54 protein-coding genes and 5 tRNA genes (1 of these 59 cut by a window edge) are annotated in these 56,482 nt (G+C 65.6%); 42 read left to right on the forward strand and 17 right to left on the reverse strand.

The window, feature by feature from the left end; genetic code table 11:
• Positions 1–868, reverse strand: an 868-nt coding sequence (locus tag D5687_RS07660; RefSeq protein ID WP_240031460.1) for a pseudouridine synthase, incomplete at its 3' end; no start/stop codon positions are given.
• A 504-nt stretch (positions 869–1,372) separates the two neighbouring features.
• Here D5687_RS07660 and D5687_RS07665 point away from each other — a divergent pair.
• On the forward strand, positions 1,373–4,195 hold the full coding sequence (locus tag D5687_RS07665; protein ID WP_125199193.1) for an Rne/Rng family ribonuclease: 2,823 nt from the start codon (positions 1,373–1,375) through the stop codon (positions 4,193–4,195).
• Positions 4,196–4,319: 124 nt separating this feature from the next.
• On the opposite strand, the gene D5687_RS07670 is transcribed toward D5687_RS07665, so the two are convergent.
• On the reverse strand, positions 4,320–4,811 hold the full coding sequence (locus tag D5687_RS07670; RefSeq protein ID WP_125199194.1) for a low molecular weight protein-tyrosine-phosphatase: 492 nt from the start codon (positions 4,809–4,811) through the stop codon (positions 4,320–4,322).
• 237 nt (positions 4,812–5,048) lie between these two features.
• Between D5687_RS07670 and D5687_RS07675 the strand changes: the two genes are divergently transcribed.
• A tRNA-Ala gene (locus tag D5687_RS07675) sits at positions 5,049–5,124 on the forward strand.
• A gap of 182 nt (positions 5,125–5,306) precedes the next feature.
• Here D5687_RS07675 and D5687_RS07680 read toward each other — a convergent pair.
• On the reverse strand, positions 5,307–6,632 hold the full coding sequence (locus D5687_RS07680; RefSeq protein WP_125199195.1) for a PQQ-binding-like beta-propeller repeat protein: 1,326 nt from the start codon (positions 6,630–6,632) through the stop codon (positions 5,307–5,309).
• 426 nt (positions 6,633–7,058) lie between these two features.
• Complete coding sequence (locus tag D5687_RS07685; protein WP_125199196.1) at positions 7,059–7,553, reverse strand: carboxypeptidase regulatory-like domain-containing protein; 495 nt, start codon at positions 7,551–7,553, stop codon at positions 7,059–7,061.
• A 77-nt stretch (positions 7,554–7,630) separates the two neighbouring features.
• Here D5687_RS07685 and D5687_RS07690 point away from each other — a divergent pair, with 77 nt between their 5' ends.
• Together D5687_RS07690 and D5687_RS07695 are read left to right on the forward strand one after the other, a co-directional pair.
• A complete protein-coding gene (locus D5687_RS07690; protein WP_125199254.1) occupies positions 7,631–8,113 on the forward strand; it encodes a CIA30 family protein in 483 nt (160 codons plus the stop codon).
• Between the two features lie 192 nt (positions 8,114–8,305).
• On the forward strand, positions 8,306–8,968 hold the full coding sequence (locus D5687_RS07695) for a hypothetical protein (protein WP_125199197.1): 663 nt from the start codon (positions 8,306–8,308) through the stop codon (positions 8,966–8,968).
• 35 nt (positions 8,969–9,003) lie between these two features.
• Here D5687_RS07695 and D5687_RS07700 read toward each other — a convergent pair whose 3' ends face one another.
• Positions 9,004–9,909 carry a sulfurtransferase gene (locus D5687_RS07700; RefSeq protein WP_158611814.1) on the reverse strand — a complete coding sequence of 302 codons (906 nt, stop codon included), beginning with the start codon at positions 9,907–9,909 and terminating at the stop codon, positions 9,004–9,006.
• 425 nt (positions 9,910–10,334) lie between these two features.
• Positions 10,335–10,853, reverse strand: coding sequence for a hypothetical protein (locus D5687_RS07705; RefSeq protein WP_125199199.1), 519 nt, complete (start codon positions 10,851–10,853; stop codon positions 10,335–10,337).
• A 297-nt stretch (positions 10,854–11,150) separates the two neighbouring features.
• Between D5687_RS07705 and leuS the strand changes: the two genes are divergently transcribed.
• The 20 genes from leuS to kdsB all read left to right on the forward strand — a co-directional run bounded on the left by leuS (position 11,151) and on the right by kdsB (position 33,449).
• The gene (gene leuS / locus D5687_RS07710) at positions 11,151–13,625 is read left to right on the forward strand and encodes a leucine--tRNA ligase (protein WP_125199200.1); all 2,475 of its coding nucleotides are present in this window, start codon (positions 11,151–11,153) and stop codon (positions 13,623–13,625) included.
• Complete coding sequence (lptE, locus tag D5687_RS07715; RefSeq protein WP_125199201.1) at positions 13,625–14,212, forward strand: LPS assembly lipoprotein LptE; 588 nt, start codon at positions 13,625–13,627, stop codon at positions 14,210–14,212. The genes leuS and lptE overlap by 1 nt, the downstream gene beginning before the upstream one ends.
• 6 nt (positions 14,213–14,218) lie before the next feature.
• On the forward strand, positions 14,219–15,244 hold the full coding sequence (gene holA / locus D5687_RS07720; RefSeq protein ID WP_125199202.1) for a DNA polymerase III subunit delta: 1,026 nt from the start codon (positions 14,219–14,221) through the stop codon (positions 15,242–15,244).
• Between the two features lie 108 nt (positions 15,245–15,352).
• Positions 15,353–16,621, forward strand: a complete 1,269-nt coding sequence (locus D5687_RS07725) for a glutamate-5-semialdehyde dehydrogenase (RefSeq protein ID WP_125199203.1) — start codon at positions 15,353–15,355, stop codon at positions 16,619–16,621.
• Positions 16,622–16,631: 10 nt separating this feature from the next.
• Positions 16,632–17,237, forward strand: coding sequence for a nicotinate-nucleotide adenylyltransferase (gene nadD, locus D5687_RS07730; protein ID WP_125199204.1), 606 nt, complete (start codon positions 16,632–16,634; stop codon positions 17,235–17,237).
• Between the two features lie 116 nt (positions 17,238–17,353).
• Positions 17,354–17,767, forward strand: coding sequence for a ribosome silencing factor (rsfS, locus tag D5687_RS07735; protein WP_240031462.1), 414 nt, complete (start codon positions 17,354–17,356; stop codon positions 17,765–17,767).
• Between the two features lie 7 nt (positions 17,768–17,774).
• Entirely contained in the window at positions 17,775–18,245 is a 471-nt protein-coding gene (gene rlmH, locus D5687_RS07740) for a 23S rRNA (pseudouridine(1915)-N(3))-methyltransferase RlmH (RefSeq protein WP_125199205.1), read from the forward strand.
• Positions 18,246–18,307: 62 nt separating this feature from the next.
• A complete protein-coding gene (locus tag D5687_RS11480) occupies positions 18,308–18,433 on the forward strand; it encodes a hypothetical protein (protein WP_255410306.1) in 126 nt (41 codons plus the stop codon).
• A gap of 135 nt (positions 18,434–18,568) precedes the next feature.
• Positions 18,569–19,219 (forward strand): nucleoside triphosphate pyrophosphatase, encoded by a 651-nt coding sequence (locus D5687_RS07745; protein ID WP_125199206.1) that lies wholly within the window; start codon positions 18,569–18,571, stop codon positions 19,217–19,219.
• Between the two features lie 16 nt (positions 19,220–19,235).
• Positions 19,236–20,723 carry a ribonuclease G gene (gene rng / locus D5687_RS07750; RefSeq protein ID WP_125199207.1) on the forward strand — a complete coding sequence of 496 codons (1,488 nt, stop codon included), beginning with the start codon at positions 19,236–19,238 and terminating at the stop codon, positions 20,721–20,723.
• 21 nt (positions 20,724–20,744) lie between these two features.
• The gene (locus D5687_RS07755; RefSeq protein WP_125199208.1) at positions 20,745–24,740 is read left to right on the forward strand and encodes a YhdP family protein; all 3,996 of its coding nucleotides are present in this window, start codon (positions 20,745–20,747) and stop codon (positions 24,738–24,740) included.
• Positions 24,737–25,585 (forward strand): carbon-nitrogen hydrolase family protein, encoded by an 849-nt coding sequence (locus D5687_RS07760; protein WP_125199209.1) that lies wholly within the window; start codon positions 24,737–24,739, stop codon positions 25,583–25,585. Before D5687_RS07755 ends, D5687_RS07760 begins: the two co-directional genes overlap by 4 nt.
• A gap of 104 nt (positions 25,586–25,689) precedes the next feature.
• Entirely contained in the window at positions 25,690–26,778 is a 1,089-nt protein-coding gene (locus D5687_RS07765; RefSeq protein WP_125199210.1) for a 3-deoxy-7-phosphoheptulonate synthase, read from the forward strand.
• The gene (locus D5687_RS07770) at positions 26,771–28,480 is read left to right on the forward strand and encodes a DUF4139 domain-containing protein (RefSeq protein WP_158611815.1); all 1,710 of its coding nucleotides are present in this window, start codon (positions 26,771–26,773) and stop codon (positions 28,478–28,480) included. Before D5687_RS07765 ends, D5687_RS07770 begins: the two co-directional genes overlap by 8 nt.
• Before the next feature lie 100 nt (positions 28,481–28,580).
• Positions 28,581–29,213, forward strand: a complete 633-nt coding sequence (locus D5687_RS07775; RefSeq protein WP_125199212.1) for a MotA/TolQ/ExbB proton channel family protein — start codon at positions 28,581–28,583, stop codon at positions 29,211–29,213.
• On the forward strand, positions 29,210–29,611 hold the full coding sequence (locus D5687_RS07780; protein WP_125199213.1) for a biopolymer transporter ExbD: 402 nt from the start codon (positions 29,210–29,212) through the stop codon (positions 29,609–29,611). Before D5687_RS07775 ends, D5687_RS07780 begins: the two co-directional genes overlap by 4 nt.
• Entirely contained in the window at positions 29,608–31,404 is a 1,797-nt protein-coding gene (gene msbA, locus D5687_RS07785) for a lipid A export permease/ATP-binding protein MsbA (RefSeq protein WP_125199214.1), read from the forward strand. Before D5687_RS07780 ends, msbA begins: the two co-directional genes overlap by 4 nt.
• Positions 31,404–32,396, forward strand: coding sequence for a tetraacyldisaccharide 4'-kinase (lpxK, locus tag D5687_RS07790; protein WP_125199215.1), 993 nt, complete (start codon positions 31,404–31,406; stop codon positions 32,394–32,396). The genes msbA and lpxK overlap by 1 nt, the downstream gene beginning before the upstream one ends.
• A 64-nt stretch (positions 32,397–32,460) precedes the next feature.
• On the forward strand, positions 32,461–32,682 hold the full coding sequence (locus tag D5687_RS07795) for a Trm112 family protein (RefSeq protein WP_125199216.1): 222 nt from the start codon (positions 32,461–32,463) through the stop codon (positions 32,680–32,682).
• Positions 32,679–33,449: a 3-deoxy-manno-octulosonate cytidylyltransferase gene (gene kdsB / locus D5687_RS07800; protein ID WP_370271311.1), complete on the forward strand. Its 771-nt coding sequence runs from the start codon at positions 32,679–32,681 to the stop codon at positions 33,447–33,449. The genes D5687_RS07795 and kdsB overlap by 4 nt, the downstream gene beginning before the upstream one ends.
• Position 33,450: 1 nt before the next feature.
• Here the strand turns inward: kdsB and D5687_RS07805 are convergent, their stop codons facing one another.
• Positions 33,451–33,642, reverse strand: coding sequence for a hypothetical protein (locus tag D5687_RS07805; RefSeq protein ID WP_125199217.1), 192 nt, complete (start codon positions 33,640–33,642; stop codon positions 33,451–33,453).
• Between the two features lie 5 nt (positions 33,643–33,647).
• Positions 33,648–34,073, reverse strand: coding sequence for a cupin domain-containing protein (locus tag D5687_RS07810; RefSeq protein WP_125199218.1), 426 nt, complete (start codon positions 34,071–34,073; stop codon positions 33,648–33,650).
• A 41-nt stretch (positions 34,074–34,114) separates the two neighbouring features.
• Here D5687_RS07810 and D5687_RS07815 point away from each other — a divergent pair, with 41 nt between their 5' ends.
• The 7 genes from D5687_RS07815 (at position 34,115) to D5687_RS07845 (ending at position 37,220) form a co-directional block, all read left to right on the forward strand.
• Positions 34,115–34,471 carry a DUF2288 domain-containing protein gene (locus D5687_RS07815; protein ID WP_125199219.1) on the forward strand — a complete coding sequence of 119 codons (357 nt, stop codon included), beginning with the start codon at positions 34,115–34,117 and terminating at the stop codon, positions 34,469–34,471.
• 396 nt (positions 34,472–34,867) lie between these two features.
• A complete protein-coding gene (locus D5687_RS07820; protein ID WP_125199220.1) occupies positions 34,868–35,965 on the forward strand; it encodes an alkene reductase in 1,098 nt (365 codons plus the stop codon).
• Positions 35,966–36,041: 76 nt separating this feature from the next.
• Positions 36,042–36,551 (forward strand): heme-binding protein, encoded by a 510-nt coding sequence (locus D5687_RS07825; protein WP_192894162.1) that lies wholly within the window; start codon positions 36,042–36,044, stop codon positions 36,549–36,551.
• Positions 36,552–36,813: 262 nt separating this feature from the next.
• Positions 36,814–36,889, forward strand: a tRNA-Asn gene (locus tag D5687_RS07830).
• A gap of 2 nt (positions 36,890–36,891) precedes the next feature.
• Positions 36,892–36,968: transfer RNA gene (locus D5687_RS07835), tRNA-Arg, on the forward strand.
• 5 nt (positions 36,969–36,973) lie between these two features.
• A tRNA-Glu gene (locus tag D5687_RS07840) sits at positions 36,974–37,049 on the forward strand.
• A 95-nt stretch (positions 37,050–37,144) separates the two neighbouring features.
• Positions 37,145–37,220: transfer RNA gene (locus D5687_RS07845), tRNA-Glu, on the forward strand.
• Between the two features lie 75 nt (positions 37,221–37,295).
• Here D5687_RS07845 and D5687_RS07850 read toward each other — a convergent pair.
• On the reverse strand, positions 37,296–37,577 hold the full coding sequence (locus D5687_RS07850; RefSeq protein ID WP_125199221.1) for a hypothetical protein: 282 nt from the start codon (positions 37,575–37,577) through the stop codon (positions 37,296–37,298).
• Positions 37,578–37,776: 199 nt separating this feature from the next.
• On the opposite strand from D5687_RS07850, the gene D5687_RS07855 reads away from it, so the two are divergent.
• Both D5687_RS07855 and ligD read left to right on the forward strand, forming a co-directional pair.
• Entirely contained in the window at positions 37,777–38,295 is a 519-nt protein-coding gene (locus D5687_RS07855; protein ID WP_204742168.1) for a DNA polymerase ligase N-terminal domain-containing protein, read from the forward strand.
• Positions 38,292–39,182, forward strand: coding sequence for a non-homologous end-joining DNA ligase (gene ligD / locus D5687_RS07860; RefSeq protein ID WP_125199223.1), 891 nt, complete (start codon positions 38,292–38,294; stop codon positions 39,180–39,182). Before D5687_RS07855 ends, ligD begins: the two co-directional genes overlap by 4 nt.
• Positions 39,183–39,188: 6 nt before the next feature.
• Here ligD and D5687_RS07865 read toward each other — a convergent pair whose 3' ends face one another.
• A complete protein-coding gene (locus tag D5687_RS07865) occupies positions 39,189–39,857 on the reverse strand; it encodes an META domain-containing protein (RefSeq protein WP_125199224.1) in 669 nt (222 codons plus the stop codon).
• A 49-nt stretch (positions 39,858–39,906) separates the two neighbouring features.
• Complete coding sequence (locus tag D5687_RS07870; protein ID WP_125199225.1) at positions 39,907–40,206, reverse strand: hypothetical protein; 300 nt, start codon at positions 40,204–40,206, stop codon at positions 39,907–39,909.
• Positions 40,207–40,372: 166 nt separating this feature from the next.
• On the opposite strand from D5687_RS07870, the gene D5687_RS07875 reads away from it, so the two are divergent.
• The 3 genes from D5687_RS07875 to cfa all read left to right on the forward strand — a co-directional run bounded on the left by D5687_RS07875 (position 40,373) and on the right by cfa (position 45,425).
• On the forward strand, positions 40,373–40,978 hold the full coding sequence (locus tag D5687_RS07875; RefSeq protein WP_125199226.1) for an NUDIX domain-containing protein: 606 nt from the start codon (positions 40,373–40,375) through the stop codon (positions 40,976–40,978).
• A 276-nt stretch (positions 40,979–41,254) separates the two neighbouring features.
• Positions 41,255–43,837 carry a bifunctional aconitate hydratase 2/2-methylisocitrate dehydratase gene (gene acnB / locus D5687_RS07880; protein WP_125199227.1) on the forward strand — a complete coding sequence of 861 codons (2,583 nt, stop codon included), beginning with the start codon at positions 41,255–41,257 and terminating at the stop codon, positions 43,835–43,837.
• 436 nt (positions 43,838–44,273) lie between these two features.
• The gene (gene cfa / locus D5687_RS07885; protein WP_370271312.1) at positions 44,274–45,425 is read left to right on the forward strand and encodes a cyclopropane fatty acyl phospholipid synthase; all 1,152 of its coding nucleotides are present in this window, start codon (positions 44,274–44,276) and stop codon (positions 45,423–45,425) included.
• 33 nt (positions 45,426–45,458) lie between these two features.
• On the opposite strand, the gene D5687_RS07890 is transcribed toward cfa, so the two are convergent.
• Positions 45,459–45,707 carry a hypothetical protein gene (locus D5687_RS07890; RefSeq protein WP_125199229.1) on the reverse strand — a complete coding sequence of 83 codons (249 nt, stop codon included), beginning with the start codon at positions 45,705–45,707 and terminating at the stop codon, positions 45,459–45,461.
• Between the two features lie 9 nt (positions 45,708–45,716).
• Positions 45,717–47,504 carry a GspE/PulE family protein gene (locus D5687_RS07895; protein WP_158611816.1) on the reverse strand — a complete coding sequence of 596 codons (1,788 nt, stop codon included), beginning with the start codon at positions 47,502–47,504 and terminating at the stop codon, positions 45,717–45,719.
• Between the two features lie 147 nt (positions 47,505–47,651).
• Between D5687_RS07895 and D5687_RS07900 the strand changes: the two genes are divergently transcribed.
• Entirely contained in the window at positions 47,652–48,113 is a 462-nt protein-coding gene (locus tag D5687_RS07900; protein ID WP_125199231.1) for a YcgN family cysteine cluster protein, read from the forward strand.
• Here D5687_RS07900 and D5687_RS07905 read toward each other — a convergent pair.
• From D5687_RS07905 to nth, 3 genes are all read right to left on the reverse strand, one after another.
• A complete protein-coding gene (locus tag D5687_RS07905) occupies positions 48,110–50,431 on the reverse strand; it encodes a heavy metal translocating P-type ATPase (protein ID WP_125199232.1) in 2,322 nt (773 codons plus the stop codon). The two genes, D5687_RS07900 and D5687_RS07905, sit on opposite strands and share 4 nt — an antisense overlap.
• A gap of 101 nt (positions 50,432–50,532) precedes the next feature.
• Positions 50,533–50,964 (reverse strand): DUF1841 family protein, encoded by a 432-nt coding sequence (locus D5687_RS07910; protein ID WP_125199233.1) that lies wholly within the window; start codon positions 50,962–50,964, stop codon positions 50,533–50,535.
• Positions 50,965–50,969: 5 nt separating this feature from the next.
• Entirely contained in the window at positions 50,970–51,653 is a 684-nt protein-coding gene (gene nth, locus D5687_RS07915) for an endonuclease III (RefSeq protein ID WP_125199258.1), read from the reverse strand.
• Between the two features lie 126 nt (positions 51,654–51,779).
• Here nth and D5687_RS07920 point away from each other — a divergent pair, with 126 nt between their 5' ends.
• Positions 51,780–52,322, forward strand: coding sequence for a hypothetical protein (locus tag D5687_RS07920; RefSeq protein ID WP_125199234.1), 543 nt, complete (start codon positions 51,780–51,782; stop codon positions 52,320–52,322).
• An 11-nt stretch (positions 52,323–52,333) separates the two neighbouring features.
• A complete protein-coding gene (locus D5687_RS07925) occupies positions 52,334–52,930 on the forward strand; it encodes a cob(I)yrinic acid a,c-diamide adenosyltransferase (protein ID WP_125199235.1) in 597 nt (198 codons plus the stop codon).
• Here D5687_RS07925 and D5687_RS07930 read toward each other — a convergent pair.
• The gene (locus D5687_RS07930) at positions 52,900–54,276 is read right to left on the reverse strand and encodes a YihY/virulence factor BrkB family protein (protein WP_125199236.1); all 1,377 of its coding nucleotides are present in this window, start codon (positions 54,274–54,276) and stop codon (positions 52,900–52,902) included. The two genes, D5687_RS07925 and D5687_RS07930, sit on opposite strands and share 31 nt — an antisense overlap.
• Before the next feature lie 232 nt (positions 54,277–54,508).
• Here D5687_RS07930 and thiD point away from each other — a divergent pair, with 232 nt between their 5' ends.
• The 3 genes in view from thiD to D5687_RS07945 are tightly spaced (at most 32 nt apart) and all read left to right on the forward strand, a layout consistent with a single transcriptional unit that may run on beyond the window.
• Positions 54,509–55,369 (forward strand): bifunctional hydroxymethylpyrimidine kinase/phosphomethylpyrimidine kinase, encoded by an 861-nt coding sequence (thiD, locus tag D5687_RS07935; protein WP_125199237.1) that lies wholly within the window; start codon positions 54,509–54,511, stop codon positions 55,367–55,369.
• Between the two features lie 20 nt (positions 55,370–55,389).
• The gene (locus D5687_RS07940) at positions 55,390–55,737 is read left to right on the forward strand and encodes a YqcC family protein (protein WP_204742169.1); all 348 of its coding nucleotides are present in this window, start codon (positions 55,390–55,392) and stop codon (positions 55,735–55,737) included.
• A gap of 32 nt (positions 55,738–55,769) precedes the next feature.
• Positions 55,770–56,482 carry the 5' portion of an O-succinylhomoserine sulfhydrylase gene (locus D5687_RS07945; protein WP_125199238.1) on the forward strand. Its footprint extends 490 nt past the window's final position, so only the first 713 of its 1,203 coding nucleotides appear in the window; its start codon is at positions 55,770–55,772; its stop codon lies beyond the right edge, outside the window.

Consider the following 56,482-nt stretch of genomic DNA (forward strand, 5'->3'; position numbering starts at 1 on the left):
TGGTATCAGATTGATGGGGTGAAGGTGCCCCATCAACCATTAAATCCGTATACCCCACACGGATCTGATGCGTGCGTCCGGTATGCAGGGTGGCCGCCATCAGGCTGAGTGCCGGACCCCGATGGCTGGCGCCCAGGCGTTCGAAATCGGTGCGAGCGAACTTGCCACCGCGCGGATCGACCACCACTCGGTGGGCCCGGCCTTCGCCCTGGTCCTTGCGCAGCGGGGCCGTGATGGTCTGGTGCGCGTCTCGCCAGTGGCCATGACAGAGGGCCAGGTAGCGTTTTTTGGCCGCGCCCTCGGGGCGGAACTGCTCCTGGAGATCGAGCAGCGTCGTGCGCGACTTGGCCACCACGATCAGGCCGCTGGTTTCGCGATCGATGCGGTGGGCCAGCTCCAGCATGTCGCTGTCCGGGCGGGCGGTGCGCAACAGCTCGATCAGGCCGAAATCGAAGCCACTGCCGGCATGCGCGGCCAGTCCGGCTGGCTTGTCGACTACCAACAACGCCTCGTCCTCGTGGCGAACCAGGGTCTCGACGCGTTCGAGCCAGCCCGTCGGAATCCGGGCCGCGGGGCGTGCCGTATCGGGGTCGCCGCGCAGGTCTCGCACCGGCGGGATGCGGACCACGTCACCGTCGCGCAGGCGTTGCATCGGCTTGGCGCGCTTCTTGTTCACCCGCACCTGGCCCTTGCGGATCAAGCGGTAGACCAGCGCCCGCGGCTGCTTGTCGTGCTGGGCACCCAGCTCGCGCAGCAGGAAGTTATCGAGGCGCTGACCGTCACTGCGCGCATCGACCGTCTCGAGGCGAACGCGTGGGCGATCGGTGGGGGCTTGTTCGGCGGTGGCTTGGCGATTCTCGGTTGTCATCGGCTCGGGTTTGCTGTCGGCGCAATTGAGACCGTGCGCTGGCGGGGTTGTGATAGTATCAGCGCACTGTGGCGAAAGTCAGGTGGTGTGGCACGTGCCGACCACCCGCGGCAGCCAGCGAGCGCTCGGATTCTTCATTTAAGCCGGCGACCCATGCCAGCCCATCCCGCTTGCCCACGATGCGGCCTCGCCAACACCATTGGCTTGGCCTCGACGGGCACGACCAGCCTCGGGCTGCCGCCCGCTCACAGTTGTCAAGAACGATCAACGGTTGTTACGTCCTGTACTCAATGCGCCTTTTCCGGTTCCTTTCCCTGCCGCTCTCCGTTCTGTATCGCCTCGTTGCGGTCGGACGGCAGGCGTCGTGTTCGCGTGTCTGCGCGGCTCGACGACTGGCGGGATGGTCGGCAATCGCGCGTCGGGACGTTCCTCTGAACTCAAGCCACCTGTCGCGCGCGGCCCGTTGCCAGCCGCGGCTTGTGCAGAAACGTCGAGATTTTTTCCATGAAACGAATGCTGATCAACGCAACGCACTCCGAGGAGATCCGCGTTGCGCTCGTAGACGGGCAACGCCTCTATGACATCGACATAGAGACCCCGTCCCGGGAGCAAAAGAAGGCCAACATCTACAAGGCCACCATCACGCGCATCGAGCCCAGCCTCGAGGCCGTGTTCGTCAATTACGGTGCCAATCGCCACGGTTTCCTGCCCTTCAAGGAGATCTCGCCCGAGTACTTCGACCCCAAGGCGGTCGATGACAAGGGACGTCCGATCATCAAGGACGCGCTCAAGGAAGGACAGGAACTGATCGTCCAGGTCGAGAAGGAAGAGCGTGGCAACAAGGGCGCGGCCCTGACCACGCTGGTCAGCCTGGCCGGGCGCTACCTGGTGGTCATGCCCAACAACCCCAAGGCCGGCGGCGTCTCGCGCCGCATCGAAGGCGATGACCGCGCCGAGATCAAGGCCGCGCTGGCGCAGCTCAACGTGCCGGCGGGCATGGGTTTGATCGTGCGTACCGCCGGGGTGGGGCGTGATGTCGAAGAGCTCCAGTGGGACCTTGATTACCTCGTTCAGGTCTGGAGCGCGATCCACGAGGCGGCCGAGGGCCGTCCGGCACCCTTCCTGATCTACCAGGAAAGCAACCTCATCATCCGGGCGCTGCGCGACTACATGCGCAACGACATCGGCGAGATCCTGATCGACGAGCCGACGATCTACCAGCAGGCGATGGACTTCGTCCAGATGGTCACGCCCAAGGTCGCCGAGAAGATCAAGCTCTACGACGATCCCACGCCGTTGTTCTCGCGCTACCAGATCGAGGCGCAGATCGAATCGGCCTATCAGCGCAATGTCACGCTGCCCTCCGGCGGCGAACTGGTGTTCGACGTCGCCGAGGCGATGACCGCGGTCGACATCAACTCCGGGCGCAACACCAAGGGCCAGGACATCGAGGACACTGCCTTCAACACCAACCTGGAGGCGGCCGAGGAGATCGCACGCCAGCTGCGCCTGCGGGATCTGGGCGGGTTGATCGTGATCGATTTCATCGACATGGGCTCCTCCAAGCATCAGCGCGAGGTGGAAAACCGCCTGCGCGATTCCCTCAAGTACGACCGTGCCCGGGTGCAGACCAGCCGCATCTCGCGTTTCGGTCTGCTGGAGATGTCGCGTCAGCGCCTGCGTGCCTCGCTGGAGGAATCCAGTCAGCACATGTGCCCACGCTGCAACGGCCAGGGCGTTATTCGTTCCGTCGAATCGCTGTCGCTGGCGATCCTGCGCCTGCTGGTCGACGAGGCGATGAAGGACAACACCGGTCGCGTGATCGCGCAGGTGCCCATCGACGTGGCCACCTACCTGCTCAACGAGAAGCGTGACCAGATCAACGAGATCGAGCAGTCGAACAACGTCGACCTGCTCTTGATCCCGAACATCAACCTCGAGACGCCGCACTACGAGATCGAGCGCGTGCGCGCCGATGACAACGAGGCGCGGGCACGTGACGTGCAGCAGATGATCGAGCCGCTGAACGTCGAGACCCCGTCGCCGGAGCCGCGCCATCGCCAGGCGGAGAAGGCCGCGGTGCAGACCATTCCGCGCGCGGCCCAGCCGGCCGCGGAGAAGCCGGCAAAGGCGGCCGAGCCAGCGCCGGCAGCCGCAGCGACCCCGGCCGCCGAGAGCGCACCGTTGCGCCCGATCGCGAATGGCGCGGTTTCACTGCTGCGTCGCGTCGTGGGTCAGCTCTTCGGTGCCCGCGCCGACGAGGACGAAGGGACCGAAGCCGGTTCACGCAGGGCCAAGGGCAAGGCCTCTGGCAAGGGCGGCGAGACGTCCGGTGACCGGACCGGTCGCAAGGGCGGCGGTCGCCGTCAGTCCGGCGATCAAGGGGGCGATAAGGCCAAGTCCGCCCGTGAAGATTCCCAGGACAAGGACAAGGGTCAGGGCAAGGGCAAGTCGGGTAACCGACGTCGCCGTGGTCGCGGTCGTCGCGGCAGCGGTGGCAACCCGGCGCAGCAGGATGCTGGTCAGAAGCCCGAGCAGAAGAACGAGCAGCCGGCGGAGTCCAAGGCCGAGCCGAGCCGTGGCAAGCCGCCGACTGACGGCGAGGGCAAGAAGGACGGTGGCCAGTCCGGCCGCGGCGGCCCGGGTGGCTCCGGTGGCAAGGGGCGTGGTTGGGGTGACCGTGGCCCGAAGAGTGAGCCGCGTACCCCGCCACCGCTGGGCGAGCGTGAGCGCCAAATGGTCGAGCAGCAATTGGCCGCCCCGATCAGCGAAGGCAAGAGCCTGCCGCTGGACGTCTCGAAGAAGAAGGGCCTGGCCGAAGAACTGCCCCCCAACGCCGCCGTTCGACTGGAGGCCAGCGACCGGTTGGTCAAGGCGAGTGATGCCAAGACCGCCAAGGCAGCCGCACCCAAGGCCGTGCCCAGCAGTGCTGGCTCCGACGTGGCCACTGCGGAGATGACCGGTGCGGGCGCCTCGAGCCAGGTGGAGGCGAAAGCCCCGGAAAAGGTCTCTGACAAGGTCTCCGAGAGGCCGCAGGCACAGGTGGAGACACCGGTCGAGACGCCGAAGGCCACCGAGTCGAAGCCGGCTCGCGAGGAGTCGGTGGAGGCCGAGGCCAAGCCAGCGCCCGAGACCGAGCCGTCGGCATCGAGCGTTGCGGATGTAAAAGCCGAGCCCGAGTCGACACCGACGAAGCCTGCGGCCGATCAACCGGCGGAAGAGACGCCGGCGGCCGAGGCCCCGGCGCCTGAGGTCGAAAAGGCGGATGCCTCCGAGCAGCAGGTCGGTGGTGAAACATCGGGCGACGAGGAAAAGCGCGAGCGCTGATCCCCTCGCCATCTCGCCGGAAACAAGAACGCCCCGCTTTTATCCAAGCGGGGCGTTTTCTTTTGCGGTTCTCCTATCGGCGTAGCAGGAGAGCGGACGAAGCAGGGCGCTGGGCTTGTCCGGTTTAGCCGAGGTGACGGCGACGGATGTCCTCGAGCAGGTTGCCGGCAGCCGCCTCGACCATATCGAGTACTTGTTCGAAGCCGTTGCCGCCACCGTAATACGGGTCCGGCACCTCGTCGAGGCCGTAGTCCGGTGCGTAGCTCATGAACAGGTGCGGCTTGTCACGCAGCGCGTCGTCGGCAAGTGACTGCAGGATCTCGAGGTTGGCCAGATCCATGGCGAGCACGTAGTCGTACTCGGCGATGTCCTCGGGGCGGACCTGACGAGCCGTGAGGTGGTCCATGCGGTATTGGCGGGCCATCGCGGCACGCATGGCGCGCTCATCGGGCGGATTGCCGACGTGATAGGCGTGGGTGCCCGCCGAATCGATGCGGATGCGGTCGGCCAGCTCCGCCTGCTCGACCAGCCGCTCGAACACGGCGTGGGCGGTGGGTGAGCGGCAAATGTTGCCCATGCACACGAACAGAACGCTCGGGGCCTTGGTCTCCGTCATGTCGTACCTCGTCGGTTGAAAAGGGCGGGGCGGGCAGCCGGTACGGGCTGCCCGATCGATTGGCGCTAATGTAACCAAAATCCCGTTGCCTTGCTCGGCATGGACCGCATTTGCCTCGATGCTTCGCTTTCCCATCGACGAGGATTCAGGGGCTTGTCGTGATCGGCGCAAATCCCGGTGAGAGGGTGTTGACAGTCTCCGCCGTGCCGGTACAATGCGCGCATTCCTCAGGTACGAGGGGCCATAGCTCAGCTGGGAGAGCGCCTGCATGGCATGCAGGAGGTCGGCGGTTCGATCCCGCCTGGCTCCACCAAATATGAAGAAAAAGCCCGGATTCGCATCAAGCGAACCGGGCTTTTTTCGTTGGCCGATACATGAAGGCCGTCGTGGCGAATGTCCTCGCGATGGCCAGCGCGGCCGAGGTGAGCCCCAAGCGAAGCTCGTGACGCGGTCGGTTGCCCGTCGGCAGGCCCACGCCTGCGTCGGACCGGAGGATCACTGGTTGATCCAGTCCGGGATCGAAATGCGATAGATGTAGCGGTCCTGGCTGCCGACGAACAAGGTGTTGCCGATCACCACCGGGCCAGCAGGCGCCAACGCGGTGTTCTTCGCGTTGCTCAACGAGCCGCCCAGCTTGCGCGGCGGCAGTTCGCGACCGTTCTTGCGCTTGAGGGCATCGCCGCTTTCGGCATCCACCACGTATAGCAGGCCGCCTGTGTCGCCGAAAAAGACACGGCCGTCAGCAATGGCCGGAGCCCCCTTGACCTTGTGTTGAGCCGGATGCTCCCACAGCTTCTCGCCGCTACTGACGTCGTAGGCGAATACCGATTTGGTATATGGACTGCCGACGTAGACGCGGCCATCAGCGATCGCGGGGCTGCCGGAGGTGTTGTTGTCCTGCTTGGGGCCACTGCCCAGCAGGTCTTTCCACAGCAATTTCCCGCTGGATGCGTCGAAGCCGTAGATGAAGTGCATAAAGCCCTTGCCCTTGTCTGGATACTGGGCACGCTCCTCTTTGGTGGCAGCGGCGTATGGCTTCACCGCGGTGATCACCACCACACCGTCCTTGCCGACCGCCGGCGGCACGTCCGTAAAACTGCCTTTCTCGTCATGGCGCCACGCGATCTTCTTGCGTTGCAGGTCGACACCCACTACCGAATCCAGCGCCCCGACATAGAGCATCCCGTCATCGGTTACCGCCGGAGACGACATGCTGACCCAGCCCGGCAGTTTCAGTTTCCACGCCAGCTCGCCGGTTTCCGGGTCAATCGCCCGCAGGTTGGCCGCGCCGGTGGTGGCGTAGAGGAGGCCGTTCCACAATGCCGGCGTCGGCATGACCTCGCCCACCGTGGGATGGTTCCACAAGGTCCCGCCGGTTTCCGGGTCGACCGCCATGACGCCGCTCGCCCCGGTGCCGCGGATGTCGGCGCTCTGGAAGGCGCGATTTCCGTATGCCACATAGACCCGCTTACCGTCGGTAACAGTCTCGGCGTGTACCCAATTGGGCGCGTGGCGGAACCCCGGATGGCTGTCGCTCCACAGGATCTTGCCGTCATCCACCGAGAACGCGAACAAGCCGCCGGTGGCATGGTTGCCGACATACAGCCGACCGTCGACGATCACGGGGGCTGCACGCACCTGATCGCCGGTCCGGTAGTGTGCATCCGGCAGGGCGGTGTCTTCGCCGTTGTCGAATACCGCGTTGTGTTCAGGCCCCATTCGGTACTGGGTCCACTGCGTTGGACCAAACGCCATGACCGTGCCGGTCCAAGTGGCCAGAAACAGGCCCACCGACCCGTACCTCAGCAGTGCTATCAACATCCCCACCTCCTCGCAATTGCATGACTGTTGAAGATCCGCGGGCCTGCCCGTTGCCGGGGGCACCCCGGGCAACGACTGCCCGCCCTGGGTAATCCGCGATTACGTGACGGTGCACACGGTTCTGGCCAGTTTGGATATCGGTGTCGTTGCAGTCTTAGGACCGCGGCGGATCGGGTCTGTTCCGCCGTCAATAACAGCGTGAAGAATCGTTGCGGGAAGCATTCTTGTTGCAAATTCCAGCACTTGGAGCCGGGGGGCATGACGTAGAGAGCCGGAGCCTGGCCGAACCTCCGCTTGGCATGAATCCATGACCTTTTAATCTGGTAGGGGGCCGGGATCCGGCAAATATCAGAAAAATCCCGGGCTCGCGTTAGCGGCCCGGGATTTTTGCGTTTCGCCTGATTTCCCGCCTATGTAGCGGGATTCTCAGGGGAAGTTGACCGAGTGGCTCGTCTGACCACTGGTGGGGACTTGCAGGGTGAAATCGCGGTCATGTCCCTGATATCGGGTCGTGACGCTGTAACGCCCTGGTGGCAGGTCGATATAGATCATCGGACCGTCTGTCGTGGCCTCGAATCGAGTCTCACCATCGGTGGCGCGGATATTCACGTCCACCGACGAGACGAATGCGCCACGCTGACCCTTAGAGAACTGCAGGGCCACCGGATAGGACGATCCGTGCTGCTTCAGCCAGGCGCGCTCTCCGGTACCCAAACCGCCAGTGAGGTAACGGATCCCGTTATGCTCATGCACGTCCACGGCACTTTCTGCCGTCTCGTCGATGCTGGCAGGCTGGCGTTCCTGTTCGGTGATCGGCTCCCAGCCGGGCTTTTTCCAGGGGTCGTCATCGGCCGCCCAAGCGGTTTGTGCGATCAGTGGCAGTGCCAGGGCGAGACTCAAGGCAAGGGTGGCTCTCGGCATGGTGCACCTCCTCGGTTTTCCGTTCGGATCAATGTGCGGCTCTTGCATCGGTGATCTAGTTTAGTCCAATGACATCCATGACAAGTTTCCTCGACCCCGCCCAATCGGATCACTGGCATGCCGTCAACGATGGGGTGATGGGCGGTGTGTCCGCCGGTGCGTTTCATTTCGACGACGGTATCGGCGTGTTCAGCGGCGAGCTATCGCTGGAGCATGGCGGCGGGTTCGCTTCGGTGCGGCGAGCGGTGTCACCGGGAGTGCTCGCGGACAGCGGCGGGATTGCGATCCGGGTTCGTGGTGATGGTCGCCGCTATCAATGTCGGGTCGGGACGGAGGAAACGGCACCCGATATTTCCTACGCGACCGATTTCGACACGATTGATGGGCAATGGCTGGACGTCCACATGGCCTGGCAGGAGTTCGAAGCAGTGCGCCGCGGACACGCGGTGCCCAACGCGCCACACTTGTCGCCCGAACGGATCAATCGATTGGGCTTTCTTCTGGCGGATCGGCGGGCCGGGCCGTTTTGCCTCGAGATCGCGTCGATCCGCGCAGCGTGAGGCAGGGCGCGTATCCTTTTCCCACTTGGCCGCTTCCCACCGTTGATGTGCTTTCGATTGCCATCTAGGGCGTGCCGCTGATTTAACCGGAAACGGTTTCGACTCCAATCGTAACGATGCCTGATGTCAGGTAATACTGGGTCGGATCAACCCTCACCCTCGTCGGCAACACCGGCCAATCCCCAGGAGCGTATGCAGCGACGACGAATCCACCAACGCGTCACCCTGGTCATTCAGGTGATCATGCTGGCCGAACTGGCCTTTGCCTTGTGGGAAGGACTTTGGCTGACTGCTGCCATCACGGTGCTCATCCTGCTGCTGACCGTGGCGCCGGTGTTGATGTTCAAGCGCTTCGAGGTATTCATCCCCTCGGAGTTCAAGCTCCTGGCCACGGGGTTCATCTTCGCCTCGTTGTTTCTCGGCGAGGTGCAGGGCTACTACACCCGTTTCTGGTGGTGGGACCTGGTGCTGCACACGGCTTCCGGCTTCCTGCTCGGGATCTTCGGTTTCCTGCTGGTCTACATCCTGAACGAGAAGAAGAACCTCCGGTTTCACATGACCCCGGGGTTCGTGGCGTTTTTCGCCTTCATGTTCGCTGTTGGGGTGGGCGCACTCTGGGAAATATTCGAATTCGCCATGGACCAGATCGCGGGCACCAACATGCAGAAAGCGATGCTCGATGATCCGTCGGGGCTGACGGACACGATGCTTGACCTGGTGGTCGATACGGTCGGGGCCGCGGTGATCGCCGTGCTGGGTTACGGCTATCTCAGGGTGGCGGCGGGGAAGTCGTTTCTCGAGCAGTGGATCGCGGCGTTTCTTGATGGCAACCCGCGGCTGTTCAACCGACGCTGAGTCAGCGGATGCCCCAGACCGTGCGTGGCGCTCACCTAGTCGTCGGGTGAAATCAGGGGCAACTCGCGTACGTTCCACTCGCGCAGCCCGGCATCGTGCACCCGCATGTTGCGGTAGCCAAGGCTGTAGAACATGGCGTAGTCGATGGCGGCTCCCGTGCCGCCCAGGCAGGTAATCAGCATCGGGGTCGACGGGTCGATGTCGTGCTGAACGAAGAACGGCTCGAGATCGGTGCGCTCGGTGTAGATCGTCCCGTCCTCGGATGTCCGGAGAAAATCCGCCCACGGCTGGCTGATGGTGTCTGGAATGCGTCCGTGGCGCGGATTGGCCGGGAACTTGTCCTCACCGGCGAAATGCGTAGCCGGTCGGCCGTCGATCACAGGGTAGTGTTCGCGGATGGCGTCGAGTTCCTCGGTTGAGATCTCCAGGGCGGGCAGGGGACGCGCGACGAAATCACCGGATTCCCCTGTCTCGCCCTCGTCCGATATCGGGCCGTCGGCCTGTTGCCACCCGTACCAGCCGCCATCGAGCATCCCGACGTTGGTGTGCCCCAGGTAGTGCAACAACCAGAACAGGTAGTAGGCCCCCAGCACCTCGTTCATGTCGTTGCCCTTGTAATAGATGACGATGCCGTCGCCGTCGTTCACCCCCAGGTCGCGGAACATCGTCTGCAGGGTGTCGGCCGGCAGGTGCACCAGGGCCGCATCCGCGTCCTGCTCGCGCCAGACCGACTTAGTGGTCAGGCGGGCGCCGGGGATATGGCCGTCGAACAGGAAGGAGGTCTCGTTCGAGACCTCGATGATCGACAGGTCGGGCGCCTCGAGGTGCTCGGCGAGCCAGGCCGGTTCGGCCAGTGGCGGCACGCTGATCGCCCAGGCGCCGGTGGCGGGGAAGGCCGTCAGCACTATCAGCAGTAAGGGGGTGAGCGGTCCTCGTTGCATGGAAGCTCCCGCGGATTTGACTGGGGTGAATGGGCTCGCGCTTTGGCCTCCGCGCACGCCCGAGGTTCCGTTGCCGGAACCCTGTCGGTCGCCGGTGGCGCAGCGGATGTTACAAGCCGCGAGGGTAGCAATGCAAACGGCCGTCATCGCCAGTGGCTTGGACCGGCCGGCGTGTGGATCGTCTGATCGCGTTGGCCGGTTGTGATGGCGATGTCCACCACCGCCCGGCCGAGGTGCCGGACGCGCAGTGGGACGAGGTCAGGGTGCAGTGCTGAGACCACGCCTATTTATGCCTGGGCGCGGGGTCCGGCTGGCGCGTCGGCGGGGAGGCATACGACCACTGCTGCCGGCACACGGCCTTCGCTTCGAGTGGCGCAGAGGATTGTCGAACGAGGCCCCGCTATGAGAGCGGGGGCGGCGGTCACTTACGGGCGACGGAACGATTCGCCGCCACACTTCGGACAGTGCGGCAGCGGGCCGAAGCTGTCGTGGTGCAGGATCTCGCCGCAGCTGGTGCACTCGAGGCGCTTGGGGCTGGTGACGTGCCCGGCCACCCACTCGCGGGGACGGGTGCGTTCGGCCTCGTTGCGGATCTGCTCCAGGGTCACGTCGGTCTGGTCGGCGATCGACAGCAGTTTCGCGCCGACGTCGCCGGCCCAGTCGCGCAGGGTGTCGCGGATGCTCTCGCCTTCGCTGGCCAGGCTCTCGCGGGTGTGTTCCAGATCGTCCTTGACCGCCTCGACGATCTCGTGGCGAAAATCCTCGGTGTCCAGCGATGCGGCCTCTTCTTCGGCCAGCTGGGCGATCCGGGCACGGTCGGCCGGGCTCTGGCCGGGCTCGTCGAGCAGGCGGGCGTAGATCCGTTCGAGCAGTTGGTAGTAGCCGTGTCGCAGCGCCTCGTAGGTCTCGCTGTGGTCGCGATGCTCGTGTCCGGTTTCGGTCATTCGATCTGGCCTCCGTGTTGAGGGCTGGTTGGCGGGGCAGGCTGCCCCGGAGCGCTTCGCTGGCAAACGATTCGTGCGGGCCGAACCGTGCAGGGGGTGGCTCCTTTCGGTATTCTAGTGCAATGGCCTGCCCCCGGTGGCGCTGTCGTGGAAAGATCGACGCCGCACCGGGGGCGCTGCCGTTGAATCCGCTCATTATCATCGTGGCCGAACGCCGGCCCCGAACGCAACGTGGCCCGGACGACCATGGCCCCGCGTCCGGGCAGACGCACATAACCAAGGTAGAAACAGTCCCGCATGCACGAGCAATACAACCCCGCGAAAGTCGAGGACGAGGCGCAACGCTTCTGGGAACAGAACCAGGTATTCCACGTCCGCGAGGATCCCACCCGCGAGAAGTTCTACTGCCTGTCGATGTTCCCGTACCCCTCCGGCCGCCTGCATATGGGGCACGTGCGCAACTACACCATCGGGGACGTGATCAGCCGCTACCAGCGCATGCTGGGCAAGAACGTCCTCCAGCCGATGGGCTGGGACGCCTTCGGCCTGCCGGCGGAGAACGCCGCGCTGAAGAACAAGGCCGCCCCGGCGCGCTGGACCTTCGAGAACATCGACTATATGCGCGGCCAGCTCCAGCGCCTGGGCTTTGCCTATGACTGGAACCGTGAGCTGGCCACCTGTGACCCGGACTACTACCGCTGGGAGCAATGGCTGTTCACCCGCCTGGTGAAGAAGGGGATCGCCTACAAGAAGACCGCGGTGGTCAACTGGGACCCGGTCGACCAGACGGTGCTGGCCAACGAGCAGGTCATCGACGGCTGCGGCTGGCGCTCGGGCGCGCCGGTCGAGCGCCGCGAGATCCCGCAATGGTTCATTCGGATCACCGACTATGCCGACCAGCTGCTCGAGGACCTGGACAAGCTGGACCAGTGGCCCGAGCAGGTCCGCACAATGCAGGCCAACTGGATCGGTCGTTCGCGCGGGGTGCAGCTCGATTTTGCCGTCGAGAACGGCAAGCCGCTGACCGTCTTCACCACCCGCCCGGACACGCTCTACGGCGTGACCTACCTCGCCGTGGCCGCCGACCACCCGCTGGCCGTGGCCGCCGCCGAGACGGACTCTAAGGTGGCCCAGTTCCGCGAGGAATGCCGCCACACCAAGGTCGCCGAGGCCGACATGGCGACCATGGAGAAGAAGGGTCTGCCGCTGGGCGTGACCGCCACCCATCCACTGACCGGCGAGACGGTGCCGGTCTGGGTGGCCAACTTCGTGCTGATGGAATACGGCACCGGCGCGGTGATGTCCGTCCCGGCACACGATGATCGCGACTGGGAGTTCGCCACCAAGCACGATCTGGCGGTCAAGCCGGTGATCCAGGGCAGCGCCCCCGACCACGATTACGCCCAGGGGGCGATGACCGAGAAGGGCACGCTGATCGACTCGGGCGAGTTTACGGGGCTTTCCAGCGAGGACGCCTTCGATCGCATCGTCGCCAAGCTCTCGGCCGACGGCCGTGGCGAGCAGACCATCAACTACCGCCTGCGTGACTGGGGCGTCTCGCGCCAGCGCTACTGGGGCTGCCCGATCCCGATCATCAACTGTGAACACTGCGGTCCGGTGCCGGTGCCCGACGCGGACCTGCCCGTGGTGCTGCCCACCGACGTGGTCATGGACGGCCCGGGCTCGCCGATCAAGTCCGACCGCGACTTCATCGACACCACCTGCCCGGAGTGCGGTGGCGAGGCCGAGCGCGAGACCGACACCTTCGACACCTTCTTCGAGTCGAGCTGGTATTACGCGCGCTTTGCGAGTGCCGATTCCAGTGAGGCGATGCTCGACGACCGGGCCGGTTCCTGGCTGCCGGTCGACCAGTACGTCGGCGGTATCGAGCACGCGGTGTTGCATCTCTTGTACGCGCGCTTCTTCCACAAGCTGATGCGCGACGAGGGCCTGATACCGGCCGACTGCGCCGAGCCGTTCACCCGCCTGCTCACCCAGGGCATGGTGAACAAGGACGGCGCGAAGATGAGCAAGTCCAAGGGCAATACGGTCGATCCGCAGGAACTGATCGAGGAATACGGCGCGGACACCGTGCGCCTGTTCATGATGTTCGCCGCGCCGCCCGACCAGGGGCTGGAGTGGTCGGACTCGGGTGTCGAAGGCGCGCACCGCTTCCTCAAGCGCCTGTGGCGCCAGGTGGCCGAGCGCAAGACCGCAGGCATCGACCTGACCCGACGCATCGATTCGGCCGACGAGCTCGCCGATGCCAACACGGCAGCCAAGGATCTCTATCGCAAGCTCCACGAGACCATCGGCCGGGTCACCGACGACATCGACAAGCGCCAGACCTTCAATACCGTGATCGCGGCGAACATGGAGCTGTTCAACGAGCTGGCCCGTTTCGAGGCGGACGACGCGGTTGGTCAGGCAGTCGTTGCAGCAACCATCCAGGACATGCTGCGCATGCTCGCGCCGATCGTGCCGCACATCACCCATGCCCTCTGGCATGAAGTGGGCGGGGAAGGCACCATTGCCGATGCGGCCTGGCCGACGGTCGACGAGGCGGCCCTGGTGCGCGACGAGATCGAGATGGTCGTGCAGGTCAACGGCAAGCTGCGCGCGAAGATCAACGTGCCGGCGGCCGCCGACAAGGCGGCCATCGAGGCGCAGGCGCTGGAAAACGAGGACGTGCAGCGCTTTACCAACGAGGGCGAGATCAAGCGCGTGATCGTGGTTCCCAACAAACTGGTCAATATCGTGGTGGCAAAGTAATGGATACGACCCGGCTTAGGACGACCCGCTCGCACGCCGGCATGCGTGCCGTTCCCCGTGCCTTTTTCCTGGGGCTGGCCATGGCGGTAGCGGCGATGATGCTGGTCACCTCGGGCTGCGGCTACCAGTTGCGTGGCGTGACCGAGGTCGACCCGACCTTCGAGCGGGTGTACGTATCGGGGTTGTCGAAATCGAACCCGGTCTATCGCTCGTTGGCGGCCGAGATCGACAACTCGGAGGCGGTGCTGGTCGACGATCGGCGTGACGCCACGGCCCGGTTGGTGGTCGAGAGCGATTCGGTCGAACAGCGCGCCTCGGTGGTCGACCCGAGCGCCGACGTGCGCCAGTACGAGTTGCTCCAGGAGCTGAGCTATCACATCGAGTTGCCGGACGGCTCGCGCACGCCCAGCCGTGAGATCAGCCAGGCGCGCAACTACAACTACGATCCGACCGGGGTGCTGGCCTCCTCGAGCAACGAGGGGCAGATCCGTCGCGAGCTGGGTGAGCTGGTGGGGCAGCTGCTGTTCTACCGCCTGCTCGCACCGATCGATCCCGACACCCTGATCGCGCCCGCCGACGGTCGCTGAGGCCACGTGCTCGCCAAGCCACAGGAATTCGAGCAGCGTCTCGCCCGGGGCCTGGAATCCCTTTATGTCATCGGCGGCGATCAACCGTTGCTGGTCCAGGAAGCGCGGGATGGCATCGTTGCAAACGCCCGCGAAGCCGGCTGCGAGGAGCGACTGCGCTTCGAGGTGGATGGCAAGTTCGACTGGGGGGCGTTGGAGAGCCAGGGCGCGAGCCTGTCGCTGTTCGCCAGCCAGCGGATCATCGATCTGCGCATGCCGGGTGGCAAGCCGGGTAGGGTCGGTTCGAAAGCCTTGAGTACGCTCGCCGAGCGGGTCAAGGGGGGCGGCGAGTCGGATATCTGGATCGTCAGCCTGCCGCGGCTGGACAACCAGCTGCAGAAAAGCGCCTGGTTCAAGGCGCTGGCCGGCGCGGGGCTGGCGGTACGGTTCAACGACGTGCCGCTGGCGCAGTTGCCGGCCTGGATCACCCGGCGCGCCGCCACGCACGGCGTGCGCCTGGAGCGGGACGCCGCCGAGCTGATCGCCGGGCGCGTGGAGGGCAACCTGTTGGCCGCCGCCCAGGAAATCGAGAAGCTCGCGTTGATGGACCTCGAGGGGCCGGTCGATGCCGCCCGGGTCGCCCAGGGCTTGGCCAACCAGTCGCGAGTCGATACCTTCGCATTGAGCGACGCGGTGCTGGATGCCGACCGTCAGCGCGGCCTGTACCTGCTCTCGCGCCTGCGCGCCGAGGGCACCGAGCCGCTCTTGATCCTGTGGGTGATCGCGCGCGACCTGCGCGCGCTGGTGGCGCTGGCCGGCAACGACCAGGCGGGTTTCAAGAAGACCCGGATTCCGGCGTTCCTCGCGCGTCGCTACCAGGCACGAGCCCGTGCGATGCCGCCCGGAAACTGGCAGCGCCTGCTTGCCGGTTGTGCGGAGGTGGATCGCTGCATCAAGGGCCTGGGCGAGGGCTGCAACACCGCGGACGGCGGCGGCCGGGTCTGGGCCTTGCTCGACCGGGTAATGTTGCACGCGACCCGCCCGGGACGTTGAGTCTCGTGGCTGGCCTAATGGGTGGCCCGGGCCAGCGGCTCGAGCCGTAACCGAATCCATGACGAGTGCGCCACGGCGGCTCGTCTCGAACTTAGGAGAGAGCTACCGATGGCCAATGACAAGAGCGTCACCGAGACCATTCAGGCGATGGGGCAAGCGGCTCGCCGCGCGGCACGAGCGCTGTCCCGTGTCGACACGCAAAAGAAGAACGCCGCCTTGCTGGCGATCGCCGACCAGCTGGTTCAACACACCGGCACCCTGATCGAGGCCAACAAGAAGGATCTCGATGCGGGTCGCGCCAACGGGCTTGACGAGGCGATGATCGACCGCCTTGCCTTCGATGCTGCCGGCATCGAGAAGATGGCTGAGGGCGTGCGCCAGATCGCCGCGCTGCCGGACCCGGTCGGCGAGATCACCGACACCGTCTTCCGCCCGTCGGGCATCCAGGTCGGGCGCATGCGCGTGCCGCTGGGCGTGATCGGCATCATCTACGAGTCGCGGCCCAACGTGACCATCGACGCGGCGGCGCTGTGCCTGAAATCCGGCAACGCCACCATCCTGCGCGGTGGCTCCGAGGCGATCCACAGCAACCAGGCCCTGGCCGCGTGCATCCGCGACGGGCTGGAGGCTGCCGGCCTGCCCGCCGAGACCGTGCAGATCGTCGGCACTACCGACCGCGAGGCGGTCACGGCGATGCTGCACAGCCCCGAGGCGCTCGACGTGATTATCCCGCGCGGCGGCAAGGGGCTGGTCGCGCTGGTCTCGCGCGAGGCGCGCATGCCGGTGATCAAGCACCTTGACGGCGTCTGTCACGTCTACATCGATCGGGATGCCGATCTGGACAAGGCCAAGGCGATCGCGATCAATGCCAAGACGCATCGCTACGGCGTCTGCAACGCCATGGAGACACTCCTGGTCGATCAGTCGGTGGCCGAAACGGTATTGCCGGATCTGGCCAAGCGATTCGGCGAGCTCGACGTCGAACTGCGCGGCTGCGAGCGCTCGCGGGCGATCGTCTCGTCGATGACCGCGGCCACCGAGGCCGACTGGGGCGAGGAATACCTCGGCCCGATCCTCGCCGTCGCCGTGGTCGACGGGCTGGATGCAGCGATCGAGCACATCGAGACCTACGGCTCGCATCACACCGACTCGATCGTGACCGAGAACTACACCACCGCGCGGCGCTTCCTGCGCGAGGTCGATTCGGCCTCGGTGATGATCAACGCCTCGACGCGGTTTGCCGACGGCATGGAATACGGCCTGGGTGCCGAGATTGGCATCTCGACCGACAAGATCCACGCCCGCGGCCCGGTGGGGCTCGAGGGGCTGACCTCGCAGAAGTTCATCGTGCTCGGCAACGGCGAGACGCGGCACTGAGCGCCACGCGATGATAGGCGTATTCGGCGGCACCTTTGATCCGGTCCACATCGGTCATCTGCGTCTGGCGACCGAAGTGGCCGAGACGCTGGAGCTGTCCCGGGTGCACCTGGTGCCGGCGGCCATTCCGCCCCATCGGGGCGAGCCGCTCCTGGATCCGGCCACGCGCCTCGACCTGGTGGCGCAATCGATCGCCGACGAACCGCGATTCGTTCTCGATGACCGCGAGCACCGCCGGGCCGGGCCGTCCTACACGGCCGACACCCTGGCCGAGTTCGCCGCCGAGTACCCGGGCGAGCCGCTGGTATTGATGATGGGCATGGATGCCTTCAATGGCTTGCCGGGCTGGCACGAGGTCGAACGCATCCTCGATCTCGCGCACATCGCGGTCGCGACCCGGCCGGGCTCGGAGGCGACCGGCACGGCCGCCCGGTGGCTGGCCGAACGGCAGGTCGTCCCCGGCGCGCTGGCCGAGTCACCAGTCGGCCGGATCGTGCCGGTGGCCATCACCCGGCTGGATATCTCAGCGACCACCCTGCGCGGGTTCATCGAACAGGGTCGCTCGCTGCGTTACCTCGTGCCCGAGCCCGTGGTCCGTCATTTCCGCCGTGGTTGACCGCATCCCCGGTTGCGCCGACCATTGCCCGTTTTCAACGCTGATTTCACTCCGATTTCATTTCGTTTTTAACTTCCATTGGTGGCCCGGTGCCGCCAGGCAACAGGTTTCCCAACATGAGCGCGAATCAACCGCCATCCACCCGCAACCAGCCGGTCGACCAGACCCCGCCGATGCCGGCCGAGGAGATCCTCAAGCACGCCGTCGAGGCACTTGAGGGGCTCAAAGCCGTCGACCTGGTCACCCTCGACGTGCGCGAACGCTGCAATTTCACCGACTACATGGTGTTCGCCTCCGGGACCTCCGATCGCCACCTGAAGGCGATGGCGCAGGAGGTGGTCAAGACCCTCAAGGACCACGGCATGCGCCCGATGAACGTCGAGGGCGACGACACGCCGCAGACCGAATGGGTGCTGGTCGACTTCATCGACGTGATCGTCCATCTGATGATGCCCGAGACGCGCGCGCTGTATCAGCTCGAGAAGCTCTGGTCGGCGCCGGCCGCCGACCCGTCGGCCACGAAATCGTAATTTCGGGGTGCGGATCGAGCTGATCAGCGTCGGGCACAAGCTGCCCGGCTGGGCCGAGGAGGGAACGCAGGAATACCTCAAGCGCCTGCCCGCCGGCTGCCCGGTGCGCCTGACCGAGATCCCGGCCGCGCCGCGCGGCAAGAACGTCGACATCGATCGCGTCAAGACGATGGAGGCCGAACGCATCGAACGGGCGATCCCGAAAGGCGCGCGCGTGATCCTGTTCGACGAGCGCGGTCGCGACCAGGACACGCGCCAGTGGGCCGCCTCGCTGGGCGACTGGCTGGTCGAGGGACGTGACGTTGCGCTGGTCATCGGCGGGCCGGACGGTGTGGCCAAATCCCTGCGCCAGCGCGCCGACGAGACCTGGCGACTCTCGGCGTTGACCCTGCCGCACCCGTTGGTGCGCGTGCTGGTGGCCGAACAGATCTATCGCGCTTGGTCACTCCACCAGAATCACCCTTATCACCGCGAGTGACGACCGGGAAACGCGACCCCACGGATCGGATCGAATCGCTTGGGAAACTCTGCACGAATGGCATGCCACTCTGGCTAGGCGAGCCGTTCGTGATCAAGGCGCGTCGTCGCCGGCGTGCCGGTGGTCACGTCAAGACGACGCAACACCGAGCACGGGCGGCTCGACTGGTCCCACAGGGCGCGCCTTGAGCCGGGCATCTGCTGCGTTGTCGTCCTTGGAAAGAGAACGACTCTTCCGGCGGCGGACGAGCGCCTTGCACCTGCCCGGCTCAAGGCACGCAGAGCGGCATGCCATTCGTGCAGAGTTTTCCCTAGAATGAGGCGATGACACCCGATTCCGACTCGCGTCCCGCCTTGTGGTTGGCCAGCGGCTCGCCGCGCCGGCGGGAATTGCTCGAACAGGCCGGTTTCGTCATCGCCGGGCGGGCTCATCCGTCCGGACCGGTGGACGAGTCGCTCCTGCCGGGAGAGGTGGTCGATTCGGCCGTTCTTCGTCTCGCTCGGGCGAAACTTCATGCGGCGCTGGCCGCACCGTCGCTGCCGGCCGGTGCCGTGTTGCTGGCGGCCGACACCCTGGTGGCCGGCCCGGACGGACGACCGATGGGGAAACCTGTCGATGCGGCCGATGCCGAGGCCATGATTGCCACCTTGAGTGGACAGTGGCATCGGGTGATCACTGCGGTCGCCGTGGGAGATGGTCAGGCCCAGCGTGACGCGGTGGTCGAATCCCGGCTGCGATTCGCTCGCCTGTCAGCGGAGACGATCCGTGCCTACGCGGCAACCGGCGAGCCGCTGGACAAGGCGGGCGGCTATGGTTTGCAGGGGCGCGCCGGCAGCTTCGTCGAGGCGATCGACGGCGATTGCAGCGCGGTCATCGGGCTGCCCTTGGCGGCCACGAGCCGACTGCTGGCGTCGTTCGACCTTCGGCCGGCCTGGATGGAGCGAGGCGACATGGACCGGGGCGACACGGAATAACAACGAGAATTTAGTCATGAGCGAAGAAGTCCTGATCAACATCACCCCGCAGGAGACCCGCATCGCGATGGTCGAGAACGGGGTGCTCCAGGAGATCAACATCGAGCGCTCACGCTCGCGCGGGATGGTGGGCAACATCTACCGTGGTCGCGTGACCCGCGTGCTGCCGGGTATGGAAGCGGCCTTCATCGACATCGGCGAGGAGCGGGCCGCGTTTCTGCATGTCTCGGACGTCGAGCTGAGCCTGGCGGCCGAGACCGCAACCGAACTCGAGTCGGCGACGCCTTCCATCGAGACGCTGCTGCGTACTGGCCAGAACCTGCTGGTGCAGGTGATCAAGGACCCGATCGGCACCAAGGGCGCCCGCCTGACCACCGAGATCACCATCCCGTCACGCTATCTGGTCTACGTGCCCAACGGACGCAATATCGGCGTGTCCAGCCGGATCGAAGACAAGACCGAGCGCGACCGCCTGAAGACCGGCTTGGCCGAGCTGATCCTCGAGGAGGAGGGTTCGCTCGAGGGCGTTGGTGGGCTGATCCTGCGCACGGCGGCCGAGGGCGTCGAGGAAGAGCAGCTGCGCCACGACTACCGATTCCTGCGACGGCTGTGGAGTAACCTCGCCGAGCGTCGCCAGCAGATGACCGACCCGGGGCTGGTTTACGAGGATCTGCCGCTGGCGCTTAGGACGCTGCGGGACACGCTCGGCCAGTTCGTCGAGAAGATCCGTATCGATTCGCGCGAGACCTACCACCGGGCGATCGCCTTTGCCGAGGAGATGGTCCCGGACATCCTGCCGATCGTCGAGCACTACCCGGGCGAGCGGCCTATCTTCGAGCTTCACAACATCGAGGAAGAGATCCAGCGGGCGTTGGAGAAGCGTGTTGCGCTCAAGTCCGGCGGTTACATCGTCATCGACCAAACCGAGGCGATGACCACCATCGACGTCAACACCGGCGCGTTTGTCGGCCACAAGACGCTCGAGGAGACCATTTTCAAGACCAACCTCGAGGCGGCCGCGGCGATCGCGCGTCAGCTGCGCCTGCGCAATCTCGGTGGGATCATCATCATCGACTTCATCGACATGGCCGAGCCGGAGCACCGGGTCCAGGTGCACCAGGCACTCAACCGGGCGCTCGAGCGTGATCATGCGCGTACCAAGGTCTGCGATGTGTCCACGCTCGGCCTGGTGGAGATGACCCGCAAGCGCACCCGCGAGTCACTCGAGCACGTGCTCTGCGAGACCTGCCCGGTATGCGCGGGCCGTGGTTCGGTCAAGACCGCCGAGACGGTCTGCTACGAGATCTTCCGTGAGGTCACCCGCGATGCGCGCCAGTACCGTCCAAAGTCGATGCTGGTGATTGCCAGCGCCTCGGTGATCGACCGCTTGCGCGAGGAGGATTCCACCTCGCTGGCCGAGTTGCAGGAATTCACCGACGTGCCCCTCAAGCTCCAGATTGACCTGCATTACCAGCCGGAGCAGTACGATATCGTTCTGATGTGATCGGGCACGCGGGAGAGGCCGGTGAGCGGTGAGAACAGCGTAAAACGCGAACGACGCCTGCGGCAGGTATTTCGACGCCTGCTGATGGCGGCTGCCGTGCTGCTCGTCCTGGTCGCCGCACTCAGTGCCGTCTCCCGCGCACTCTTGCCCTGGGTGGAGCGCTACCAGCCGGACTTCGAGGCGGTCGTCAGCGAGGCGTTCGACGTGCCGGTGCGTTTTGGCAGCCTGGATCTGCGCTGGCAGGGTTACCAGCCACAGGTGATCTTCCGCGACGTGCGCATTGATGCCGGCCCGCGTGCCGACGCCCTGAGCCTGGGCCTATCCTGGTGGCGCAGCCTGACCGAATGGCGCCTGGTGGCCGACAAGATCACCCTCGATGCCCCCCGCTTCACCTTGATCCGTGACCGCGAAGGCTGGTCGGTGGCCGATCTTTCCCTGGAGGGCCGCGCCGGCGTGACCGGCCAGCGGATTTCCTGGGCCGAGGTGGAAGATCAGCTAGCTCGCCTCGGGCATCTGTCGGTGCGCGAGGCGGTGGTGGAGTTTCGCGATCCGAGTGGTCGTGACGATCGGCTAACCTTCAGCCTCGCCGCTGAACTCGACCGCGATCAGTGGCGTGGGTCGGGGGACGCCCGTCTGGCCGGGGTCAGTGACGAGCCGATGCGGTTTGCCGGCGAGGGCCGCTTCGGTGAGCAGAGCCGGGTGTCCCTGTTCCTGCAGGTGAGCGACTGGAAGCTCCCCCAGGTGCAACAGCGTCTTGATCGCTACGGCGGCCCCACTGTACGGCGCACGTTGGGAGGCTGTCCCGGCGACGGCAACCCGGCCCGCTGCGAGGTGGGTATGCCGCGCATCGACTCCGGTCGTCTCGACGGCCAACTGTGGCTCGACTGGCAGCAGACCCGATTGACCGATCTGACGGTGCAGGCGGACGTGCGCAATCTCGCCGTCACCCGCGAGCAGCTACTGCGCGAGGACGATGCCAGCCAGGCGTCACTGGATCGCGTTTCGGCGACGCTCGCCTGGGGGCGCGATGCCGAGGGATGGCATCTCGACGCCGAGGATGTGAAGGTCCGGCCCTCGCGCGAGGAGCCGTTGCCTACCGAGTTCGTTCGCATGCGCGCGATCGGCGACGAGCTCCTGTTTTCCACCGACCACGCCGATCTTGGCCACCTGGCCGTCTGGTTGGCCGCCGCGCCGTTGCCGACCGATTTTCTCGAATTGCTCGACCAGAACGTGCCGCGCGGTCAGGCCCGCGACGTGCGCCTGCGCTTCGTCGACGGTGAACTGGTCGAAGGCTTTCTCGACCTCGCTGGCTTCGGGAACACCACCGGCGTGCCGCTGAGACCGGTCATCGGTACCCGCGCGGGGCGTGGCGGTGCTGACCTCACCCTGTATCGACAGCCCGGCGGCTGGTTGGCCCGGATCGACCAACGGGATCTCGTCCTTGCCGTGCCGGGGATGTTCCGCGAACCGGTGAGCATCGATCGGCTGCAGGGGGATCTTTATTGGTTGGACCCGGTTGACTCGCTCAGAGCCCGTGATCAAACCCCGGCCGGGCTGTCGCTGTTCAGTCCGAATCTGGTGTTGGATTCTCCCGGGCTGGGTGTGCGCGGGCGGTTTTTTTACCGGCAGGCCAGTGGCGAGCAGCCGGGCTATCTCGGAATTGACAGCGGTTTTACCGTTGACGACACGCGCCGAGCCCCAGGCTACCTGCCGCGCCACGTGATCGGTTCGGAGACGCTCGACTGGCTGGATGCCGCGCTCGAGGGAGATGGGGCGCAAGGTCGCATCGACGGAGGGCATTTCATCTTCCATGGTGACCCGGCTCGAGCGCCCTTTACCGACGGTGGGGGTTACTTCTCGATCGTGTTCGACTACCACGACGTGACGTTGCCCTATCGACCGGGCTGGCCGGCGCTGACCGAGGCCGGCGGCAGCATGGCGTTCGTCAACAAGCAGTACCACGTCGATGTCGAGCGGGGGCAGGTTGGGCCGGTGCCGGTCGGCGATTCGCGCGTGAGCATTTTCGATCTCGACGAACCCAAGCTGCAGATAGCGGTCGACCGGCCGGTGGCGATCGATGCGCTCCTAGAAGGCCTTGGACAGACCCCGTTGATCGACGCCGGGGCGCTGGCCGGATTCTCGGGGCGTGGCGAGGGGCAGTTCACGCTGGATGTGCTGATCGGCCTGACCTCGGGCTCACCGCCGCCCTCGGCGTCCGGGGCCTATCGGTTTGCCGGTCATCGGCTATCGGTCGCCGATGGTCGGTTCGTGTTCGAGGACGTCTCCGGTCCGCTGCGTTTCTCGGACACGCGCTTTACCGCCGATGCGCTTTCGGGACAGTTTCTCGGCGAGTCGTTCCGCGCACGCGTTAATCCCCTTGCCGACCGGGCCGCCACCCGAATCCAGGCCAATACCCGCTTTACGCCGACGGGGCTCTCGACGGTGCTGGGGGCGGCCGGCGAGACGCCGGTCGCGGGGGCGCTGATCGACAGCCTTGAAGGCAAGACGGACGTCGGCGTGCGCGTCGACATCCCTCACGGTGGGGGCGGTGGAGTCGGGATCCGGGTGGAAAGTGGTCTGGTCGGCTGGCGGAGCCGCCTCCCGGCCCCGCTGGAAAAGCCCGAGCCGATCAGTTGGCCGCTGACGGTCGACGTGGACGTGCGCAACGGGGGGCTGCGTGCGCTGTCCGCGCGTCTGGAGGGAACCCAGACCTGGCGTGCCGATTTGGGCTTCGATGAGGGCGGTTCGCTGGCGAAAAGCCAATTCGGCAACCGGCCTCAGGACGGCGAGTCGACCGGCGAGGGAGAGTCGGCGACACATCGTATCGGCCTGACCCTCGGCGAGCTGGCGGTCGATCCCTGGCTCGACTGGTGGGCATCGGTCGAGTCGAGCGGTGGTTCGGGTAGCGGCAGCACCGAGCCTGGTGATACCTGGTGGGTCGACGCCCGCATCGATCGGCTTGTCTTCGGCGACTGGTGGCTTGACGGGGTGACCGCCGGCTGGTCGACCCGTGCCGATGGCTGGTGGCTGGGCATTTCGGGCGAGGAGAACCGGGGGGAGGTGCGTTTCGCGACCGGGCGTGCCACGGCCACTAGCACCTTGGAGGGGCGGTTTGACCGGCTGCGCTTGCACCGCGACGCGGCATCGAAGGACAGCGAGCCGGTGCCCCCACAGGCCTGGGGCCTGGCCACACTTCCGGCCGCGAGTTTCACTGTCGACGCCCTGACCGTCGACGAACTACGGCTCGGCCGGTTGAGCGTCGAGGCCCGGCCCGAGAACAGTCATTACCGCATCGACCGGGTCGAGTGGCAGCCGGTCCCGAGCTTGACCGTCGCAGGGAGTGGTCGGGTCGAGGATGGTGTCAGCGAAGCCCCCCAGGGACAGCGGACGCGTCTGTCCCTATCTCTTGAGGGTGACGATCTTGGCGCGGCGATCGAGGCGATCAACGGCTATTCGCCCATCCAGGGCGGCGATGTCGAGGAGGGGCAGGTGACCATTGCCTGGCCGGGCAGTCCGACGAGTTTCCATGTCGGTCGGTCGGCCGGCAATGGTCGTTTCCTTCTCTCCGAGGGGCAGCTCAAGAGCATTGATCCCGGCGCTGGCCGATTGGTCGGGTTGATGAGCCTGGGGGCGTTGACCGATCGATTGCGTTTCGATTTCCGTGATGTGACCCGTGAAGGGCTGTACTTCGAGACACTGGCTGGGAATTGGCGTCTTGACCGCGGACGGTTGATCGTCGATCCGCTCGAACTGATCAACCCGTCGTTGAGCGCGCTGATCGACGGCGAACTGCAGCTGGTCGATCGCCGCCTTGACCTGACGGCGCGCATCTATGCCGATTTCGGCATGCTACTGCCGCTGATCGGCACGGTCGCCGGTGGTCCGCTCGTCGGCGGGGCCGTACTGGCCCTGCAGGAGACCTTCCGGCAGTTGGACAAGGCCCCAGAGCCGTCGGTCACCTACCATATCGGGGGATCATTCGAACAGCCCGAGGTCACGCGAGGGGGCACACCATGAGCGAGCCGAAACCGACTGTCGCTGTCGTACAGATCAATGGTCGGGCCGACTGGAATGCCAATCGCCCGGTCGTCGATCGATTGATCGCCGAGGCGGCGGACGGCGGCGCCGGCGTGGTCGTGCTGCCGGAAAACCTGCTCGCGATGCCATCCGACCCGCGCGAGCTGATTGCGATGGCCGCGACCGACACGCCGCGGGCGGTTCGGGATCTGTCGGCATGGGCGGCTCAGTGGGGCGTCTGGCTGGTCGCCGGCACCTTGCCGTTTGTCCCCGACGCTCCGGAGGACAACGATCGGGTCGCGGCGCGAACCCTGGTGATCGATGCCCAGGGCCAGGTGGTCGAGCACTACGACAAGATCCATCTGTTCGATGTGGTGTTGCCGGATGGCGAGAGCTATCGTGAGTCGAACACCTTCGTCGCCGGCGATCGGTCGGTGGTCGTCGATACCCCGGCAGGGCGGTTGGGGCTGGCGACCTGCTTCGACCTGCGTTTCCCCGAGCTGTTCACTCATCTTGCGGCGGCCGGCGCGGACTGGTTCTGTCTGCCCTCCGCCTTTACCCGGCCGACCGGTGAGGCGCACTGGCACGTGCTGCTGCGGGCGCGCGCCATCGAGAATAGCGCCTGGGTGGTAGCCCCCGCGCAGGTCGGGCGCCATGCCGACGGTCGCGAGACCTTCGGCCACAGCCTGGTCGTCGATCCCTGGGGGCGGGTGTTGGAGGATGCCGGCGAGCAGGCAGATTGCCTGCGGTTCGCCCAACTGGACTACCCCTGGCTTGGCGGTCTGCGCGAACGCTTTCCTGTGCGAGATCTGCATCGCCCGGACGTCTTTGCCACCAGGAATTGACTTGCCTTTGCGACCATGGCGCAAATCGCGCTTGGCCTTTACCATGGGGCCCTGATCCCCGCCCGGCCGTGCCGCCGGCGGCCACACCGAATAGTTGAGAAAAGATGACCGTACAGACCGACGACCTGCGCATCGAGGAGATCCACCAGCTGACCCCACCCGAGGTCTTCCGGGCCGAGTACGTGCTCTCGGAACAGGGGGCGGAGACGGTCGACCACGCGCGCCGGACCATCCAGAACATTCTCGATCGTCGTGACGATCGGTTGATGGTGGTGATGGGGCCATGCTCCATCCATGACGTCGACGCCGCGAGGGACTATGCCGCCCGGTTGCGCGAGCTGGCCGAGGAGGTCAAGGAGGACGTCTTCCTGGTGATGCGGGTCTACTTCGAAAAGCCCCGGACCACCGTGGGCTGGAAGGGGCTGATCAACGATCCGGATCTGGACGGCAGCTTCAACATCAACAAGGGACTGGGCGTGGCCCGTCACCTGCTGGTCGACCTGGCCGAGATGGGTGTGCCGACGGCCACCGAATACCTCGACCTGATCAGCCCGCAGTACATCTCGGACTCCATCTCCTGGGGTGCGATCGGGGCGCGGACCACCGAATCGCAGGTCCACCGTGAACTGGCTTCGGGGCTTTCCTGCCCCGTCGGCTTCAAGAACGGTACCGATGGCGGCCTGCGCGTGGCACTCGACGCGATCCGCGCCTCGGCCCGCCCGCACCACTTCCTGTCGGTGACCAAGGCGGGTCGCTCGGCGATCTTCGCCACCAGCGGCAACCCCGATTGCCACATCATTCTCCGTGGTGGGCGCAGCACCAACTACGATGCCGCGAGTGTCAGCGAGGCGCTCGAGCAGCTTCGTCAGACCGAAATGCCCGAGCGGCTGATGATCGACTTCTCTCACGCCAACAGTCAGAAGCAGCATGCCCGCCAGATCCAGGTGGCCGAGGATGTTGCCGGGCAAATCGCAGGCGGAAATGCCGGCATCGTTGGCGCGATGATCGAAAGCCACCTGATTGCCGGTCGCCAGGACGTGGTCTCCGGCAAGCCGCTGACCTACGGCCAGAGCATTACGGACGCGTGTATCGGATGGGATGACAGCCGGGCCGTTATCCATCGTCTGGCCGAGGCGGTGCGAATCCGTCGCGCTGGTGGTGGAGTACTCGACGAGTTGCCGGACCATGGCTGATCAGGCGATCGGTCGCCATCTTGTCGTCAGCGTTTGGCAACGCGCCGGTGCCGGCGTGCTGCTGGGTTGCGCCCTGCCGTTGCTGGGTTGGACGACCGTCTCGCAGGCGGCCGTCTCGCCAGAGATCGAGACGCTGATCGAGTCGGTCGATGACCATGCCATGGCCATCGAGCAACTGACGGTGGCGCCGGCCGGGGCATGGGTGGTTCGATCACTGACGGTCGAATCTCTCGAGCAACTCGATCAGGCCGAGTCGTCAGCCCTCCGCCGGGCGGCGCCCGAAGAGGGCGGTCGGCTCTGGATCGGCGGCTTGCCGGCGGACCTCGACGGCGACTCCCTGCGCGTGGCCGGGCCGGTGGTCGATAGCGAGGCCGGCGTTCGTCTCGAGCGTGAGATCACACGTGAGACACCGCGTTATCAGCGCCTGTCCAACCGCCTGAAAGAGGTGCAGGCCGAGGCCCGCGGGCTGGCGGTCGAGTTGGAAGAGAACACGTTGCGCCGCCGGATCGCCCGCGATCAACTGGCGGCCTTGTCGCCCACCGGTGAGGATCTCGCCGGGCTGTGGCGTGATAACGGCCCGGTGGATGAGTTGATGTCGCGACTGACCGACGAGCGTCGAGTGCTGCTCGATCGTCAGGCGTCGTTTGACGAGGATATCGACGCGTTGCGCACCGCTCTCGACGAGTTGGCCGGGCAGGCGCCCGGTTGGCGGATCGGGGTGGCGCTCGATCAAGCCGATCTCGAGCCGGGCGATGAGGCATTGCGCCTGGAGTATCGTGTCGAGAACGCGGGCTGGGAGCCGATCTACCGTGCGCGGCTCGATACCACCGAGCAGCTGGTGGATTGGCGTATGACCGCCCGGGTGCACCAGCAGACGGGCGAGGATTGGCCGGCCGTGCCGATGACCCTGGTCACCAGTGATCAGCGCCGTTTCTACCCCGTGCCGGAGCTCTCGCCGCTGACCATCGGGTTTATCGACCCGGACGAGGGTGCGCCGATTCGACCGATGGCCCAGAGCTCGCTGATGCGGGCCGACGCGGCCGGCCTTGCCGAGGCGGGACGCGTCGAAGACGAGACCGGCTTTGCCACGCGAATCGCCGTGAACAAGCCGGCGGCGATTCCCAGCGGCGAGGGCGGGGTGAGCCTGGTAGTGCTGGAACAGCCGCTCGACGCCGAGATCTCGTTGCGGGTCGCCCCGCAAACCGATCGAGATGCGGTGGTGGTCGGCCGCTTCGTCCCCAATATCGTCAATCCATTGCCGGCCGGTCAGTGGGAAGTCCACCGGGACGGCCAGCAACAGTCGAGCCTCTCCCGGCCAGCCCTCAAGCCCGACGAGCCGGTCGAGCTGAGCTTCGGCGTCGACCCCCGGCTGGTCGTCGACTACCAGGCCCCGCCGGACGAGCGAGCGGGTCATGGGCTAATCGGCAAGTTCCACCAGATCGAACGCCGCCGTGAGGTCACTGTCACCAGCCGGCACCAGGCGGCCGTGCCGGTGGTGGTGCTGATGCGGATGCCCACACCGCTGGATGCCGATATCGTGGTGGAGCCGCTGGCGGAAACCGACACGCCGGCCGAACGCCAGTTCGACGACCAGAAGGGGGTCTGGGCCTACGAGCGCAAGCTGTCGCCCGACGAGCCCTGGCAAATCGATTTCGGCTACCGAGTGCGCTGGCCTGAAGGCAAGCAGATCTCGCCGTTCTGAAGTACCCGACATGACCGGCCCGTGTCGATGCGTCGGCGGATCGGGTCGGTTCGCTATTACCGACTAAACCTCAATCCACGGAAAAGGACCCACCACGAACATGCTTGATCTCGTTCTGGCCGGCGGCGGCATGATGCTGCCCATCATCATCGCCTCTGTGATCGCCATGGCGATCATCTTCGAGCGTCTCTACACCCTGCGCCGCGGGCGCATTATGGGCGGCGACCCGGTCGGAATGGTCCGCTCCTGGCAAGGCCACGGCGGCATCACGGCAGCGCGGCTCGACGAGCTGAGTCGGGTGTCGCCGCTGGGCCGCATCCTCGCAGAGGGTCTGGCCGGGAGCCATTCGGCCGAGAGCATGCGTGTGCGCATCGAGGATGCCGGCCGGCATGTCGCCCACCAGATGGAGCGCTATCTCAACACGCTGGGCACAATCGCGTTGATCGCCCCGCTGCTCGGTCTGCTCGGGACGGTGATCGGCATTATCGATGTGTTCCAGGCAATTACTTCCCACAGCGGGGCCGGCGCGGTCGCCCCGGAGCTGCTGGCCGGCGGCATCGCCAAGGCCCTGATCACCACCGCTGCCGGCATCATGGTCGCGGTGCCGGCCTTCATCTTCCACCGCTATTTCCGTGGCCTGATCGACGAGCTGGTGATCGACATGGAAGCCGAGGCGATTCGCCTGGTCGACATGATCCACCCGGCGGGGATGGGCCGGAGGCAGGCGGCATGAATTTCCGTCAGCGACCGCGCGAACCGCTCGAACTCAACCTGATTCCGTTGATTGACGTGGTCTTCATGCTGTTGATCTTCTTCATGCTGACCACGACGTTCGTCCACGACCGCACTCTCAAGGTGGACTTGCCGGTGTCCGAATCGGGCAGCAGCGAACGCGCCGAACTGAAGAATCACGTCATCGAACTCGATGCCCGCGGTGAGATCGCCATCGACGGCACACGCGTCTCCGAGCAGGACTTGCCGCGTGTGCTGGCCGAGATTGCCAATGACGGTCGACCGGTGGTGCTTTGGGCGGATGCCAACGTGGTCAACCAGCGGGTGGTGACGGTGCTTGATCAGGCCCGTCGCGCCGGCGTCGAGAAGATCGGCATGGGGACGACACCGCCACGATGAATCCCGATTCGCTGAATCAGAGAGCTCACGCCGCGGCCGGCTGGGAAACCTACCGGCGTCTGCTCAACTACACCTGGCGTTACATGCGGGTGCTGGTGATTGCGATCATCGGCATGGTGGTCGCGGGGCTCTCCGAGGTGGGTTTTGCCGCGCTGATGAAGCCGCTGCTCGACGGCAGCTTCGTCGAGCGCGACCCGACCCTGGTCACCTGGATGCCGCTGGCCTTGTTGGGGGTGTTCGTCTTCCGGGTGATCGGCGAATTCGCCTCGAATTACGGCATGGCCTGGGTGGGGCGCTCGGTGATCCGTGATCTGCGCCACGATACCTTCGCCCAGGTATTGCACCTCCCGCCGCGCTACTTCGACCGGGTGCCGTCGACCGAGGTGCTCACCCGGCTGAACTACCAGAGCGAGCAGGTTTCCGAGGCCGCCTCCAAGGCGCTCACCATCCTGATCCGCGACAGCGTGACCGTGATCGGGCTGCTGGTGTGGATGCTGTATCTCTCCTGGCAGCTGACGCTGTTCATCCTGGTCCTGCTGCCCATCCTGGTGGGCATGGTGGCCGGTATCTCGCGCGCCTTCCGTCGTTACGCCCGGCGCATCCAGGAGTCGATGGGCAAGGTCTCGCACGTTGCCGAGGAGACGATCAGCGGCCATCGCGTGGTCAAGCTCTACGGGGGCGAGGACTACGAGAGCGCCCGCTTCGATCGCCAGAACCAGTACAACTTCCGTGCCTTCATGAAGATGCAGGCGGTGCAGGCCGCTTCGTCTCCCTTGACCCAGTTCGTGCTCGCCATCGGCGTAGCCGGCGTGGTCTGGTTCGCCACCAGTGGTGATCGCATGGACGACATCACGGTCGGCACCTTCGTCTCGTTCATCACCGCGCTGGCGATGACGCTTGCGCCGGCCAAGCGCCTGATCAACCTCAACGCCATCATCCAGAAGGGCATCGCCGCCGGCGAGAGCCTGTTTGCCTTGCTCGACGAGCCGCGGGAATCCGAATCGGGCACCCGGTCGGTCGACCGGGTGACGGGCCGGATCGCGATGGAGGATGTCTGGTTGAGCTACCGTGAGCCGGCCCCGGCCGAGCGGAATGACCCCGATTGGGTGTTGCGCGGCGTGTCACTCGAGATCACTGCGGGCGAGACCGTGGCCTTCGTCGGTCAATCCGGGGCGGGCAAGTCGAGCCTGATGGGGGCCTTGCCGCGTTTCGTCGAGATTCAGCAGGGCGCGATTCGGTTGGACGAGTATCGCCACGACGAGCTGCCGCTGGCCGACCTGCGTCGACAGTTCGCCTACGTCTCGCAGGAGACCGTGCTGTTTAACACCACCATCGCGGCGAACATCGGTTATGCCGACGGGTCGGACTTCGACATGGACCGGGTGCGCGAGGCGGCCAAGGCCGCGTTTGCCGAGGAGTTCATCGACCAACTGGCCGAGGGCTTCGAGACCAACATCGGCGAGAACGGGGTGCTGCTCTCCGGCGGCCAGCGTCAACGGATCGCGATTGCCCGGGCGCTGTACCGCGATGCCCCGATCCTGCTGCTCGACGAGGCCACCTCGGCGCTCGATACCCGTTCGGAAGGCTTTATCCAGCGGGCGCTCGAAAACCTCACCCGCGGGCGGACCACGCTGGTCATTGCCCACCGCCTGTCGACCATCGAGCACGCCGATCGCATCGTGGTCATGGAGGGTGGCCGGATCGTCGAGCAGGGACGTCACGACGAACTGCTGGCCGCCGATGGCGCCTATGCCGGCCTGTACCGGCTGCAATTCGCCGATCAGACCGACTGATGCGTTACCCCGATTTCTGGCAACGACGCGGCCTGCTGGCCCGGGCGCTCTGGCCCCTGGGTCGGATGGTCTGTGCCGAGGCCGCCCGACGACGTCGTCGGGCGTCTGGCCGGGTCCCGGAATGCCCGGTGATCGTGGTCGGCAACTTGACGGTCGGCGGCACGGGCAAGACACCGGTGGTAATCGCGCTGGTCGAGGCATTGCGTGCCGCGGGCCACACCCCCGGCGTGATCAGTCGAGGGTTCGGCGTCAAGGTGGGTATCGAGCCGGTCGATCTTGCCGAGGCAGTCGATCCGTCGAGCTGTGGGGACGAGCCCTGGCTGATCCATCGACGGACCCACGCACCAGTGGTGGTTCACCCGTACCGACGCGAGGCCGCCCGACAGCTAAAGGCCCGCTACCCGGAGGTCGACGTGATCGTCAGCGATGACGGGCTGCAGCACCACCGGTTGGCGCGCACGATCGAATGGGTGGTGGTCGATGGCCAGCGCGGGCTCGGAAACCGCTGGTGCCTGCCTGCCGGCCCGTTGCGCGAATCACCCGCGGTGCTCGACGAGGTCGATGCGGTGCTGGTCAACGGAGACGAGCCGTCCCGTCACGGGGCGGGCACACGCGGGGTACCCGCCTGGCGAATCGATTTCCGCCCGCAGGGTCTGGTCGACCTGTTCGATCGTACCGAACACCCGATCACGGACCTGGCCGGGCAAGCGTTCATCGCGCTCGCCGGCATCGGCAACCCGGCACGTTTCTTCGGCATGCTCGAGGCGCAGGGGGCGGTGATCGAGACCCATCCGCTGGATGATCACGCCGCGCCGACAGGGGCGCAGGCCCGCGCGTGGCTGGCCGATGGCCGCCCGGTTGTCATGACGGAGAAGGATGCGGTCAAATGGCCCGAGATACCAACGCGCGCCGGGCAGGTGCTGGTCGTGCGGGGCGGCGTCGATCTGCCGCCGGCGCTGCTCGAGAATACCCTGAAAAGGCTGCAATCATGATGTCCCCGGTGCGACCGGCTGCACGCCGGCACCGCCCCGACCACTCCACAAGGTGAAACCGTCGATGGACAAGAAGCTGCTCGATATCCTGGTGTGTCCCGTGACCAAGGGGCCGCTGATCTACGACAAGCCGAACGGCGAGCTGATCTCGCTTTCGGCCCATCTTGCTTACCCGATCCGTGACGGCATCCCCGTGATGCTTGAGGACGAGGCCCGCCGGCTGTCCGATGAGGAATACCAGGCCTGGCGCAAGAAACATCCGGCCAATGGAGAGACGGGCTCATGATGGCCGAGAACGACTGGATCATCATCCCGGCGCGGCATGACTCCAGCCGCCTGCCGGGCAAGCCGCTGGCGGACATCGGTGGTCGACCGATGATCCACTGGGTCTACGAGCGCGCCGTGGCGGCCGGTGGCGAAAACGTGGTCATCGCCACCGACGACGAACGCATCCAGGAGGCCTCGAGTGAGATTGGCGCGCGTGCAGTGCTGACCAGCGAGGGCCATGAGTCCGGCACCGACCGGTTGGCCGAGGTGATCGATCACCTCGAGCTTCCCGACGACACGGTAGTGGTGAACCTGCAGGGTGACGAGCCGATGATGCCTCCCGTCCTACTCGCTCAGGTGGCCAATTTGTTGCGTGCCAAGCCCGAGGCGGCAATGGCGACCCTGATGGTGCCGATCACCGGGCGCGACGAGTTCCTCTCGCCCGACGCGGTCAAGGTGGTCGCCAACGAGCGCGCCGAGGCGATGTACTTCTCGCGCGCGCCGATACCGTTTCACCGCGATGGGGTGCCCGAATCGGGCGAGGCGGGCCTGTTCGGTTTCCGTCACTTGGGCTTGTACGCCTACCGGGCCGGGTTCCTGCGGCGCTTCGTTGCGACGGGTAGCCCGGAGATCGAGCGACTGGAAAAGCTTGAGCAGCTGCGCGCCCTGTCGATGGGTGAGACCATCGCCATCGAGATTGCCGAGGTTACGCCGCCTGCCGGGGTGGATACCCACGCGGATCTCGAGCGGGTACGTCGGTTGATGGCCGAGGACGGGGCGGGCTGAGTCAGTCGGCCGGTTCGTCGTCAGCTGGCTTGGCGCGGGGCGACTTGCGCTTGAGATAGATGAAGCCGGCTATGCCCCAGCCGACCAGGAACAGCACGCCGGCGCCGTGACCCAGCCAGAGGGTGGCGGCCATGATGCTGCCCAGAACCAGGGTGATGATCAGGAATTCGAGTGTGCTGCGCTGGATGACCATGTCGTTCAGGTGGTGCCGTCGCTGGAGTCGGGGGTGTCGAGGAATTCGGTATCCTCGTCGGAATAGGCCGGTTGGCAAATGCACAACAGCCGCAGCGGGACGTCGCTTCTGGTCTCGATCCGGTGCGGCTGGCCGGGGGCAATCCGGATGATATCACCCGGCACCACCGCCAGCCGCTCGTCGCCCAGTTCCAGCACACCGGCGCCGTCGAGGATCTGGTAGACCTCCTCGGCGATGGGGTGGCGGTGCAGCCGGGTCGCGCGTCCCGGTTCCACGGTCGCCTCCGCCACGCTCAGGCGTTCGATGGCGTGACGGGACGGATGCAACAGTTCGCGCACGGCCGAGCCATCGGGAGCCGTGATCGGCTCAATGCGGCTGCGGTGGTTGAGGTAGCTCGAGCGGTCAGGCTCCGAACGCCGGCGCTTTGCCATCGCAGGCTCTCCTTTCCGAATACATTGAACAAGGGCAGATCATGACAGAAATCTCCTCCAATCTCCCCGAGACCGGGCCGGAGTCGCTCGACGACGAAACGCTCTACGCGGAGCTCGTCGGACAAACCGCCCGGATCGAGTGGGCGGAGCTCGAACGCTTCTTTGCCAAGGGTCAGATCCTGAAGATTGCGCCAACGCTGGATCTCGTCGACGTCGCCATGGCGGTGGTCCGGGACCGTGCCGAATCGGTCGGTGCCTGGCAGGAGGCCGGCGAGATCGAGGCCCTCGACACCGACACCGCGCGACGTTGGGCGGCGGGCGAGTCGACCCTGTGGGCCGTGGTCACTCCGCCGTGGATCCTGGTTCAGGAGGTAGATGGGGCGCCTACTCGGCACTGAGGCGTTCTATCCGATTGGCATTCGACGGCCATGTGGACTACAAGTTAGCCGGCTAAGGAAACTCTGCGCGGTTCGATGACGTCTCTGCGGAACCTCCAAGGGCTCAGATGCAAGGCGCAAGTCCGCCGTGAAGGGCCGTCGCCCTTTACAAGGTCTGCAACGCCGCAGATGGGCCCTTGGAGGTCCGCCCGGACGGGGCTTGCGGGTTTGTCCGCACTCGGCGTTGCCGTCCCTCGACGGGCAACGAGCCCGTCTTCGGTCCGGCGCCTGGATTGCGAACAAACCCGCGAGCCAGAGATGCCATCGAACCGTGCAGAGTTTCCTCAACAAATTCTTTTGCCGGCCCCGGATTCGATTACGTGCCGGTGTCGGCGGTCATAACGTCTTCGAGGTTCCATGAGTCAGGATTCCGTGTTGCTTACCCCGGTCACCCTTGGTGGCCTGTCCCTGCCCAACCGCGTCATCATGGCGCCGCTGACCCGTTGTCGAGCAACCGTGCCGGGCAATGTCCCCAACGAGATGATGCGCACCTACTACCGGCAACGTGCCGGGGCCGGTCTGATCATCAACGAGGCCACCCAGGTCGTTCCGGAAGGGCAGGGGTATCCGGCCACGCCCGGCATCCACAGCGACGAGCAGCAGGCCGGCTGGGAGATGATTACCCGGGCCGTGCATGACGCGGGCGGGCGCATCGTCCTGCAGCTTTGGCACGTCGGGCGGGTCTCGCACTCTGACTTCCAGCCTGGCAACAAGCTGCCGGTGGCGCCGTCGGCAATCGCTATCGACGGCGAGGGTTACGTGCCATCGGGTGAGAAGAAACCCTTCGAGACGCCGCGTGCGCTCGAAACCGAGGAAATCCCCGAACTGGTCGAGGCGTACGCCCGGGCCACCGAGCGTGCGCTGGCCGCCGGTTTCGACGGGGTGGAGGTTCATGCGGCCAACGGGTATCTGATCGACGAGTTCCTGCGCGACGGCACCAACAAGCGTACCGATCGCTATGGTGGCTCGCTGGAAAACCGCATGCGCCTGTTGCGCGAGGTGCTCTCGGCAGTGATCCGGGTCGCGGGCGCCGAGCGCACCGGCGTACGCATCTCGCCGTTGCAGCCGTTCAACGGCATGTACGACAGCGATCCTTGGGGCACCTTCTCCTACGTGGTGCGCGAGCTCAATGCCTTCGGACTGGCCTACCTGCACATTGCCGGGATGGGCGAGGACGCCCCGGGCGAGGCGGGTCCCGCCTTTGATCTCGCCGATCTCGTGCCGCTGTTCGACGGGGCGGTGATCCGCAACTACCAGTACGACCAGTCACGCGCCGAGCGTGACGTCGAGCAGGGTCACGCCGCGGCCGTGGCCTTCGGCGTGCCATTTATCGCCAACCCGGACCTGGTCGAGCGTTTCCGCCGTGATGCGCCGCTCAATGAACCCGACACCTCGACCTTCTACGGTGGAGGAGAAAAGGGGTACATCGATTACCCCACCCTGGATCAGGCGTAAGCCGATCCGAAAGAAGATCGGGCCGACAGAGCCCGAAACGACAACAACCACCAGACCAACGCAAGAGGGGATTCCCATGCAATTCACGAAGAACGCGATTCGTCATGCGGTAGTCGCGACCGGGCTCGCCCTGGCCGGCAATGCCGCCATGGCCGCTTCCGACCAGCCGGCGACCATCAGTGTCGACCGCCTGTCGATGGAGATGGCTCTGAAGGCCGCCCAGGCCACGATGGAGGCCTGCCGGGACGAGGGCATCCAGGTTGGCGTGACGGTGGTTGACCGTGGCGGTAACGAGCAGGTCGTGCTGCGCGACGTGCTTGCGCCGGACCTGACGCTGCGCATCTCCAAGCTCAAGGCCTACACCGCCATGTCGTTCAACTCGGCCACCTCGGCGATCGAGGATCGCGGTGCCGGTGCCCTGGGTCACGTGCCGGGCCTGATGTTCGGTGCCGGTGGCGTGACCATTGAGGCCGGCGGCAAGAGCTATGGCGCGATCGGTGTCTCGGGCGCACCCTCCGGCGAGACCGACGAGATGTGCGCGCGCAAGGGCGCCGAAGCGGTGGCCATGGAACTCGAGTTCCTCTGATCAGCCTGCCGATAGCCACGCCATCACGTGGTGTGTGACGTCCTGCTGGCCCGGCATCGCCGGGCCTTTTTCGTTTGACCCGTTGGGCGAGTGGCACCGCGGCCGGTGAGCGAGGGCTTCATTGCCGGGTCACCCGCGCCTGCCTGGGCCGCGTATCAAGGGCTTAGCCCGGCAGGGCGCTCATGGCCGCATTTTTATGGCCCCGGGTGTTGACGCACCCCGGGTGGATCATTAATATGCCGCCCCACGTCGAGAGACGTATTCCCCGATAGCTCAGTTGGTAGAGCAAGTGACTGTTAATCACTGGGTCGCTGGTTCGAGTCCAGCTCGGGGAGCCAAAGCGCCCGTAGCTCAGTTGGATAGAGCGTCTGGCTACGAACCAGAAGGTCGGGAGTTCGAATCTTCCCGGGCGCGCCAATCAGGTCCCCATCGTCTAGAGGCCTAGGACACCGCCCTTTCACGGCGGTAACAGGGGTTCGAATCCCCTTGGGGACGCCATATGGTCGGGCAGTGCGTGTCACGCGTGCTGCCCTACTTGTTGGTCACCTTGAAACGTGATCAATTGGTCGGGTAGGCTCCGACCTTTCAACTAGGTCCCCATCGTCTAGAGGCCTAGGACACCGCCCTTTCACGGCGGTAACAGGGGTTCGAATCCCCTTGGGGACGCCACACAACGAAAAAGCCCGCGCGGATGATCCGCGCGGGCTTTTTCGTTTCCTGGGTTTTTCTTTTCCGGGGTTTGGATCAGCGGCCGCCGCCTACCCCGGGGTTGCCGCCACCCACGCCGGCACCGGCCCCCGGGGCAACAGTCGTCGGTGAGCCGTCCAGCTTGCCGTAGGCGCCCTGGTCCATCACGCCGAGCATTTCGTCTTCGCCCGGGGTGTCCTCGCTCTGTTCCAGATTCTCGTCGTGGTATTGCATCAGCAGGTCGTCTTCCGGAGTGGCCCAGGGGTTGGCGTGTCCGGCATGGGCGGCACCGGTCACCAGGAAAGTCCCAAGAAGGGTGGTAAGGAGGGTTGATCGCATGGGAAAACCTCGTCGATCTAGATATGGCTTTGCCGCCCGTGAACAGGCGAACTAAATGGTCCGACCCATAAACAAATAAATTGTTCCATAAGATAAACACATAGCGTGGGTATCGAAACCGGCTCGGCAGTCGGCGATGAGGACTGCTTTACTCGATGCGGCCAATGCGAACGTCCACCATCGAGAGGGGTGCCATGCCATGGGCACACGTACCGAAGACAAGCCGCGCGACTTCGTCATCCAGTGGCATGACGCGAGCCAGCGCCATTTCGATGTGCGTCTGGAGGTCGATGGGGTGCTCAAGTCCTGGGCCGTGCCCAAGGGGCCGTCGACCGATCCGTCCGAAAAGCGTCTGGCCATCGAGGTCGAGGATCACGCGCTCGACTACGCCGATTTCGAGGGAGTGATCCCGGAGGGCGATTACGGCGCGGGAACGGTGATGGTCTGGGATCGCGGTACGTACCGAAACCTCGACGAAGGGCAATCGGTGGCCGACGGGCTCAGGCAGGGCCTGATCGAGGTGTGGCTCGACGGCGAGAAGATCCATGGCGGTTACGCGTTCAAGCGCATTCAGGGCGGTGACAAGCCGCAGTGGTTGCTGATCAAGATGCGTGACGAGGCGGCTGATGCCCGCCGCAACCCGGTGTCCACCGAGACGCGATCGGTCAAGAGCGATCGGACGCTGGACGAGATTCGGCAGCAAGAGACGTCGGCATGACTGCGCCGAGCGAAGTTTCCCGCCCTGACAAGATCCTCTATCCCGATGCGGGATGGACCAAGGCGGACATCGTGGGCTATTACCGTCGGGTGGCCGAGTACATGCTGCCGCACCTCGAAGGCCGCCCGCTGACATTGCACCGCTTTCCCGATGGCATCGACCGCGACGGGTTCTTTCAACAGGCACGGGCCGAGCATTTCGGCGATCGGGTCGGTAGTCTGCGGATCCGTCACGACGAGCCGACCGGATCGGTCGAGCACATGCTCTGCGAGGATGCCGACTGCCTGGCCTTTCTCGCCAACCAGGGAACACTCACCTTCCACCGCTGGGCGGCCCGACGCGGGACGATCGGCCGGCCGGACTTGATGATCTTCGATCTCGACCCGCCCGACGGCGACATGGGATTGCTGAAACGCGCCGCACGACGGGTTGCCGCGCTCATGCGCGACTGCCAGCTCTCGCCGTTCGTGATGACCACCGGCTCCTCCGGCCTGCACGTGGTCGCGCCACTCGAGCCCCTCTCGGATTTCGATGCGGTACGCGATCTGGCCGCGCGGATAGCCGAGCGCCTAGTTGCCGAGCATCCCGACGAGTTCACCACCGAGCAGCGTATCGAGGCCCGCGACGGGCGCTTGTATCTCGACGTGATGCGCAATGCCTTCGGTCAGACGGCCGTGGCACCGTATTCCCTTCGGGCTCGCCCCGGCGCGCCCGTGGCCACACCACTCGATTGGGTCGAACTCGATAAGGGTGACTTGCGTCCGGACGGTTACACGCTCGAGAACCTCTTCCGCCGCCTGGGCCAAAAAGGCGATCCCTGGGCGCGGATGTTCGAGCAGGCGATCGACCTGCCGGAGGCCCGGAAGGCGTTTGATGCGGTGAAGTAAGCCCGATCAGTCGTTGATCGAATGGGCGTCGGGGGGCGGGACCTGCTGGCATTCACGGGTCTCGCCGTCACGCGTGAAGCGGCCCTCGGTGCCCTTGCCCCAGAACGTCATCTCGCCGTCTTCGTCACGGTAGCGCGAGCCTGACGCGCTTTCCTCGCGCTGCATCAAGACGGTCTCGTCATCCACGCTGAGTCGGATCTGGCCACGACGGATGACGTCGAAGACCACTGATTGGCCTTGGCAGTCGAAATGGTAGGTCCGCGTGATCGGCTCGAGCATCATCGCCAGCGTGCGGCCCTGCGCGTCGCGCAACAGCAGACGCTCGCCGTCGGTGTCCCACTCCCGGGTATGTTCGAGTGCCTGGAGAAAGGCTGCTTCCTGCTCCATTTGCGAGTCCGAGCAGCTTTTGCGCGTGACGGCAAGCTCGCCATAGCCGTCATCGGCCAGCGGGCGACGGTACTGGTTGCAACCGGCGACTCCGCTGAGATTTCCCTCGGTGTCGACCACCAGGTCGGTGATGGACGGGTCGATACTGTCCAGCCCGGCGACGTTCGCCAGGCGCCAGTGCGTGTCGCTCGGCGGGGTGGGCGCGGCTTGCGCCATTGGGGCAAGCAGACCGGCCGCTAGGCCGAAGGCGAGGGCGCGAGCGCCGCGCGTCGAAACTACGTTTCCCATGGGGCGTGACTCCTTGTCGGGCGGTAAGTGGTTGTGGGCGGGAATGGAACTAGCCCTGCTGCGACTGGATGAAATCGTTCAGGGCGACGGCCGTATCCCGGGGCAGTTGCCGTTGAAGATCGGGGTGCAGTCCGCGGCCCGACTCCCCGGTGATCGGCTGGGTCCAGGTCGGCTGGGTCATCGAGCGGGGGCGGCCGAGGTAATCGACCTGAAACGCATCGGCGCTGCCCTCGGCGCGCATGATCAGCGCCGGCGGCTCGTCGTGGATCTCGATAACCGTGCCGCGCTGGTCGCCGATCTGGATTTCGCGCCCGATCAGGGGTTCGAGCAGGGTGAGAATCGTGTTCATGGCATCCGTCGGCCGGGCGAGCGTGCTCGCCGAAATGTAGGCTAGTCTTGAGATTCTGGATAACCCACCCGTCTGCCGAGCGGCTTTGACGCAAGCCGCCTGTCGGCGGTTCGGATAGGTTGTGCCAGTCTGATTAATCCGAGGATGGTAGCAGGAGCCACCACCAATGCGTTTTGACCTGTTGGCCAATGAGACCCTGTACCGGGGTTTTTTCTCCCTGCAGCGTTACCGGCTGCGCTTCGAATACTTCGATGGCAGCTGGTCGGAGCCGATCGAGCGCGAGATTTTCGAGCGTGGCCACGCGGTTGCCGTGCTGCCCTACGACCCCGAGCGGGGCGAGGTGGTGCTGATCGAGCAGTTCCGTCCCGGGGCGCTCGATGCCCCGGCCGGTCCGTGGTTGGCCGAGATCGTCGCGGGCATGATCGAGCCGGGCGAGTCGGCCGAGGACGTCGCCCGCCGCGAATCGGACGAGGAGGCCGGGCTCGCGATCGACGAGTTGTATCCGCTGACCCGGTATTGGGTCAGCCCGGGCGGTAGCACCGAGAGCATCTACCTGTTCTTGGCGCGAGTGAACACCGGGCAGATCGATCGCGATGGCGATGGTTTGGTCGATGGGCGGTTCGGTCTCGACCACGAGCACGAGGACATTCGTGTGCGGGTGGTACCGATCGAGCAGGCGCTGGCCGACGTCGAGGGCGGGCGGATCGTGGCCGCCGCGCCGGTGATCGCCTTGCTCTGGCTCGACCGGTTGCGGTTGCAGGGAAAGCTGTGAAGTGTCATTGGGCCGAAGGAGAGCGCCGGATTTGATAGAATCCCGCGTCTTCGAATCATTGCGATCGGCCGGTTGGGCCGGCTCGAATACACACGAACAACACAAGGAACCTCGAAAAACCGTTCACGAGTCGCCCCAGCACAAGGAGCCGCGGAGCGAGGAACGAGACATATCGCCAGCTAGGCGAGGAGCGAGCACGCGACGTAGCAATCGCGCGGCACAGCCGGTTTTTCGAGGTTCCCCGAATTCATGATCACAAGCCGTTGAGGATCACCCATGCTTGAAGCCTATCGCGAACACAAGGCCGAACGTGCCGAGCAGGACATTCCGCCGCTGGCACTGACTGCCGAGCAGACCGCCGAACTGATCGAGCTGATCAAGAACCCGCCGGCGGACGTGGAGCACGACGAGCTCAAGTACCTGCTTTCCCAGCGCGTCCCGCCGGGCGTGGACAAGGCCGCCTACGTCAAGGCCGCCTTCCTGGCCGATTTGGCCCACGGCCGTGCTGACTCCCCGCTGCTCGATCGCCACGAGGCGGTCGAATTGCTGGGCACGATGATGGGTGGCTACAACGTCGATCCGCTGATCGAGCTGCTCGATGATGAGGTCGTGGGCGACGACGCCGTCAAGGCGCTCTCCAAGCTGGTGATGGTCTACGACTCCTTCCGTGACGTCGAGGACAAGTACCGCGAGGGCAGCAAGAATGCCGGCCGGGTGCTCGACTCCTGGGCCAACGCCGACTGGTTCGAGGCCAAGCCGGCCTTGGAGGACGAGATCGAGGTGATCGTCCTCAAGGTGCCGGGCGAGACCAACACCGACGACCTCTCCCCGGCCCAGGAGGCCTGGAGCCGTCCGGACATCCCGCTGCACGCCCGTTCGATGCTCCAGTCGAAGATGCCCGAGGCGCTGGACACCATCAAGAAGCTGAAAGAGTCCGGCCACAAGATCGCCTACGTGGGCGACGTGGTCGGCACCGGCTCCTCGCGCAAATCCGCGATCAACTCGGTGCAGTGGCACATCGGCCGTGACATCCCGCACGTGCCCAACAAGCGCACTGGCGGCGTGGTGCTCGGCGGCAAGATCGCGCCGATCTTCTTCAACACCGCCGAGGACTCGGGCGCGTTCCCGATCGAGTGCGACGTCGACTCGATGGAGACCGGTGACGTCCTCACCATCCGTCCGTTCAAGGGTGAGATCCTCAAGAACGGCGAGGTGATCACCACCTTCAACATGCGCCCGAGCACGCTGCCCGACGAGGTGCGCGCCGGTGGCCGCATCCCGCTGATCGTTGGTCGCGGCCTGACCGGCAAGGCACGCGAATCGCTCAAGATGGAGCCGTCCGACGTGTTCCTGCGCGCCGAGCAGCCGGCGGACACCGGCAAGGGCTTCACGCTGGCACAGAAGATGGTCGGCCGTGCCTGCGGTGTCGAGGGCGTGCGCCCGGGCACCTACTGCGAGCCGAAGATGACCACCGTCGGCAGCCAGGACACTACCGGCGCGATGACCCGCGACGAGCTCAAGGAACTGGCCTGCCTGGGCTTCTCGGCCGATCTCGTCATGCAGTCGTTCTGCCACACCGCCGCCTACCCGCGGCCGGTGGACATCGCCCTACAGCACGAACTGCCGGAATTCATCTCCACCCGCGGCGGCGTTTCCCTGCGAGCAGGCGACGGCGTGATCCACTCCTGGCTCAACCGCATGATCCTGCCGGATACCGTGGGTACCGGCGGCGACTCGCATACCCGCTTCCCGTTGGGCATCTCCTTCCCGGCGGGCTCCGGCCTGGTGGCGTTCGCCGCCGCGCTGGGCGTGATGCCGCTGGACATGCCGGAATCCGTGTTGGTCCGCTTTAAGGGTGAGATGCAGCCGGGCATCACCCTGCGTGACCTGGTCAACGCGATTCCCTACAAGGCGATCCAGAGTGGCCAGCTGACCGTCGAGAAGAAGGGCAAGCAGAACGTTTTCAATGGCCGCGTACTCGAGATCGAGGGCCTGCCGGATCTGAAGGTCGAGCAGGCCTTCGAGTTCGCCGACGCCTCGGCCGAGCGCTCGGCCAATGGCTGTACCGTTCACCTCGGGCCCGAGCCGATCAAGGAATTCCTCAAGAGCAACATCACGCTGCTCGAGTGGATGATCAGCCAGGGTTACGAGGACAAGCGCACCTTGGGCCGTCGCATCGAGGCCATGCAGGAATGGCTCGACAATCCCGAACTCCTGGAGCCGGACGCGGATGCCGAGTACGCCGAGATCATCGAGATCGATCTCAATGAGATCACCGAGCCGCTGCTGGCCTGCCCGAACGACCCGGACGACATCAAGCCGCTGTCCGAGGTCGCCGGCGACGAGGTCCAGGAGGTGTTCATCGGTTCGTGCATGACCAACATCGGCCACTACCGTGCGGCCGGCAAGGTGCTCGAGTCCTACGGTGGCTCGGTGCCGACCCGCCTGTGGATCGCCCCGCCGACCCGCATGGACCAGCACCAGCTTTCCGAAGAGGGTTACTACAACATCTTCGGCCGTGCGGGTGCCCGCATCGAGATGGCTGGGTGTTCGCTGTGCATGGGCAACCAGGCCCGGGTGGCCGACGGGGCGACGGTGATGTCGACCTCGACGCGCAACTTCCCCAACCGCATGGGCAAGGACGCGCGCGTCTACCTGGGGTCGGCCGAGCTCTCCGCGGTGACCGCGATCCTCGGCAAGCTGCCGTCGGTCGAGGAGTACCAGGAATACGTTGCCCACCTGGCCACGATGTCGGCAGAGATCTACCGTTACCTCAATTTCAACGAGATCGAGGAGTACCAGGAAGAGGCCACCAAGGGGCTGCAGATGCTCAAGGACATCCCGGTGGTCACTGTCTGACCAAACGACTTCCTCCAACCGGCTCGTCGCGTGGTTGGAAAATGGAGCTTCCCGACCGGGCAGTGCGGTGATCGATTACGATCGGTTGCCGGCTGCCCGGTTTTTGTTTTGCTAGGGAAGTTTCCAGGTTGCCAATGGGCGGGTTTAGTCCCGGGCTCGTTTTGCCAAGTTTGAATTCACTCGCCACCCAAACTAGATTGTTATGTCACCCGGTGGTGGGTTTGTCGCGCGGGCCGAGTGCCAATGTGGCAAAGGAACTGCTGACTCGGTTGTAGCTGTTGCGCTTTGTTCTACTTCCACGGTGCAGGTGTGAGGCGGCGACGTTGATTCTGTCTCAACCTGGCGCCTGTGGGGATGAGCAATCGGGACGTACCATGCAACTGAGTTAGCGGGCAAGTCAGGCGTTCTCCATGAGAGGTGTCGGATGAGTAGGCGAATGACCATGGAGGTGGAGTCTGCCGGTGATCAGGTGATCGCGCCGGACTCCCGGTTCGCGCAACTGTTGGCGAGGGCCGACATCCGTGTCGACGGCGATCATTCTTGGGACATTCGCATCCGTGATCCACGGGCGGTCGATCGCATCCTCGGTTGGGGCAACCTCGGTTTGGGTGAGGCGTTCATGGCCGGCTGGGTGGAGATCGACCGGGTCGACGAATTCGTCGATCGCGTGTTGCGGGCCGAGTTGACCCGCGAGGTCGGCCGATCCCCGCGCCTGTGGTGGCCTGCACTCAAGGCGAGGCTGCTCAATTGCCAGACGCGGTCACGCTGCTGGGAAGTAGGCGAGCATCACTACGATCTTGGCAACGACTTCTACCGCGACATGCTTGACCCCCGCATGACCTACACCTGTGGGTTCTGGGGCGACGGCGCCGAGACGCTAGCCGAGGCCCAGGAGCACAAGCTCGACATCATCTGTCGCAAGCTCGATCTCAAGCCCGGCCAGCGGGTGCTCGACATCGGCTGCGGGTGGGGCAGTTTCATGATCTACGCCGCCGAGAACTACGGCGTGGAATGCGTGGGCCTGACCATCTCGAAGGAGCAGGCTGCCTTTGGGCGGGATCTGGCGGGCGATCTGCCAGTGGAGTTCCGGCTAATGGACTATCGCGATGTCGACGAGCCCTTCGATCATGTCGTCTCGGTGGGCATGTTCGAGCATGTCGGCCGACACAACTACGACGAATACATGCAAGTCGCCCGTCGCTGCCTCAAGCCCGACGGGCTTTTTTTGCTGCACACGATCGGCACCAATCGTGAAGGCTCGCCGCCGGACCCTTGGGTCGGCAAGTACATCTTTCCCAACGGCGAGCTGCCGGCCATGCAGCAGGTCATCGACGCCTGCGAGGGGCGCTTCGTGGTCGAGGACATGCACAACTTCGGCGCCGATTACGATCACACCCTGATGGCCTGGTACGAGAACTTCGAGCGGGCCTGGCCAAAGTGGCGCGAGGAGTATGGCGAGACGTTCGGCCGGATGTGGAAATACTACCTGCAGTCCTGTGCCGGCGGATTTCGTGCCCGTCGGATTCAGTTGTGGCAGTTCGTCCTGTCCCCGACCGGGGCCCGTGGCGGTTATCGCCGCCCGGTGTGACTCGCGCGCCGGCAGTCCTGGCGACGGCCAACCTCAACCATTTCGTGCGCCGATCACGACCATGGTGACCAGCAGCGCCAACACCAGGCCGATGATGACCGCCAGGTCGCGCCAGTAGCGCCAGTCCTCGCGGGGGTGGCGGGAAAACGACCAGCCTTGCCGGCGTGGGGGAAGCGTCGCGGGCCGAGGCGGTGCCGGGCGATCGGCAGGCCGTTTGCGCCGGCGGCGCAGCGCGAGCAGGAGCATGGCGACAGCCACCAGGACGATCAGCAACAGGTCCATGGTGCCCCTCTAGTGGTCGTTGCCGTTTTCGGGACCACCGAGGTCCTCGAGGCGTACCCGGTAGGCTTCTTCCAGTGAGGTAATCCCCGCACGCGCCATTTCCAGGCCGTGGAGCGTCAGAGTGCGCATTCCCTTGTCCACGGCCAGCTGGCGTAGTTCCTCGGTGGTGATGCCGTGGGCGATGTGGTTAGCCAGGTCCCGGTCGACCACGATCAGCTCGTAGGCCATGGTGCGACCGACATAGCCGGTCTGGTCGCAATGATCGCAGCCCGTCGAGTGCCAGAACGTCTCGTTTTCGTCCACGCCCATGGTCTCGCGCACCAACGGTTCGGGATGGTGCTTTTTCTTGCAGTGCGAGCAGAGGATGCGCACCAGTCGCTGGGCCAGTACGCCCATGACCGTCGAGCTGACGAGATAGGGGGCGACACCCAGGTCCACCAGGCGAGTGACCGCGCTGGGCGCGTCGTTGGTGTGCAGGGTGGAGAAGACCAGGTGACCGGTCAGTGCGGCCTTCACGCCACTCTCGGCCGTCTCCAGGTCACGCATCTCGCCGATCATGATCACGTCCGGGTCATGGCGCAGGATGTTGCGCAGCGCGCGGCCGAACGTATAGCCGATACCGGCATGCACCTGCACCTGGTCGATGCCGTCCATGTCGTACTCGACCGGGTCCTCGACCGTGATGATGTGCGGGTCGCCGGCCTTCACCTCCTGGAGCAGCGAATAGAGCGTGGTGGTCTTGCCCGAGCCGGTAGGCCCGGTGACCAGGATCATGCCCTGGGCGCGGGCGATCAGGTTACGGATGATGCGCTCGTCGCTCTTGGAAAAGCCTAGCGCGTTCAAGGGCTTCAAGCCCATGTTCTTGTTCAGGATGCGGATGACCACGCTCTCGCCATTGAACGTCGGCATCACGGAGATACGCAGGTCCACTTCCTGCTTGCCCATGTGCACGCGGGCGTGGCCATCCTGGGGCAGGCGGTGTTCGGCGATGTTCATGCGGCCAAGGATCTTGATGCGTGCGACCACCGCCAACAGTTGGGTCTTCTCGATCGAGCGGATCGTCTGCAGGGCCCCGTCGAGGCGAAACCGGACCAACACGTTGTCGCGCCGTGGCAGGAAATGGATATCCGAGGCCCCTCGGCTGATCGCCTGCATCAAGAGCGTGTTGACCATCTTGACCACCGGTGCGCTGGTGGCCTGGTTCTCGATCTCGGGTTCATTGGTCGGCGATCGAGCCTCGCCTTCGCGGCCCAGTAACGCCTCGCGATCCTCGCCGACCGACTCGACGCGGTAGGCGCGGTTGATCGCGCTGGCGATCTGGTGCGCCGAGGCCAGCACCGGCTCGATGCCCAGCCCGGTGTAGAAACGCAGGATGGAGAGCAACTCCTGGTCGGTCGGCCGCGCCGAGGCGATCACCAGCACCGAGTTGCGTCGTGCCAGCGGCAGCACGTTCAGGCGCAGTGCCATCTCGTAGGGAATCAGCGCGGCGACCTCCGGCGGCGGCACGAACGCCCCCAGGTTCACCTGAGGGATGCCCAGCTGCGAGCACAGGGCCTGCTCGAGTTGCTCGGCCGAGATGATCTTGCGCTCGACCAGCCAGTCGCCCAGGTGCGTGGCCGGATGGTGGCGCAACGATTCCAGGGCGCTTTCCAGTGCCTCGCGGCTCAGCGCGCCACGCTGCACCAGCACCTCGCCCAGCCGCTGGACGCGGGCATTGCGTGCCGAGTGCAGTGCCTGGTTGATGTCCGTCTCGCTGCCGATGCGCATCACCGGCATGGCCTGGGCCGTTTCCGTCATCGTTTTACCTCGTTGCGTGATGGGTGGATCATCGCATACCGCAGCCCATATCCGCAGGCCTCGAGCCCCGGCGTGATAGGCTGCCGGTCCCGATTTCCGCCCCATACTCACCCCTCGATGCCCACCACTATTCCCCGACCCTAGCCGATGAGCGACCAGCTGCCATTCTGGCGCGAGAAGCGCCTGACCGAGATGACACCGTCCGAGTGGGAATCCCTTTGCGACGGCTGTGCCAAGTGCTGTCTCGAGAAGGTGGAAGACGAGGGCGGCGACGTCTACTACACGGACGTGGCCTGCCACCTGCTGGACGCCGGTACCTGCCAGTGCACGGACTACCTCAATCGCCAGACCCGCGTGCCCGGTTGCGTCTGGCTGCGCCCCGAGGACGTCGAGGAATTCGATTGGCTGCCGCCCACCTGCGCCTACCGGCGCATCGCGGAGGGGCGTGACCTGCCGCCCTGGCACCCGCTGCTCACCGGTGATCCCGCCAGCACCATGAAAAGCGGTTACTCGGTCGCCGGGCGGGCCGTGATCGCCGAGAACGCGGACCGTGACTCGATCGACTGGGAGGCCCACGTGGTCGACTGGCCGCTCGAAGAGAGTGACTAGTCCAGCTTGATCACCCGCAACCGCAGGGCGTTGCCGATCACGCTCACCGACGAAAACGACATCGCGGCCGCGGCGATGATCGGCGAGAGCAGCACGCCGAAGACCGGGTAGAGCAGGCCGGCGGCGATCGGGATGCCGGCCGTGTTGTAGGCGAAGGCGAAGAATAGGTTCTGGCGGATGTTGCGCATGGTCGCCTTCGACAGCCGGTGCGCCTGTACCAGCCCGTCGAGATCGCCGCGCAGCAACGTGATCCCGGCGCTCTCGATGGCCACGTCCGTGCCGCTGCCCATGGCGATGCCGACGTCGGCGGCGGCCAGGGCGGGGGCATCGTTCACCCCGTCGCCGGCCATCGCAACGACCCGCCCTTCCGAGCGCATCCGTTCGACCACTTCGCTCTTGCCCTCCGGCAGGACATTGGCGCGCACCTGGTCGATGTCGAGTTGTCGGGCGACGGCGCGGGCGGTCTCCTCGGAATCGCCGGTGAGCATGACCACCTCGAGTCCGGCCCGCTGCAGACGGTGAACGGCATCGGCGGTCGACTCGCGGATCGGGTCGGCGATCGCCAGCAGCCCGGCGGGCTGACCGTCGACGGCCACGCTGATCACGGTCGCGCCCTCATGGCGCCACGACGTCGCCGACCCCTCCAGCGTTTTCGTGTCGATGTCGTGGCCCTCCATGAGGGTCCGGTTGCCGACCAGCACCGTTTTCCCGTCCACGCGGCCGGTAACCCCCTTGCCGTTCTCGGCATCGAAGTCGGAGGCCTCGGGCAGGTCGAGCCCGCGTTCGCGAGCCTCGGCGACGATCGCCTCGGCCAGGGGATGCTCGCTGCCTTGTTCGAGCCCCGCGACCAGGCGCAGCAGCTCGTCCTCCCCCAGCTCGCCGGTAGCCTGGATGCGGGTCACGCGCGGGCGGCCTTCGGTGAGCGTGCCGGTCTTGTCGATCACCACCGTGTCGACCTGTTCGAGGCGTTGCAGGGATTCGGCATCACGGATCAACACCCCGGCGCGCGCACCGCGACCGACACCGACCATGATCGACATCGGGGTGGCGAGCCCCAGCGCGCAGGGGCAGGCGATGATCAGCACGCTGACCGCCGCGATCAGGGCGTAGGCCATGGGTGGCTCGGGACCGACCACCGACCAGATGACGAAGGCAACCACCGCCGCGGCGATGACGCTGGGCACGAACCAGGCAGCCACGCGGTCAGCCAGCCCCTGGATGGGCGCGCGACTGCGTTGGGCCTTGGCCACCATCTGCACGATGCGCGAGAGCATCGTGTCGCGCCCGACCTTGTCGGCACGCATCACGAAGCTGCCCTGGCCATTGATGCTGCCGCCGATGACGGTGTCGCCTGCCTTGCGGGTCACCGCCATCGGCTCGCCGGTGATCATCGACTCGTCGATATTGGAGCGACCCTCGAGGATCTCGCCGTCCAGCGGCACGCGATCGCCGGGGCGCACCCGCAGGTGATCGCCGATCTCGACCTCGTCGAGCGACACGTCCTCCTCGCCACTGTCGGTGATGCGCCGGGCGGTGGTCGGGGCCAGGTCGAGCAGGGCGCGAATGGCCCCGGAGGTCTTCTCGCGGGCGCGCAGTTCGAGGACCTGGCCCAGCAGGACCAGTACCGTGATCATCGCCGCGGCCTCGAAATAGACTGCGACCGAGCCGTCGGACTGGCGGAAGGCATCCGGGAAGATGCCGGGCGCGGCCGTGGCGACCAGGCTATAGGCCCACGCCACGCCGGTGCCCAGCGCGATCAGGGTGAACATGTTGAGCTGGCGGTCGACCACCGATCGCCAGCCGCGCACGAAGAACGGTTTGCCGGCCCACAGGACCACCGGGGTGGCCAGCAGCAACTGGAGCCAGTGGTTCACCTGCGGGGCGATCCAGCGATCGATGCCGAGGAAGTGGCCACCCATGGCCATGAGGAACAGCGGCAGGGTCAGCAGCGCGCCGATCCAGAACCGCCGGGTCATGTCGATCAGTTCCGGGTTGGGGCCATCGTCGCGGCTGACGGTCTCCGGTTCCAGTGCCATGCCGCAGATCGGACAGCTCCCCGGGCCCTGCTGACGGATCTCGGGGTGCATCGGGCAGGTGTAGATGGCCTCCGGGTCCTCGGCGGCCGAATCGTCCGATGGGTCATCGCCGGACAGGTAGCGCTCGGGGTCGTCCTCGAAGCGCTCCCGGCAGTGGGCCGAGCAGAAGTGGAAGGTCTCGCCGTGATACTCGCTGCGATGCTCGCTCGTCGCCGGATCGACCTGCATGCCACAGACCGGGTCGGTGACGGGCTCGTGGCGTTGGTTTGTCGACTCGCTCATCGGGGCCTACCTCGAATGGATGGGAGACGGCTGTCTCGTTCGAGCCTAGACCCTCAATCTATTTCATGCACGGGCAGACGCAGTCACCCGCGTGCACGGGGTCAGCGCTTGAGCTTGTCCCTGAGGCATTCCATGAGCTTGGCCTCGTCCGGCGGGCCGCCGTTCTGCTGGGCCTGCCAGAGCGCCTCGCCGAGGCAGTCGATCATCTCGTGCTCGGCCTCGAGCGGATCGGCCTTCTTCAGGGACAGCTCCGAATGCACCGAGCGGATGCCGGCCGGGCGGTCGGTCTGCACCATCTCGCGCAGGGAGAGGTGCATGCTCATGTGCAGGAACGGGTTGGTCACGCCCATCTCCGGCGGCCAGTCGGCCTCCAAGGCGAACTCGGGCTGGTCGAGCAGCGAGTGGTACTCGGGATGATCGCGGATCACCTCGAAGATCATCTGCTCGATCGGCGCCAGGGGCTTTTTCTGCTTGCCCTTGGTCCAGGCATCGATGAAGGGCTGGCGCATACGGCGGCGGTCACTGGAGTACATGGCAGTCAGGCCTCGGTGGGTTCGGTAGCGTAGCGGGCGATCAGTTCGGGGCTGCATTCCTCGGTCTTGTCGCGGAAATCGCACAAGTCACAGACGATACAGGCCCCGCAGTCGGGGCGGCGCGCCTTGCAGACGTAGCGGCCATGCAGGATCAGCCAGTGGTGGGCATCAAGCTGGTATTCCTTCGGGATGACCTTGAGGAGTCGGTCCTCGACGGCGCGCACGGTCTTGCCCTTGGCCAGGCCGGTGCGGTTGGCGACGCGAAAGATGTGGGTATCGACCGCCATGGTCGGCTGGCGGAAGACGGTGTTGAGCACCACGTTGGCGGTCTTGCGGCCCACGCCGGGCAGTGCCTCGAGTGCCTCGCGATCATCGGGCACCTCGCCACCGTGCTTGTCGATCAGCTGTTGGCAAAGGGCGTAGACGTTCCTGGCCTTGGTCTTGTACAGGCCGATGGTGCGAATCGCGTCGGTGAGTTCATCGAGACCCAGGTCGAGAATCGCCTGTGGCGTGTCGGCGCGTTGGAATAGTGGCCGGGTCGCCTTGTTCACGCCGGCGTCGGTCGCCTGGGCGGACAGCACCACGGCAACCAGCAGTTCGAAGGGCGAGCGGTACTCGAGTTCGGTGGTCGGCTCGGGTCGCTGGCGCTGGAAACGGGCGAACATCTCGCGGCGGGTGCGGGGATTCATGACGGTCCGGTCACTCGCAAATCGGGTGGTGGGCTGCATGATAAACTCCGCGCCCTTGTCCGGGGAATGCCTGCAGACATCCCTCAGAAGAACTGCTAGACGGACACGCATTCGGGAGAGTCGATCGTGAACAAGCCATTGGGAATCGTTGGGGCAACCTGGGGCGTACTGGGTCTGTGCGCGCTGCTGCTCTGGGCGATCTACCGCCTGTCCTTCTACGCCATCGAGGCCTGGGCCGAACCCTGGGCCTGGTGGCACTGGGTGTTCTTTGCCGGCTGGATGGTGTTCATGATCTACAGCGAAGGCTACAAGGGATTCCAGAAGGGATTCTCGCCGCGGGTGGTCGCCCGGGCCGTTCACCTGTCGCACCACCCGGTCGCCTGGCATGTGCTGCTCGCTCCGCTTTACTGCATGGGCTACATCCACGCAACGAAGAAGCGACGCATCGTGGCCCTGTCGGTGACCGCCGGCGTGGTCATGCTGGTGCTGCTGGTCAGCCTGCTCCCCCAGCCGTGGCACGGGATCGTGGATATGGGTGTCGTCGCCGGGCTTGGCTACGGGGTGATCGCGATTCTCGCCTTTGCCCTCAAGGTTTTCGTGGGCCGGCCGCTCGATTGGCCCACGGACGTGCCGGGTGACGAGCACCGCAGTGAGCCCCAGGCGGGATAAGGCGGATCGGGATGACGAGATCGGACGACGAGCGTAATCGACTCTCGCGGGTGGTCACCCGCACTGGCGATCAGGGGCAGACGGGGCTGGCCGATGGCAGTCGCCTGTCGAAGGACACCGCTACCATCGAACTGCTGGGTGAACTCGACGAGCTCAATGCCCGCCTGGGAAGCCTGAGCGTTTCGCTGACCGACGAGCCCGACAGGCTGGCGTTCGTCCGCGAGCAGCAGCAGGCGGTCTTTGACCTGGGCGGATTTGTCGCGATGGGGGGGATGGCCGCGTCGAGCCAGTTGCCGTCACTCGAACGCCTGGATGCCTGGATCGAGGCGGCCAATCGCGACCTGACGCCGCTCAAGGAATTCATCCTGCCGGGCGGCACCGAGGCCATGGCGCGGGCGCACCTGGTTCGCACGGCGACCCGCCGTGTCGAGCGTCTGGCCTGGTCCTGGTGCCAAGAAGGTAAGCAGGAAGGTGATCAGGCCGACGAACGTGCCCTGTTGGCCACCTACCTGAACCGGCTGTCGGATGCCTGGTTCGTGTTCGCCCGGCTGCTCGATCGTGACGGTCAGCACACGGTCTACTGGCGTGGTGCGGCCGCCTCGGACTGAGTTGTATCGTCCGCGCGGTTGGATGCCGGCTCGGCGGGGCCCATTGTCGTTTCACCCATGTCCTCGTCCCATTGCCGGCGGTGCTCGGCAAACCGCCCCAGTGCCGGGATGGCCTCGATCAATGCCGGAGGCAACTCGGGCGACTTGCCTTCAATCGCCCGTTCTACCGCCGCCAGCGTGATGCGCTCGCCCGGCCGGGCGGGCAGGAAGCAAGTCGTGTCGGCCGGCTCGGTGATGCGCAGCAGGTTGGCTTCCACCAGCTTTTCCAGCAACGGGTCGATCCAGACCTGGGCGAGCTCCCGGTAGTGCTCGATACGCCCCGCGAGCTGATCCCGGTCCGGGGGCAGCTTGCCGTCCTCGAAGCGACGCTCGATGTCGTCGAGCACCACGATCGCCGCCGCCAGTCGCGTCCCCGGGTGCACCGGCACGGGCTTTCCGAGCGTCAATCGATCGCTGTGCTGCCAGGCATAGCTGATGCCCGCGCCCACCAGCACGATCATCCAGGCAATCTGCAACCAGATCAGGAACAACACCAGTGAGGCGAAAGCTGAATACACGGCGGTGTAGCTGGTCGATCCGGCAATCAGTCCGCCGAACAACAACCCCAGCAGGTTCCAGAGAATCGCGGCTACCAACCCGCCGACCAACGCCGAGCTGGGCCGCACCCTGGTATTGGGGATGAACAGGTAGAGAAAGGCGAATGCGGCGGTCCAGACGGCTAGCGGGACGAGATAGCCCAGCCACTTGAGCAAGGTGGCCAGCACCGACAGCTCGGCAAACTCGCGAACGCCGGGGGCGGCAAGCAGGGTGGCGGTGAGGCTGCCGGCGGCGATCACCAGCACCGGGCCGACCATGAGCACCGACAGGTAATTGGCGAAACGTGCCGACATCGAGCGCAACTGATGCACGTTCCAGATGCGGTTGAAGACCCGTTCGATCTTCTGCATCAGGGCGATGACCGTGAAGAAGAGCAGGGCGATGCCGACCGCACCCAGGACACCAACCCGGATATTGTCGACGAAATCGAGCAGGCGCAGCGTCAGTTCGTCGGCGGCGTCGCCCAGCGGCGCCATTATCGAGAGCAGGAACGGCTCGATGACTGAGGCCGAGCCGAAGGCCTTGAGCACCGAGAACGCCACCGCCAACAATGGCACCATCGAGAGCAGCGTCGTGTAGGACAGGCTCATCGCGTTGAGCTGTAGGTCGCCGCGTGACGCCGAGGACAGCACGCTCAGCATGGCGCGGGTAAGTCGCTGGGCCGTGCGGCCGAGTCGGGTGGCCGGGCGGTGATGCCAGATCCAGCGTTTGGCCGAGTCGAACCATTGGCGGGGCGTGAAGGGGATCATCAATCAGCCGGGTCCTTTTCGTGGCTTGGTGGAGCGGTTCGTGGTCGGGCGGACGTCACAACGGCACGGGCCCTGTCACGGCAAGCCCCGTTGTCGCCTGAACGCGCCGGGACGGTCGGCATGGCGTGCCGGATCAATGCTTGTGGCACTTGCTGCGTTATCATGCTTGGCCCGGCGCCTTCATGACGCCGCTGCCGCCACGGCCTTACCGTTCGAGGGAGCTTAGCACCAGATGGAAACCACACCGACGCTCACCGACGCCCCCGAGGTCCCGGTCGTCCTGGCCATTGCCGGACACGACCCCAGTGGTGGAGCCGGCATCCATGCCGATATCGAGGCGATCGTCAGCCAGGGCGTGCATCCGGCCACGGCGATCACCGCGTTGACCGTGCAGGATACGGTCAACGTGCATGGTTTCGTGCCCAGCGACCCGAAGCTCGTGATCGACCAGTCGCTGGCGGTTCTCAAGGACATGCCGGTCGGCGCGATCAAGATCGGCATGCTCGGCACCGTCGAACTGGTCGAGGCCGTCGCCTCGGTGCTGGCGCGCTACCCGGATATCCCCGTGGTGCTCGACCCGGTGCTGGTCGCCGGCGGGGGCGGGTCGCTCGCCGAGAATGCCGTGGCCGCGGCGATCGTCGAGCACCTGTTCCCGCGAGCGACCATTGTGACACCCAACGCCCACGAGGCGCGGGTACTGGCGCCGGATGCGACTGACCGGGACCAGCGCGGCCAGATGCTCTCGGCCCTTGGGGCGGAGTACGTCCTGCTCAAGGGCGGTGACGAGCCGGGCGAGAAGGTGGAGAACTGGCTATACGGCGTCGAGCCGCCGCGGCGATTCGTCTACGAGCGACTGGCGGGCCAGTTCCACGGCTCGGGCTGCACGCTGTCCTCGGCGATCGCCGGGCTGATCGCCCAGGGCAGTGACCCGGTCAACGCCGTCCACGAAGGACTCGAATACACCCACCAGACCCTGATGCATGCGGCGGCCATCGGCCGCGGCCAGCTGATCCCCCACCGGCTGTTCTGGGCCGACGATGAGGGTGGGACGGACATGAATGACGAACCGCCCGGCTCATCGCGGGTGCACTGAACGCTGACGAAGAGGGTTTGATGGAGAACGTTCGCCCCAGCACCGACATGATGCTGCGCCAACTCGACCAGATCGCCCACGAGCTTCAACAGGCCGGGCTCTGGTCGGATCAGCGACCCAGCGAGCAGGCGCTGGCCAGTCCTCATCCGTTCTGCTTCGACACCCTGGCGTTCGAGGAGTGGCTGCAGTGGAAATTCCTGCCGCAGATGAGTGACCTGCTCGAGCGGTTCGGCACGCCACCGGAAAACTGCTCGATGGCGCCGTTGGCCGAGCACCAGTTTGCCGAACTCGAGGAAGACACGGACCGCCTGCTGGCGGCGATCGCCGAGTTCGACAACATCGCTTGGCATTTCTTCAACGCCCGCTGATGGCGGGCAAGATCGACAAGACCGGATATCCCATGACCGATTCGCACCGCCCCGATCCCCACTGGTCGCTCGCGACCCAGGCCATCCGCGTCGGTCACCATCCGACACCGGAGCGCGAGCACGGCGAGCCGATCTTCACCACATCGAGTTTTACGTTCGAGTCGGCCGAGCAGGCCGCGGCGCGCTTCGCCGGCGACGAGCCGGGCAACATCTACGCCCGCTTCACCAACCCCACCACGCGCATTTTCGAGGAGCGCCTGGCGGTGATGGAAGGCGGTGAGGATTGTGTTGCCACTGCCTCGGGCATGGCCGCGATCCTGACCACCTTCATGGCCCTGTGCGAGGCCGGTGACGAGGTGGTGATCGCCCGCCAGGTCTTCGGCACCACCAAGGTGCTGTTCGACAAGTACCTGGCCAAGTTCGGCCTGGTGGTGCACTGGGTGGACCTGACCGACGGGTCGCAGTGGGAGGCCGCCGTCAACGAGCACACCCGCCTGTTGTTCATCGAGACACCGTCCAACCCGCTCACCGAGGTGGCCGACATCCGGTGGCTGGCCGATCTCGCCCACCGGTTCGATGCCGCACTGGTGGTGGACAACTGCTTCTGCACCCCGGCCCTGCAACGCCCGCTGAGCCTCGGCGCGGACATCGTCATCCACTCGGCGACCAAGTTCCTCGACGGGCAGGGGCGCGCAATCGGCGGGGCCGTGGTGGGTGATGCCGAACGGGTCGGCAAGGAAGTACG

Source organism: Guyparkeria sp. SCN-R1 (assembly GCF_003932495.1).
In the GTDB taxonomy this organism is placed as follows: domain Bacteria; phylum Pseudomonadota; class Gammaproteobacteria; order Halothiobacillales; family Halothiobacillaceae; genus Guyparkeria.

Coding starts and splice junctions, on each gene's coding strand:
- nth (WP_125199258.1), bottom strand. CDS start 51,653: ATGAATCCCCGCACCCGCCGCGAGATGTTCGCCCGTTTCCAGCGCCAG.
- D5687_RS07700 (WP_158611814.1), bottom strand. CDS start 9,909: ATGCAACGAGGACCGCTCACCCCCTTACTGCTGATAGTGCTGACGGCC.
- D5687_RS07810 (WP_125199218.1), bottom strand. CDS start 34,073: ATGGCAAAGCGCCGGCGTTCGGAGCCTGACCGCTCGAGCTACCTCAAC.
- D5687_RS11480 (WP_255410306.1), top strand. CDS start 18,308: ATGCCACTCTGGCTAGGCGAGCCGTTCGTGATCAAGGCGCGTCGTCGC.
- D5687_RS07745 (WP_125199206.1), top strand. CDS start 18,569: ATGACACCCGATTCCGACTCGCGTCCCGCCTTGTGGTTGGCCAGCGGC.
- leuS (WP_125199200.1), top strand. CDS start 11,151: ATGCACGAGCAATACAACCCCGCGAAAGTCGAGGACGAGGCGCAACGC.
- D5687_RS07900 (WP_125199231.1), top strand. CDS start 47,652: ATGAGCGACCAGCTGCCATTCTGGCGCGAGAAGCGCCTGACCGAGATG.
- D5687_RS07770 (WP_158611815.1), top strand. CDS start 26,771: ATGGCTGATCAGGCGATCGGTCGCCATCTTGTCGTCAGCGTTTGGCAA.
- D5687_RS07940 (WP_204742169.1), top strand. CDS start 55,390: ATGGAGAACGTTCGCCCCAGCACCGACATGATGCTGCGCCAACTCGAC.
- D5687_RS07690 (WP_125199254.1), top strand. CDS start 7,631: ATGACAAGTTTCCTCGACCCCGCCCAATCGGATCACTGGCATGCCGTC.
- thiD (WP_125199237.1), top strand. CDS start 54,509: ATGGAAACCACACCGACGCTCACCGACGCCCCCGAGGTCCCGGTCGTC.
- D5687_RS07695 (WP_125199197.1), top strand. CDS start 8,306: ATGCAGCGACGACGAATCCACCAACGCGTCACCCTGGTCATTCAGGTG.
- D5687_RS07780 (WP_125199213.1), top strand. CDS start 29,210: ATGAATTTCCGTCAGCGACCGCGCGAACCGCTCGAACTCAACCTGATT.
- lpxK (WP_125199215.1), top strand. CDS start 31,404: ATGCGTTACCCCGATTTCTGGCAACGACGCGGCCTGCTGGCCCGGGCG.
- D5687_RS07870 (WP_125199225.1), bottom strand. CDS start 40,206: ATGAACACGATTCTCACCCTGCTCGAACCCCTGATCGGGCGCGAAATC.
- D5687_RS07765 (WP_125199210.1), top strand. CDS start 25,690: ATGACCGTACAGACCGACGACCTGCGCATCGAGGAGATCCACCAGCTG.
- D5687_RS07795 (WP_125199216.1), top strand. CDS start 32,461: ATGGACAAGAAGCTGCTCGATATCCTGGTGTGTCCCGTGACCAAGGGG.
- lptE (WP_125199201.1), top strand. CDS start 13,625: ATGGATACGACCCGGCTTAGGACGACCCGCTCGCACGCCGGCATGCGT.
- D5687_RS07805 (WP_125199217.1), bottom strand. CDS start 33,642: ATGGTCATCCAGCGCAGCACACTCGAATTCCTGATCATCACCCTGGTT.
- D5687_RS07760 (WP_125199209.1), top strand. CDS start 24,737: ATGAGCGAGCCGAAACCGACTGTCGCTGTCGTACAGATCAATGGTCGG.
- D5687_RS07775 (WP_125199212.1), top strand. CDS start 28,581: ATGCTTGATCTCGTTCTGGCCGGCGGCGGCATGATGCTGCCCATCATC.
- D5687_RS07820 (WP_125199220.1), top strand. CDS start 34,868: ATGAGTCAGGATTCCGTGTTGCTTACCCCGGTCACCCTTGGTGGCCTG.
- D5687_RS07865 (WP_125199224.1), bottom strand. CDS start 39,857: ATGGGAAACGTAGTTTCGACGCGCGGCGCTCGCGCCCTCGCCTTCGGC.
- D5687_RS07875 (WP_125199226.1), top strand. CDS start 40,373: ATGCGTTTTGACCTGTTGGCCAATGAGACCCTGTACCGGGGTTTTTTC.
- D5687_RS07925 (WP_125199235.1), top strand. CDS start 52,334: ATGACGAGATCGGACGACGAGCGTAATCGACTCTCGCGGGTGGTCACC.
- D5687_RS07895 (WP_158611816.1), bottom strand. CDS start 47,504: ATGACGGAAACGGCCCAGGCCATGCCGGTGATGCGCATCGGCAGCGAG.
- D5687_RS07910 (WP_125199233.1), bottom strand. CDS start 50,964: ATGTACTCCAGTGACCGCCGCCGTATGCGCCAGCCCTTCATCGATGCC.
- D5687_RS07890 (WP_125199229.1), bottom strand. CDS start 45,707: ATGGACCTGTTGCTGATCGTCCTGGTGGCTGTCGCCATGCTCCTGCTC.
- acnB (WP_125199227.1), top strand. CDS start 41,255: ATGCTTGAAGCCTATCGCGAACACAAGGCCGAACGTGCCGAGCAGGAC.
- D5687_RS07705 (WP_125199199.1), bottom strand. CDS start 10,853: ATGACCGAAACCGGACACGAGCATCGCGACCACAGCGAGACCTACGAG.
- kdsB (WP_370271311.1), top strand. CDS start 32,679: ATGATGGCCGAGAACGACTGGATCATCATCCCGGCGCGGCATGACTCC.
- D5687_RS07825 (WP_192894162.1), top strand. CDS start 36,042: ATGCAATTCACGAAGAACGCGATTCGTCATGCGGTAGTCGCGACCGGG.
- D5687_RS07680 (WP_125199195.1), bottom strand. CDS start 6,632: ATGTTGATAGCACTGCTGAGGTACGGGTCGGTGGGCCTGTTTCTGGCC.
- nadD (WP_125199204.1), top strand. CDS start 16,632: ATGATAGGCGTATTCGGCGGCACCTTTGATCCGGTCCACATCGGTCAT.
- D5687_RS07855 (WP_204742168.1), top strand. CDS start 37,777: ATGGGCACACGTACCGAAGACAAGCCGCGCGACTTCGTCATCCAGTGG.
- D5687_RS07670 (WP_125199194.1), bottom strand. CDS start 4,811: ATGACGGAGACCAAGGCCCCGAGCGTTCTGTTCGTGTGCATGGGCAAC.
- ligD (WP_125199223.1), top strand. CDS start 38,292: ATGACTGCGCCGAGCGAAGTTTCCCGCCCTGACAAGATCCTCTATCCC.
- D5687_RS07850 (WP_125199221.1), bottom strand. CDS start 37,577: ATGCGATCAACCCTCCTTACCACCCTTCTTGGGACTTTCCTGGTGACC.
- D5687_RS07725 (WP_125199203.1), top strand. CDS start 15,353: ATGGCCAATGACAAGAGCGTCACCGAGACCATTCAGGCGATGGGGCAA.
- rsfS (WP_240031462.1), top strand. CDS start 17,354: ATGAGCGCGAATCAACCGCCATCCACCCGCAACCAGCCGGTCGACCAG.
- cfa (WP_370271312.1), top strand. CDS start 44,274: ATGACCATGGAGGTGGAGTCTGCCGGTGATCAGGTGATCGCGCCGGAC.
- D5687_RS07905 (WP_125199232.1), bottom strand. CDS start 50,431: ATGAGCGAGTCGACAAACCAACGCCACGAGCCCGTCACCGACCCGGTC.
- rng (WP_125199207.1), top strand. CDS start 19,236: ATGAGCGAAGAAGTCCTGATCAACATCACCCCGCAGGAGACCCGCATC.
- msbA (WP_125199214.1), top strand. CDS start 29,608: ATGAATCCCGATTCGCTGAATCAGAGAGCTCACGCCGCGGCCGGCTGG.
- D5687_RS07930 (WP_125199236.1), bottom strand. CDS start 54,276: ATGATCCCCTTCACGCCCCGCCAATGGTTCGACTCGGCCAAACGCTGG.
- D5687_RS07665 (WP_125199193.1), top strand. CDS start 1,373: ATGAAACGAATGCTGATCAACGCAACGCACTCCGAGGAGATCCGCGTT.
- D5687_RS07685 (WP_125199196.1), bottom strand. CDS start 7,553: ATGCCGAGAGCCACCCTTGCCTTGAGTCTCGCCCTGGCACTGCCACTG.
- D5687_RS07815 (WP_125199219.1), top strand. CDS start 34,115: ATGACAGAAATCTCCTCCAATCTCCCCGAGACCGGGCCGGAGTCGCTC.